Annotated in this window: 54 protein-coding genes and 2 tRNA genes (1 of these 56 cut by a window edge); 32 read left to right on the top strand and 24 right to left on the bottom strand. The window is 64.3% G+C overall.

All coding sequences use genetic code 11. The features are described 5' to 3' along the window. Together RBH26_RS12235 and RBH26_RS12230 are read right to left on the bottom strand one after the other, a co-directional pair. A protein-coding gene (locus RBH26_RS12235; RefSeq protein ID WP_306758597.1) for a fused MFS/spermidine synthase crosses the window boundary here: on the bottom strand, positions 1-1524 show its 5' portion. It extends 66 nt beyond the left edge of the window; the window shows 1524 of its 1590 coding nt (coding positions 1-1524); its start codon is at positions 1522-1524; the stop codon falls past the left edge of the window. Between the two features lie 83 nt (positions 1525-1607). Continuing rightward, on the bottom strand, positions 1608-1832 hold the full coding sequence (locus RBH26_RS12230; protein ID WP_306758596.1) for a hypothetical protein: 225 nt from the start codon (positions 1830-1832) through the stop codon (positions 1608-1610). Positions 1833-1920: 88 nt separating this feature from the next. On the opposite strand from RBH26_RS12230, the gene RBH26_RS12225 reads away from it, so the two are divergent. Continuing rightward, a complete protein-coding gene (locus RBH26_RS12225; RefSeq protein ID WP_306758595.1) occupies positions 1921-2325 on the top strand; it encodes an SRPBCC family protein in 405 nt (134 codons plus the stop codon). Between the two features lie 30 nt (positions 2326-2355). On the opposite strand, the gene RBH26_RS12220 is transcribed toward RBH26_RS12225, so the two are convergent. Further along, positions 2356-3603, bottom strand: a complete 1248-nt coding sequence (locus tag RBH26_RS12220; protein ID WP_306758593.1) for a GTP-binding protein — start codon at positions 3601-3603, stop codon at positions 2356-2358. A 426-nt stretch (positions 3604-4029) separates the two neighbouring features. On the opposite strand from RBH26_RS12220, the gene RBH26_RS12215 reads away from it, so the two are divergent. The 3 genes from RBH26_RS12215 (at position 4030) to RBH26_RS12205 (ending at position 7458) form a co-directional block, all read left to right on the top strand. Beyond that, positions 4030-4326 (top strand): hypothetical protein, encoded by a 297-nt coding sequence (locus tag RBH26_RS12215; RefSeq protein ID WP_306758591.1) that lies wholly within the window; start codon positions 4030-4032, stop codon positions 4324-4326. A 4-nt stretch (positions 4327-4330) separates the two neighbouring features. After that, positions 4331-5287 (top strand): TRC40/GET3/ArsA family transport-energizing ATPase, encoded by a 957-nt coding sequence (locus RBH26_RS12210; RefSeq protein ID WP_306758590.1) that lies wholly within the window; start codon positions 4331-4333, stop codon positions 5285-5287. A gap of 296 nt (positions 5288-5583) precedes the next feature. Continuing rightward, positions 5584-7458 (top strand): carbon starvation CstA family protein, encoded by a 1875-nt coding sequence (locus tag RBH26_RS12205; protein WP_306758589.1) that lies wholly within the window; start codon positions 5584-5586, stop codon positions 7456-7458. A gap of 158 nt (positions 7459-7616) precedes the next feature. Here the strand turns inward: RBH26_RS12205 and RBH26_RS12200 are convergent, their stop codons facing one another. Then, complete coding sequence (locus RBH26_RS12200) at positions 7617-8255, bottom strand: hypothetical protein (RefSeq protein WP_306758588.1); 639 nt, start codon at positions 8253-8255, stop codon at positions 7617-7619. A 207-nt stretch (positions 8256-8462) separates the two neighbouring features. Here RBH26_RS12200 and RBH26_RS12195 point away from each other — a divergent pair, with 207 nt between their 5' ends. The 3 genes from RBH26_RS12195 to RBH26_RS12185 all read left to right on the top strand — a co-directional run bounded on the left by RBH26_RS12195 (position 8463) and on the right by RBH26_RS12185 (position 11038). Further along, a complete protein-coding gene (locus tag RBH26_RS12195; protein WP_306758586.1) occupies positions 8463-8687 on the top strand; it encodes a hypothetical protein in 225 nt (74 codons plus the stop codon). 153 nt (positions 8688-8840) lie between these two features. Continuing rightward, positions 8841-10808: a sugar-transfer associated ATP-grasp domain-containing protein gene (locus RBH26_RS12190; RefSeq protein ID WP_306758584.1), complete on the top strand. Its 1968-nt coding sequence runs from the start codon at positions 8841-8843 to the stop codon at positions 10806-10808. Beyond that, the gene (locus RBH26_RS12185; protein ID WP_306758583.1) at positions 10805-11038 is read left to right on the top strand and encodes a hypothetical protein; all 234 of its coding nucleotides are present in this window, start codon (positions 10805-10807) and stop codon (positions 11036-11038) included. The genes RBH26_RS12190 and RBH26_RS12185 overlap by 4 nt, the downstream gene beginning before the upstream one ends. 199 nt (positions 11039-11237) lie before the next feature. On the opposite strand, the gene RBH26_RS12180 is transcribed toward RBH26_RS12185, so the two are convergent. Both RBH26_RS12180 and RBH26_RS12175 read right to left on the bottom strand, forming a co-directional pair. Then, entirely contained in the window at positions 11238-12437 is a 1200-nt protein-coding gene (locus RBH26_RS12180) for a redox-regulated ATPase YchF (protein ID WP_306758582.1), read from the bottom strand. A gap of 206 nt (positions 12438-12643) precedes the next feature. Next, positions 12644-13384 carry a sugar phosphate isomerase/epimerase gene (locus tag RBH26_RS12175; RefSeq protein WP_306758581.1) on the bottom strand — a complete coding sequence of 247 codons (741 nt, stop codon included), beginning with the start codon at positions 13382-13384 and terminating at the stop codon, positions 12644-12646. Between the two features lie 101 nt (positions 13385-13485). On the opposite strand from RBH26_RS12175, the gene RBH26_RS12170 reads away from it, so the two are divergent. From RBH26_RS12170 to RBH26_RS12160, 3 genes are all read left to right on the top strand, one after another. Next, a complete protein-coding gene (locus RBH26_RS12170; protein ID WP_306758580.1) occupies positions 13486-14352 on the top strand; it encodes a deoxyribonuclease IV in 867 nt (288 codons plus the stop codon). Positions 14353-14574: 222 nt separating this feature from the next. Further along, positions 14575-14943: a hypothetical protein gene (locus RBH26_RS12165; RefSeq protein WP_306758579.1), complete on the top strand. Its 369-nt coding sequence runs from the start codon at positions 14575-14577 to the stop codon at positions 14941-14943. An 84-nt stretch (positions 14944-15027) separates the two neighbouring features. After that, entirely contained in the window at positions 15028-15837 is an 810-nt protein-coding gene (locus tag RBH26_RS12160) for a methyltransferase domain-containing protein (RefSeq protein WP_306758578.1), read from the top strand. Between the two features lie 10 nt (positions 15838-15847). On the opposite strand, the gene RBH26_RS12155 is transcribed toward RBH26_RS12160, so the two are convergent. Beyond that, positions 15848-16054 (bottom strand): hypothetical protein, encoded by a 207-nt coding sequence (locus tag RBH26_RS12155; protein WP_306758577.1) that lies wholly within the window; start codon positions 16052-16054, stop codon positions 15848-15850. Between the two features lie 224 nt (positions 16055-16278). Between RBH26_RS12155 and RBH26_RS12150 the strand changes: the two genes are divergently transcribed. From RBH26_RS12150 to RBH26_RS12140, 3 genes are all read left to right on the top strand, one after another. Next, a complete protein-coding gene (locus tag RBH26_RS12150; protein WP_306758576.1) occupies positions 16279-17241 on the top strand; it encodes an ABC transporter ATP-binding protein in 963 nt (320 codons plus the stop codon). Beyond that, on the top strand, positions 17234-18028 hold the full coding sequence (locus tag RBH26_RS12145; protein WP_306758574.1) for an ABC transporter permease subunit: 795 nt from the start codon (positions 17234-17236) through the stop codon (positions 18026-18028). The genes RBH26_RS12150 and RBH26_RS12145 overlap by 8 nt, the downstream gene beginning before the upstream one ends. A 243-nt stretch (positions 18029-18271) precedes the next feature. Further along, a complete protein-coding gene (locus RBH26_RS12140) occupies positions 18272-19003 on the top strand; it encodes a GNAT family N-acetyltransferase (RefSeq protein WP_306758573.1) in 732 nt (243 codons plus the stop codon). Between the two features lie 4 nt (positions 19004-19007). On the opposite strand, the gene RBH26_RS12135 is transcribed toward RBH26_RS12140, so the two are convergent. Further along, complete coding sequence (locus RBH26_RS12135; RefSeq protein WP_306758572.1) at positions 19008-19673, bottom strand: hypothetical protein; 666 nt, start codon at positions 19671-19673, stop codon at positions 19008-19010. 126 nt (positions 19674-19799) lie between these two features. Between RBH26_RS12135 and RBH26_RS12130 the strand changes: the two genes are divergently transcribed. Beyond that, on the top strand, positions 19800-20534 hold the full coding sequence (locus RBH26_RS12130) for an alpha/beta hydrolase (RefSeq protein WP_306758570.1): 735 nt from the start codon (positions 19800-19802) through the stop codon (positions 20532-20534). A gap of 94 nt (positions 20535-20628) precedes the next feature. Continuing rightward, positions 20629-21588, top strand: a complete 960-nt coding sequence (locus tag RBH26_RS12125; RefSeq protein WP_306758569.1) for a TIGR00269 family protein — start codon at positions 20629-20631, stop codon at positions 21586-21588. A gap of 252 nt (positions 21589-21840) precedes the next feature. Here RBH26_RS12125 and RBH26_RS12120 read toward each other — a convergent pair whose 3' ends face one another. The 4 genes from RBH26_RS12120 to RBH26_RS12105 all read right to left on the bottom strand — a co-directional run bounded on the left by RBH26_RS12120 (position 21841) and on the right by RBH26_RS12105 (position 25175). Continuing rightward, positions 21841-22617, bottom strand: coding sequence for a sugar phosphate nucleotidyltransferase (locus RBH26_RS12120; RefSeq protein ID WP_306758568.1), 777 nt, complete (start codon positions 22615-22617; stop codon positions 21841-21843). 231 nt (positions 22618-22848) lie between these two features. Beyond that, on the bottom strand, positions 22849-24072 hold the full coding sequence (gene ftsZ / locus RBH26_RS12115) for a cell division protein FtsZ (RefSeq protein ID WP_306758567.1): 1224 nt from the start codon (positions 24070-24072) through the stop codon (positions 22849-22851). Positions 24073-24074: 2 nt separating this feature from the next. Then, the gene (locus tag RBH26_RS12110) at positions 24075-24260 is read right to left on the bottom strand and encodes a ribbon-helix-helix domain-containing protein (protein ID WP_306758566.1); all 186 of its coding nucleotides are present in this window, start codon (positions 24258-24260) and stop codon (positions 24075-24077) included. Between the two features lie 198 nt (positions 24261-24458). Continuing rightward, entirely contained in the window at positions 24459-25175 is a 717-nt protein-coding gene (locus tag RBH26_RS12105; protein WP_306758564.1) for a zinc ribbon domain-containing protein, read from the bottom strand. 119 nt (positions 25176-25294) lie between these two features. Between RBH26_RS12105 and RBH26_RS12100 the strand changes: the two genes are divergently transcribed. After that, positions 25295-25368 (top strand) — tRNA-Tyr (locus RBH26_RS12100). A 341-nt stretch (positions 25369-25709) separates the two neighbouring features. Here RBH26_RS12100 and RBH26_RS12095 read toward each other — a convergent pair. Together RBH26_RS12095 and RBH26_RS12090 are read right to left on the bottom strand one after the other, a co-directional pair. After that, positions 25710-29603, bottom strand: a complete 3894-nt coding sequence (locus RBH26_RS12095; protein ID WP_306758563.1) for a PAS domain S-box protein — start codon at positions 29601-29603, stop codon at positions 25710-25712. Between the two features lie 153 nt (positions 29604-29756). Next, complete coding sequence (locus RBH26_RS12090) at positions 29757-29963, bottom strand: hypothetical protein (protein WP_306758562.1); 207 nt, start codon at positions 29961-29963, stop codon at positions 29757-29759. A 224-nt stretch (positions 29964-30187) separates the two neighbouring features. Between RBH26_RS12090 and RBH26_RS12085 the strand changes: the two genes are divergently transcribed. The 10 genes from RBH26_RS12085 (at position 30188) to RBH26_RS12040 (ending at position 37882) form a co-directional block, all read left to right on the top strand. Further along, positions 30188-30382: a hypothetical protein gene (locus RBH26_RS12085; protein WP_306758731.1), complete on the top strand. Its 195-nt coding sequence runs from the start codon at positions 30188-30190 to the stop codon at positions 30380-30382. Between the two features lie 109 nt (positions 30383-30491). Then, complete coding sequence (locus tag RBH26_RS12080; protein ID WP_306758561.1) at positions 30492-31103, top strand: translation initiation factor IF-2 subunit beta; 612 nt, start codon at positions 30492-30494, stop codon at positions 31101-31103. 193 nt (positions 31104-31296) lie between these two features. Continuing rightward, positions 31297-31929: an HAD family hydrolase gene (locus tag RBH26_RS12075; RefSeq protein WP_306758560.1), complete on the top strand. Its 633-nt coding sequence runs from the start codon at positions 31297-31299 to the stop codon at positions 31927-31929. A gap of 76 nt (positions 31930-32005) precedes the next feature. Further along, entirely contained in the window at positions 32006-33001 is a 996-nt protein-coding gene (gene cbiB / locus RBH26_RS12070; RefSeq protein WP_306758559.1) for an adenosylcobinamide-phosphate synthase CbiB, read from the top strand. Next, on the top strand, positions 32998-33756 hold the full coding sequence (gene cobS, locus RBH26_RS12065) for an adenosylcobinamide-GDP ribazoletransferase (RefSeq protein ID WP_306758558.1): 759 nt from the start codon (positions 32998-33000) through the stop codon (positions 33754-33756). Before cbiB ends, cobS begins: the two co-directional genes overlap by 4 nt. Beyond that, positions 33756-34376 carry an NTP transferase domain-containing protein gene (locus tag RBH26_RS12060; protein WP_306758728.1) on the top strand — a complete coding sequence of 207 codons (621 nt, stop codon included), beginning with the start codon at positions 33756-33758 and terminating at the stop codon, positions 34374-34376. The genes cobS and RBH26_RS12060 overlap by 1 nt, the downstream gene beginning before the upstream one ends. 2 nt (positions 34377-34378) lie before the next feature. Further along, positions 34379-35446, top strand: a complete 1068-nt coding sequence (gene cobT, locus RBH26_RS12055) for a nicotinate mononucleotide-dependent phosphoribosyltransferase CobT (RefSeq protein ID WP_306758557.1) — start codon at positions 34379-34381, stop codon at positions 35444-35446. Then, positions 35436-36515, top strand: coding sequence for an aminotransferase class I/II-fold pyridoxal phosphate-dependent enzyme (locus tag RBH26_RS12050; protein WP_306758556.1), 1080 nt, complete (start codon positions 35436-35438; stop codon positions 36513-36515). The genes cobT and RBH26_RS12050 overlap by 11 nt, the downstream gene beginning before the upstream one ends. Further along, the gene (locus RBH26_RS12045) at positions 36512-37300 is read left to right on the top strand and encodes an adenosylcobinamide amidohydrolase (protein ID WP_306758555.1); all 789 of its coding nucleotides are present in this window, start codon (positions 36512-36514) and stop codon (positions 37298-37300) included. Before RBH26_RS12050 ends, RBH26_RS12045 begins: the two co-directional genes overlap by 4 nt. Positions 37301-37459: 159 nt before the next feature. Beyond that, complete coding sequence (locus tag RBH26_RS12040) at positions 37460-37882, top strand: hypothetical protein (protein WP_306758554.1); 423 nt, start codon at positions 37460-37462, stop codon at positions 37880-37882. Between the two features lie 74 nt (positions 37883-37956). Here the strand turns inward: RBH26_RS12040 and RBH26_RS12035 are convergent, their stop codons facing one another. Continuing rightward, positions 37957-38499, bottom strand: a complete 543-nt coding sequence (locus RBH26_RS12035; protein ID WP_306758553.1) for a nucleoside-triphosphatase — start codon at positions 38497-38499, stop codon at positions 37957-37959. A gap of 107 nt (positions 38500-38606) precedes the next feature. Here RBH26_RS12035 and RBH26_RS12030 point away from each other — a divergent pair, with 107 nt between their 5' ends. Then, the gene (locus tag RBH26_RS12030; protein WP_306758552.1) at positions 38607-39629 is read left to right on the top strand and encodes an amidohydrolase family protein; all 1023 of its coding nucleotides are present in this window, start codon (positions 38607-38609) and stop codon (positions 39627-39629) included. A 91-nt stretch (positions 39630-39720) separates the two neighbouring features. On the opposite strand, the gene RBH26_RS12025 is transcribed toward RBH26_RS12030, so the two are convergent. Next, complete coding sequence (locus RBH26_RS12025) at positions 39721-40239, bottom strand: gamma carbonic anhydrase family protein (RefSeq protein ID WP_306758551.1); 519 nt, start codon at positions 40237-40239, stop codon at positions 39721-39723. A 132-nt stretch (positions 40240-40371) separates the two neighbouring features. Between RBH26_RS12025 and RBH26_RS12020 the strand changes: the two genes are divergently transcribed. Further along, complete coding sequence (locus tag RBH26_RS12020; RefSeq protein ID WP_306758550.1) at positions 40372-41034, top strand: metallophosphoesterase; 663 nt, start codon at positions 40372-40374, stop codon at positions 41032-41034. Between the two features lie 72 nt (positions 41035-41106). Further along, positions 41107-42015 (top strand): phosphatase PAP2 family protein, encoded by a 909-nt coding sequence (locus RBH26_RS12015; protein ID WP_306758549.1) that lies wholly within the window; start codon positions 41107-41109, stop codon positions 42013-42015. Between the two features lie 447 nt (positions 42016-42462). Here RBH26_RS12015 and glnA read toward each other — a convergent pair whose 3' ends face one another. Further along, positions 42463-43818 carry a type I glutamate--ammonia ligase gene (gene glnA, locus RBH26_RS12010; protein ID WP_306758548.1) on the bottom strand — a complete coding sequence of 452 codons (1356 nt, stop codon included), beginning with the start codon at positions 43816-43818 and terminating at the stop codon, positions 42463-42465. Positions 43819-43944: 126 nt separating this feature from the next. On the opposite strand from glnA, the gene lrp reads away from it, so the two are divergent. Further along, complete coding sequence (gene lrp / locus RBH26_RS12005) at positions 43945-44406, top strand: HTH-type transcriptional regulator Lrp (RefSeq protein ID WP_306758547.1); 462 nt, start codon at positions 43945-43947, stop codon at positions 44404-44406. Between the two features lie 186 nt (positions 44407-44592). Here lrp and RBH26_RS12000 read toward each other — a convergent pair whose 3' ends face one another. The 7 genes from RBH26_RS12000 to RBH26_RS11970 all read right to left on the bottom strand — a co-directional run bounded on the left by RBH26_RS12000 (position 44593) and on the right by RBH26_RS11970 (position 50505). After that, on the bottom strand, positions 44593-44736 hold the full coding sequence (locus tag RBH26_RS12000; RefSeq protein WP_306758546.1) for a hypothetical protein: 144 nt from the start codon (positions 44734-44736) through the stop codon (positions 44593-44595). 408 nt (positions 44737-45144) lie between these two features. After that, positions 45145-46794, bottom strand: coding sequence for a thermosome subunit beta (thsB, locus tag RBH26_RS11995; RefSeq protein ID WP_306758727.1), 1650 nt, complete (start codon positions 46792-46794; stop codon positions 45145-45147). Between the two features lie 298 nt (positions 46795-47092). Further along, positions 47093-47806: an SOS response-associated peptidase gene (locus tag RBH26_RS11990; protein ID WP_306758545.1), complete on the bottom strand. Its 714-nt coding sequence runs from the start codon at positions 47804-47806 to the stop codon at positions 47093-47095. 562 nt (positions 47807-48368) lie between these two features. Continuing rightward, positions 48369-49559 carry a transposase gene (locus tag RBH26_RS11985; RefSeq protein WP_306758544.1) on the bottom strand — a complete coding sequence of 397 codons (1191 nt, stop codon included), beginning with the start codon at positions 49557-49559 and terminating at the stop codon, positions 48369-48371. Positions 49560-49742: 183 nt separating this feature from the next. Next, a tRNA-Ser gene (locus RBH26_RS11980) sits at positions 49743-49824 on the bottom strand. Positions 49825-49851: 27 nt separating this feature from the next. Continuing rightward, positions 49852-50121, bottom strand: coding sequence for a hypothetical protein (locus RBH26_RS11975; RefSeq protein ID WP_306758543.1), 270 nt, complete (start codon positions 50119-50121; stop codon positions 49852-49854). A 3-nt stretch (positions 50122-50124) separates the two neighbouring features. Continuing rightward, on the bottom strand, positions 50125-50505 hold the full coding sequence (locus tag RBH26_RS11970; RefSeq protein WP_306758542.1) for a Rid family detoxifying hydrolase: 381 nt from the start codon (positions 50503-50505) through the stop codon (positions 50125-50127). Positions 50506-50692: 187 nt separating this feature from the next. On the opposite strand from RBH26_RS11970, the gene RBH26_RS11965 reads away from it, so the two are divergent. Beyond that, on the top strand, positions 50693-53887 hold the full coding sequence (locus RBH26_RS11965) for an MMPL family transporter (RefSeq protein WP_306758540.1): 3195 nt from the start codon (positions 50693-50695) through the stop codon (positions 53885-53887). Between the two features lie 63 nt (positions 53888-53950). Further along, a complete protein-coding gene (locus RBH26_RS11960; protein ID WP_306758539.1) occupies positions 53951-55921 on the top strand; it encodes a hypothetical protein in 1971 nt (656 codons plus the stop codon). Positions 55922-56110: the final 189 nt, after the last annotated feature.

Below are 56110 nucleotides of genomic sequence, written 5' to 3'. Positions count from 1 at the left end.
GATGACGTATCGCTGGCCGAGCATCGGATCGAGCAGGCTGTCGACCTCGCCGCGGTCGTCACGGAGGACGGGCGCGTCGGTCTCGGGCTCGTCCATGTGGTTGTCGATGGCATCGGCGAGGTCGACACCGAGGTCGCGCTCGTCGTTTCGGTCGGCCAACTCGTCGGTCGTGAAGTCGGTTGGCTCGTTCGTCGCCACGACCTGGATGTTCTGGATCGCACTCGAGTCGGAGGTCCGGAAGCTGTACGTGTCGGGGAACGCTTCCGCCATCGTCTCGTGTTGGGCGTGGTAGAACTCGGCAGCGGAGCCGCTGGGTGCGGCGATGACGTTCGCGTGGAGGATGCCGTCGTCGGCGAGCCGGTCGCTGACGAGGTCCATAAACTCGATTGTGGTCAGATGGAAGGGGACCTGGTCCTGTTTGTAGGCGTCGAGGACGATCACGTCGTAGGTCTCGTCGGTGTTCTGGAGGAACTGGCGGCCGTCGTCTACGTGGGAGGTCAGGTTCTCGCCGTGCTCTAGGCCGAAGTAGTTCTCGGCAGCGGCGGTGACTTCGGGATCGATCTCGACGACGTCGACGTCGACATCGTAGCGTTCCTCGAAGTCCTGTGGGCCGGTGTAGCCGCCACCGCCGACGAACAATACGTTGTCGACGTCATCGGGATCGTCGGCCATGAGCATCGGCAGGTGGAAGTACTTCGTATACTCGAAGACGTGTCGGTCGGGGTCCTCGAGGTCGACCGCGCTGTGGCGGGCGCCATCCAGGTACATCGTGCGGACGTCGCCGTCGTCGACGATCTCGAGTTCCTGGTGGGCCGTCTGGGTCTGGTAGACGACGTCGCCGCGGTGGTCGAGCGCGACCGGGCCGGCGCCGGTCGCAGCGACGAGGACGACGACGACCGCGATGCTCGCGAGAGTTGGCTTCCGCGGGAGTGAAGGGGCGTTGAGCACGATCGCGGCACCGACGAGCGACAGTCCGAAGAGCACGCCGATGGCGTCGACGCTCAGTGCGGGGATGAGTGCGAACGTAGTTAGGGCCGAGCCGAGGATACTCCCGATCGTCCCCAGCGCGTAGACGTGGCCCGACGCCTCGCCGATTCCCGTCTTCTGGGAGAGTTCAGCAGCGTACGGACTGATGAAGCCGAGCAAATACGTCGGCGGTCCAAAGAGCACGATCGCGGCCGGCAAGGCGGCATAGCGTGGCGACAGGGCGAGCGTCGACGTGTAGGTGAGCAACAGGTCACTCGCGTAGATCACGACGGCGATGTAGACGGCCGTCGCGAGCATTAGCCACGACATCTCCCGGTTCGTCGCCGTACTGGCCTGTTTGCCGCCCTGCCAGTAGCCAAGACTCAACGCGGCGAGACAGACCGTGAGGATCCCACCGACGGTGTAGATGTGGCTCCCGAACTGCGGCGCGATGAGTCGGACGGCCAGAATCTCGAGGCCCATGCTGACGATCCCGGAGACGAAAACCGCGAGCTCGGGCTTCGTGGGGCGATAGGACAACGCGGTCCGCACGTCCATTAGCTGATCTGATGGGAGCCGGCCGTGAGTACTTGTCGCCTCGTCCGGATCGTTACAGCAGTCCGTATCAGCCGGGAGGACGTTTACGGCCGCGTCATCACGTGCGTGAGAACGAACACGGCGACGGCCGCGATCGCGACGGTCGTGAGACTGTACTCGATGGTACCGACGAGCGACAGCCCCCAGACGAGCATCGCGGCGAACAGCGCCGACAACACCGCGTTCATGACGATCAGCACCCGCGGGTCCCCTTTCGAGGACTCGAGGCCCTCCTGTAAGCCGCCTTGGCCGTCGTCGGGATTAGCCATGACGGAACAGGGGACGTGGCTCACTTAGCGATTTCCCTGCTCGACCGCGACACCGCCATTTATGTCGACGCCCGCGAACGTGGACGGTATGCGCGAGGTGACGGTCGATCGGGTCGTCGACGCGACGCCGGCGGAGCTCTCGGAGTGGCTCGATCCACCGACGATCGTCCGGGCCGAGGGGAGCTTCGACGTCGCGGAGGTCGACGACCGTGGCGACGCGGTCGTCGTCGTCGCCAGCGGTCCCGGAATGGCGCTTCCGCTGCGATTCGAGGACCGCGACGGGGCGATCTACTACACACAAGAGGGCGAACAGGGTCCGTTCGAGGCGATGGAGACGTGGATCGAACTCGAGGATGCCCCCGACGGAACGCGGGTGCGGCTCCGTTCGTCAGTCTCGCTGGCCGCGCCGTTGCCCTTCGGCGACCGGATCGCCGCCTGGAAACGGAACGGTGAACTGAATCGGCTGCTCGATGCCCTCGAGGACGCGTTTTGATACTGCCGGACCCATCGAGCAGTCGCCGCTTTAGTCCGGCGAACGCTTCGACGACGGTTCACGAAGCACGACAGCTTCGTCGTCCCCACTGGGAAACGGGTTCTCGAGGTCGTCTTCCCGTTCCCACTCGTCGTCGGTGACCAGACAGTCCTCGAGCGCCGACCGGAGCCGTGGTGCCTCGAGATCGGTGCCGATGAAGACGAGTTCGGTCCGCCGGTCGCCGTGTTCGTCGTGCCACTCGAGGTCGGGGCGGTTCGAACGATAGAGGTCCCGACGGACCTCGGGGAGGGCAGCGATCCACGGCCCGCTGGCGCTTGCCCGAACGGAGGGGCCGGCCTGGGCGATATCGATCTTCAGGTCGCGACCGGCGACCCAGGCGACGCCTTTCGAGCGGACGACGCCGTCGGGGAGCTCCCGCAGGAACGCGGCGAACCGCTCGGGATGGACGGGACGTCGATGGCGGACGACGATGGAGTCGACGCCGTACACCTCGTCGGGGTGACGGTGATCGTGGTCGTCGTGGTCGTGGACGTGGGCGTCGTCGCCGTTCGTACCGTCTTCCTCGAGCGCGCGCTGCCAGCCGGCCGCTTCACCCAGTCGGCCGGCATCGAACAGGTCGACACCGAGGATCCGGTCGGGATCGACCGCGCTGAACTCCGTTCGGATCGTCTCGGCGTCGGGTCGGAGCGCACGGACGAGCGCCTCGGCCTCCTCGAGTTCCGCGGGCTCACACAGGTCGGCCTTGTTGAGAAGTACGAGATTCGCGACCTCGAGTTGCTCGATCAGGAGATCAGAGAGCGGTCTGGTCTCGTCGTCCGTCCCCCGTCGTTCGGGGACGTCCGTTCCGGCGAAAGCGTCGAGAAAACGCCGCGTATCGAGGACGGTCACGAGCGCGTCGAGTTCGTAGCTCGCGGCCACGCGCGAGGACGTCGTGAACAGCCGAGCGACCGGTTCGGGTTCGGAGATGCCCGACGCTTCGACGAGCAGGTGGTCGAAGTCCCGATTGCGGGCCAGGCGAACGACTGCGGTCTCGAGGTCGTCCTGGAGTTCACAGCAGATACAGCCGTTCGAGAGCTCTGCGACGCCGCCTTCGACATCTAGATCGGAGCCCTCGGCGACGAGTTCGGCGTCGACGTTGACCGATCCCATGTCGTTGACGAGAACGGCGAGATCTCGCTCGCCGGCGTTTCCCAGGAGGTGGTTTACCAACGTCGTCTTTCCGGCTCCAAGACTCCCCGAGAGGACGGTGACGGGAATCGCGTCCGAGTCGGCATACATACGACGGCGTTGGGTCTCGAGACTCATACGGTCTGCTGTACCGATGTCCCAGCCCAGCCGGGTCGCGGCCCTGCCGGGGCTGACGAACGAGGGCCGTCTCAGGAACCATCGTCTCGCAATCACCTCTACCGACCGACACGTTCGGGGTCGATGCCATTATTACGCTCCAGTCGTGACGGTCTCTCACGGGAGCCGTCGCAGAAGACACACCACCGCTCCCGTTTTCACGACAGGTAAACGCCGAGTCGCTACTTCCGAGTGCGGTGTTCGGGGCAAGCGTCGCCCCACAGGAATCCGGGTGCAGGTCGTTGTTCACCGCCGAGACGTGTAACTGTTCGGCAGACACGTGTCTGACAGCGTCGACTCCCGGGTTCCGTCGGGCCGTCCACGACAGCTTTTTGTCCCCGGGCCCGAGCATGACCGACGATGACACTCGCCGACCGAATCGCCGCCTTTCGAGCCACACTCGAGGAGTGGCTCCGTGGGCTCTACCACGGCATGATCTCCCATCCGGCCTACGAGAAGATCGAGGCGGAAGCCGAGGATCTAGAGGACGCGTTCATGCTCGCGTGTTTCCCCGACGCGTTCGGGATTCCCAGTCCCGTCTCCTATTATACGGCCGAACTGCTGCCGTACCTCGAGGACGAGTACGAAGACTGGGAGCGACGGCTGTGGGACCGCCAGTCGGTCGTCGAACGCAAGGGCCACCAGTACCACTTCTGAGTCGATGTCTCGGTTTACCTTCTTCGGCGGCAAAGGCGGCGTCGGCAAGACCACCGTCTCGAGCGCCTACGCACTCGAGTGTATCGACGCCGACCTCGAGACGCTGCTCGTCTCGACGGACCCGGCCCACAGCACGGCCGACGTCTTCGACGAGGAGTTCGGCGACGAGCCCCGACCCGTCGAGAGATACGACGGGCTCTCGGTGATGGAGATCGATCCGGAACGGGAGGTCCAGGACCACTTCCAGGAGCTACGCAGACAGCTCGACGCACAGCTCTCGGCGACGATGGTCAACGAGGTCGAGTTGCAACTCGAGATGGCCCACCAGACCCCCGGCGCCTACGAAGCCGCACTGTTCGACCGGTTCGTCGACGTGATGGCCACCGCCGACGACTACGACCGCGTCGTCTTCGATACCTCGCCGACCGGGTCGACGCTGCGGCTGCTCGCGCTGCCGGACCTCCTCGAGCGCTGGATCGATCGACTGATGGACAAACGCAAGCGAAGTATCGATCTCTATGAAAAGGCCGCGATCGGTGACCGGGAGCCCCGTCGCGTGATGGAGGGTGATCCGATCCTCGCACGTCTCCAGGAGCGCAAGGAGCGGTTCGAGTTCGCCGGGAAGATGCTCCGCGGGAACGCCGCCTTCTATCTCGTCTTAAACCCCGACGACCTCTCGATCCAGGAGACGGCGCGGTCGCTCGAGACCCTCACTGAGGCCAACCTGCCCGTTTGCGGGCTCGTCGTCAACCGACTGACGCCGGAGCCGGAACCCCACGAGGAGGGACGGGGCGCACGCTATCTGCGCGACCGCGTCGGGACCGAACGGGACCGACTCGAGCGGATCGAACGGGAGCTCGAACCACCCGTCGTGGCGACGATCGAAACCCGCGTCGAGGAAGTCCGCGGGAATCTCCTCGAGGACGTCGCCGACGACCTCGAGATCGCAGTCAGCAGCTGATACGGACACTGTACCGCCTCCCAGCACGACTGATACCAGCAATCCGTCCGACGAGCGGGTCGTAGATCTACGCGGACGCTGGTACAGCGGTCTGCCCGACCGCGGGCGAGTCGACGAAGACGGGACTCCTCCGTATCGATACGACTGACACTATAATTTGAGGGTTGATAAGCAGAGAAATATTACACGAGCGTTCGTTTCCGACGCTATTCGTGTAAATGATCGAACCTAGTACGAATCACAATGAATTATATTTATAGTGTTGCCGTCCCACCCCTGGCTAGAGAGAGAATACCATGGCAGGTGTGATATGGATCGTGGCACTGGTGCTGGTCGCGTTTACCACCGCGTACGTCGCGTACGGGCGGTACCTCGCGCAGTTCGTCGACCTCGACAACAGTCGGGAGACGCCAGCACACAAGTACCAAGACGGTCAGGAGTACGTGCCGGCGAAGAAGCCGGTGTTACTGGGGCATCACTATTCGAGTATCGCAGGCGGCGCACCCGTCGTCGGTCCGATCACGGCTGCATTGATCTGGGGGTGGCTACCGGCTGTGCTGTGGGTGGCGATCGGAAACCCGCTTTTGGGTGCCGTCCACGACTTCATCTCGCTGTCGAGCAGCCTCCGACACGAGGGGAAGTCGATCGGGTACATCATCGGCGAATACGTCGGTGAACGCGGGAAGAACATGCTATTGTGGTTCGCGTTCCTGCTGACGATCCTCGTCGTCGCGGTGTTCGCACTGGTCATCGGGGTCGTACTGGACGCGTATCCCCAGGCAGCGACCGCGAGTCTCATCTACATCACGCTCGCGTTCATCTTCGGGGTCTGGCTCTACCAGCTCGGCCTGCCGTTCTCGGTCGGTACGGTCGTCTTCGTCGCCGGTGTCTTCGGCTCGGTCTGGGTCGGCATCCAGTACCCGCTGGCGATCGTCCCCGGCGACTACCCCGCGGGAACGACCGTCCTGTTCGATTCGACGCCCGCGTTCGTCCCGACACTGCTCGAGAGCCCCAACATCGGCGCGTGGGTGCTGGCGATGCTCGTCTACGGTGCGGCCGCGAGCGTCCTGCCGGTGTGGATGCTGTTGCAGCCGCGTGACTACCTCTCGTCGTTCCTCCTCTATGCGGGGGTCGGCGGGTCGCTGCTCGCGGTCATCGTCGGGACGTTCATCACGGGAACGGGTGCCGACGCGGTCCATCCCGACACCGGTGCCCAGCTGAATCTCGACATCGTGACCGGCGCGTGGTACGGTTTCCTCGGCCAGAACGGCCCCCTCGCCGTAGAGGGGCTCATCCCGCTGATGCCGCTGTTCCCGCTGCTGTTCCTGACTATCGCCTGTGGGACCATCAGCGGCTTCCACTCGCTGGTCTCCTCGGGAACGACCGCGAAACAGCTCGACAAGGAGACCGACGCCAAACTGATCGGCTACGGCGGCATGCTCGCCGAGGGCCTGCTCGCTGCGGTCGCACTCTGTGCGGTGGCGATCGTCGCGATTCCGGCCGCTGATGGCGGGATCGGGCTGGCGCTGCCGAACTTCGCGACTGGCGGTGGTGCGATCCTCACCGCCCTCGGTATTCCGTTCGAGTACGCCGCGCCCTTTATGGCGCTCGTGCTCGCGAGCTTCCTGCTAACGAGTATGGACACGGCGGTTCGACTCGGTCGGTACATGCTAGAGGAGATCGTCGGCACGCCGGAGACGCAAGTCGAGTCGTACGCGGCAAACCGTTACGTCAACACGACGGTCATCGCGATCGTCGCCTTCGCGCTACTGGGTAGTGGCCGCTGGGAGGACCTCTGGACGCTGTTTGGCGGCGCCAACCAGTTGCTGGCGTCGCTGGCGCTGCTGACCGGCACTATCTGGCTGGCCAACTGGAGTCCATCCAAGCAGCTGATCTCCACCGGCGGTCCGATGGCACTGATGGGATTCATCACGGTCATCGGTCTCAGTTGGGTCGGGCTCTATCAGATCCTGGCCGGTCGACTACTCGGTATCACCGCCGAAGCCGAGACAGGGCTGATCGGGCAGGTCTCGGCGGTCGCACAGCTCGTGATCATCGGGGTGCTCCTCTATCTCGCGCTGTCGCTGTTCAAGATCGGGTACGACAACATGTCGTCGGCTCGTGAGACCGACGACGGCGTCGCAGCCGACGTGAGTACCGACGACGACTGATCGCGATCTCCGATTTCACGTTTTCGCGGCTCTACGACTGTTGTAACGATTTTCCGGCACAACCGTAGTCGGGTCGCGGCTGGGCCGGCTGAGTAAAGCAGATCGTATCGAGGACGACCGACGACTCGAGAAAACCACGCGAAACGGAGCCGCTATCGTTACAGCTGTAGTCGGCGCGAGATCAATCCGAGCAGTCCGGGCTCCTCGTGTTCGATCGGCTCCCAGAGCCGGAACGCGGTCGCGACGTCGGCGTTCTCGCTTGCGACCAGGTGCTCGTCGTCGGGCGAGACGACGACCAGGTTAATCTCGTAGTGGCCGTGATACCCCCACTTCAGCAGCCGTCGCCCATCGAACGCTTCGACGCGCTCGCAGACGTCGTCGGGAATCGAGGGTGCGATCAGGACGAACGTAAACTCCGTCGAGAAGTGTTCTTCGTCGGCGTCGATCCAGTCGCTCGACAGTCGGTGCCCGAGATCGACGACCCGATCGAGCGTTCGGTCGTCGACGCGGTCGACACGACGGACGAACAGGTGTTCGGTCGACTCGTGTTCGGCAATCGACAACGCAGGATGAAGGAAGTGTTTCTTGCTTACCAGTTCCATCTCGCCGTACAGCGTAAACTGCTCACCATCGACGGCGACGTCCTTCTCGAGGTCGTAGTTGTGCAACAGTCGGTCGCTCACTCGATCGACGTACTCGTCGTCCCAGTCGGGAATGTTCTCGAGTTCGTTGTCCGTCGACTCGAGCGAATCGGTCGGCGTCTCACCATCGTCGGGATCACGCGTGCGCTCACTCATGGTGGTCACCGTCTCGTCCGTTGCTCGGGACGTCCCGGCCGAGCGGTCGCAACTCGGCGGCGGACTCGTTCATGCGTAGGGATGGCACGACGTGCTCAAAAGTCCGTCGGCACTGTAGTCGGCACCGGCGTCGGCTGAACAGATCGCAGCGCCGCTCGAGGGCCGATCCGCGATAGCACTATGATGTGCGAGTTCCTACCACCCACTATGGCGAAAGACCGTGAAGCCTGTGGTCGTTGTTCGCTGTCCGTTGTGGTCGACACTGCAAACGGCGATCGAGACGCCGACGAACGAGCAACGCGGGATCCCTACGGCGAGGACAGTATCGAGGTCGACGAAACCGAACTGAAGCGGCTCTCTCCGGACGGCTGGCTTTCGCGGGTCGCCGATCGACTCGACACGGTCGCCACGCACCTGGTCTGGAATAGATGACGTCAACCGAAATATAATTACGACTCTCGAAATCGTTTATCCTCCCGTTCGATCGCTACTTGCACGCGCGACAACGGTTGCCGATTCGTTGTGCTGGCCGTTACGTGTCGCCTTATCCCGTCGATAGCAATGAACCGGTCGGTCGACTAACCGATGATGTCTCTCCAAAACGGAGCCGTCGGGTCGGCTACGGAGCGGTTCGGACGGATCCAGTCCGTACTCGCGTCCGTATTCGCGAAGTATGCCCCTCTCGTGGGGCTACTCGCGGTCGTTGCCGTCCTCGGCGTCGAGTTTAGGTATCGGCTCGATTTCGCTCAACAGCCACTCGAGCCCTATCGGGTCTTCTTCGAACTGCTCATTGCCGGGCTGGTCGTCGCGGTCCTGCGAAGCAAGGTCGGACTCGTCACGTACGGGATGTTCGGTCCGATCATCATCTCGTTTATTCTGGTCGAAAGCGGCATTTTCTGGGGTCTCGTGTTGTTCACCAACGTCTTCTTGATCGCGCTCGCGACGTATCTCGTGATCGAACCGTTCCGCCTCGGGACCGCCCATCGGATCGGTGCGCTCGTCATGGTCGTCTCGATCGGGATCACGTCGTTTCACGTCATGAGCGACACCGGGGTCCTGCCGGCACAGGTCGACGCGCTGCAGGTGTTCTTCCCGGCGATCGTCACCGCGTGGTACGCAGACCGGTTCGCTCGTGAACTCTCCGAGCGCGACTGGCGTGCACCCGCGATCCGGTTCTCGTGGACGGTCGTCGCCATCGTCATCGCAGCGGCGATCATCGGTAACGAAGCGCTCATCACCTGGTTCATGGAGACGCCGGAGACGTGGGCACTCGTGCTCGCGGCGAACGTCTACTTCGGTACCCGGTCGAACATGCGGGTCAAAGAGTATCTCCGGTTTTCGAACGTCTACCGCGGCTCACGGCTCAGCGCCGCTGGAAGCACGATCCGTGCGGGACTCCACAACGCGTGGGCCCGTCTCAACCAGTTGGTCGGTCGTGACGTCTCCCGCGTCGAGCCGACGACCGTCATGTCGATGCAGCGTCGAAATCGCTTAATCAAGGAGTACAACCCGCCACACCTGTATCCGGAGATCGACAAGGCGTCGATGAAGCGAACGTTCCACGGCACCGGCGTCTCGACGCCGGAGACGTACGCGCTCGTCGGCTCGCTGGACGAACTTGAGACGGCACAGTCGATCATCGACGGTCGCGACGAGTTCGTCATCAAACCCGACAGCGGCTACGGCGGTGAGGGGATCGTCGTCGTCACCGGACGAAACGAGGACGGAACGTTCGAGACGTCGACGGGTGACAAAACGCCCGACGAACTGCTCGGACACGTCCGCTCGATCGTCGAAGGACAGTACGACCCGATGGGCCTCGAGGGCGTCGCGGTGATCGAGGGGCTCATCCACCCCGACGACCACCTGCTCTCGATCGCCGGTCAGGGTGTCCCCGACATTCGGGTGATCGTCTTCAAAGGGTTCCCGATCATGGCGATGACGCGGCTCCCGACCGAGGAGTCCGACGGGGCGGCGAACCTCCACATGGGCGCGGTCGGCGTCGGCCTCGACGTCGCCAACGGACAGGCACAGGGCGGCTACCAGAGTACGAACAAGTGGTTCGACGAACATCCCGACACCGGCGTCGACCTCGAGGCGTTTGCGATCCCCGGCTGGGCCGAGATCCTGTCGACGGCGGTCAAGGCCGCCGAAGTCTCCCGACTCGGTTACACCGGTGTCGACATCGTCGTCGACGAGGACGAGGGCCCGATGGTTCTCGAGATCAACGCCCGCCCCGGTCTCGGGATCCAGAACTCGACGTTCGACGGACTGCTCGAGCGAACGACGTTCATCGAGTCGCTTCCCGACTCGTTCGATCTGAAGCCGCCGGCCGAGAAGATCGAACTCGCCAGACAGTGGGACGCCGCCGGCTGGGACGAGGACGCGACCGAACTCGCCGAACAGTGGGAGACACCCGAGTGGGAACGATCTCGAGACGACGTCGAACTCGCCATGCGTGAGGACGGCGTCAGCGAGGCTCGAACCGACGAAAGCGACGGACGCAGTGCCGACGATGCTGGCAGCGCCACGACGGGGGTGAGCGACCGATGAAACGGCCGCTCGGATCGGTAATCATGCTCGCGCTCCTGCTCCCGGGTGTCTGGCTGGCGGACGGGCAGACGCTCACGATCCCGGTTCCCACCGAGTTGCCGATCGAAACGGCAGGGGCGATCGACGTCGGCGTTCCCGAGTTACTGTTCGCCGGGATCCCGACCCTGTTCGTCTGTGCCATGTTCCTCGAGGCGCTCGGACACGTCCGCGAACGGCAGCCGCCGAGCTAGTACCGTTCCACCCGTCGACTGCTGGGTCGAATCGGACGACACCGCAGGATTCGACCCAGCAGTGCAGGCGTGGACCGCCACTAGTCGGTTTCCGACGATCAAGTTCGCACTCGAGTGGGATCGGCTCCCGATACGATTGCGGCACCGATTTTCCGGTAAGTCAGCACGCAGCCGGTTGCGTCGAGAGTCGGCTACGGTATCAGTTCGTCGTGATAATCTCGATCACGTCTCGCGGTTCGACTTCGTAGTCGGCTCCGAGCTGGCGGTTCGTCCGACAGTCGATCGCGTGGAGGAAGCCGTCGCCGATGTCGGAGTGGAGACTGTACGCGAAGTCCTCGGCGGTCGACCCCGGCGGGATCAGATAGCAGTCGGGCAACACCTCGCCGCGTTCGTTACCCAGGCCGTTCGCGCCGCCGGGGAACACCGGCGTCACGCCCAGCACGTCGAACAGCGCGGTCTCGAGGGCCGCCTGGACGCCCGTCGCGCCGTACTCGTCGAGGAAGTCCCGGATCTGCTCTAAGCCCTCCTCCTGCTCGCCGGAGACGTCGCCGACGATCTCGAAGTCAGCGTCGCCGGGCTGGTAGTCGACGACGCCGGCCTTGTCAGCCGATTTCAGGGCCTTCTCGGCGTGGGCGCTACAGGGGACGATCGTCAGGTGCTCGTAGTCGGGATCCGACGTGATCTCCTCGTAGTTGGCCTGGGCCTCGGGGGTGTCCATCTTGTTGGCCGCGATCACCATCGGCTTGGTCTCTTTGCGGATCTCACGGGCGAGTTCGAGTTTGTCCGCCTCGTCCCACTCGTCGGGATCGAAGCCGACGTCGACCCGCCGAATTAGACGCTTGATCTCGTCTTCGTTGGTCTTGAAGGCGCTCATCTGCTCGGCGAGTTCCTCCTCGATGGCGTCGTCTTCGGTCGTATAGCCCGACTCGTAGCGCTCGATTCCCTTCTCTAAGACGTCGAGATACCACTGGTCGAGTTCCTCCTCTAGGAACGCGATGTCTTCACGGGGATCGTGATCCTCGGTGGCTTCGCCCTCGAGGTCCGTCGTCCCCGAAAAGTCGACGACATGGACGAGCACGTCGGTTTCGTTCAGGTCGGTCAGGAACTGGTTGCCAAGCCCTGCACCCTCGTGGGCGCCGGGAATTAGCCCGGCGACGTCGACGAGTTTCGTCGGGACGAACCGCGTGCCGTGATCGCAGTAGCCGACGTTTGGCGTACACTCCTCGTCGAATTCGGGAGCCGCACAGTCGACACGGACGTAGGCTTCGCCCACGCTGGGGTCGATCGTCGTAAACGGGTAGGCCCCTTCGGGAACGTCGTTCATCGTCGCCGCGTTGAAAAAAGAGGACTTGCCGACCGAGGGTTTGCCGACGAGTCCGATCCGGTAACTCGTACTCATTGTCCGTCCCAGGCGTGGGGGAAGTAAACGGGTTTCCTTCCACCACCGCACTGTTATGAGTAAACGTACCACGGTGGCGTCGGCTGGTGGACCGTTTCATACTGTCAGACAGCAGTCAGTGACCCGTCGGTCGCGGATTCGCGGCCGTCACCGTCGGCAACGGCCCAGTCGTGCGACCGACCGGTGAATCGTGCTCTCCGACAGTATCAGCAGAGTGCATCGAGTCGTTCGGTCCCGCGAACGAGCGATTCGCGGGGGTCAGCCGGGTCGTCGTGTTCGTACACGACCCACTCGACGTCGGCCCGCCGTGTCGCCTCGAGTGCGCGCTCGAGATCGAGATCCCCGTCGCCGAGTTCGACGCAGGTCCCCGTCTCGACGTCGACGTCGGCGACGTGAGCGTGGCTGATGCGGTCGGCGTACGCGTCGACGACTGCGACAGGATCAGCCCCGGCCGCTCGAGCCCAACCGAGGTCGACCTCGAGGCCGACGTCGGCCGTCCGCGCGAGCAGTTCGTCCAGCCCGGTCCCGTCGCCGAGGGAGACGAACTCCTGGTCGTGGTTGTGGTACTGAAGCTCGAACCCGTCCGCGGCGAGGTCGGCCGCGACGGTCTCGAGTCGAGCGGCCGCGTCCGCTACCGTTGCCTTCGATTCGAATCGGTCGGGCTCGAGCCACGGGACGACGAGCGTCTCGCAGCCGAGTCGCGCGTAGCGGCTCGTCACCTCGTCGAAATCGTCTTTCAGCGCCGGCAACTCGACGTGGGCCGCGACGGGAACGAGATCGTTCCGCTCGAGTGCGTCGGCGACCGCCTCGAGGTCGGTGTCGTCGGCGCGGATGCGAGTGGCGAACTCGACGCCGTCGACTGGGGTCTCGCCTACCAGATCGAGAACGTCGGGGAGCGACGCGTCGATACCGCGCAGCGAGTACAACTGGACCGCCGTGTTGACCATACGCCGACCACGGACATCGCGATGAAAAAGGTCGCGACGCGATCGACTCGTCGACTCCCGAAATCAGTATCCCTATCACCGACCGGTACTGACAGGCGTCCATGAAGGTCGGCGCACACGTATCCATCTCCGGCTCGCGCGTCTCCTCCGACGACGAAACGCCTCCGTACGACGACATTCGCAACGCGGTCCACCGCCAGCTCGCCTTCGGCGGCAACTGCGGCCAGATCTTTACCACGTCACCACAGGTCTGGGCCCAACCCGAGATCAGCGACGAGGCCGCCGCGGGCTTTCGCGAGGAGTCCGACGAGAACCTCGAGGGGCCGTGGGTGATCCACTCCTCGTACCTGGTCAACCTCTGTACGCCGAAAGCGGACCTGCGCCGCAAGTCCAAAGAGAGCATGCAGGCGGAACTCGACGCCGCCGACAAGCTCGGTATCCCCTACGTCAACGTCCACCTCGGTGCCCACACTGGGGCCGGCGTCGAGGGCGGACTCGACAACGCCGCGAGCGTCATCGACGAGCTCGAGGTTCCCAACGGCGTCCAGATTCTCATCGAGTCCGACGCGGGCAGCGGTACCAAACTCGGCGGCAAGTTCGACCACCTCGCTGGCATCATCGACCGAACCGAGACCGACATCGGGATCTGTATCGACACCGCCCACACGCTGGTCGCCGGCAACGACCTGACGACCCCCGAGGCAGTCGACGAAACCGTCGGGCGGTTCGACGACGTCGTCGGCCTCGAGTACCTCGAGTACATCCACCTGAACGACTCGAAACACGACGTCGGCACCAACAAGGACGAACACGCCCACATCGGCGAGGGCTACATCGGCGAGGAAGGCATGAAGGCGATCGTCAATCATCCCGACCTGCGGGACCTGCCCTTTGCCCTCGAGACGCCGACCGAGGACGGGCGCGGCTTTGCCTGGAACATCCAGAAGGTGACGGAACTGCGGGAGTAGCGGTCTCGCGTCGATAAACGAGGAGCTGTACCACTCTCTCGTTGTACTGTTGCTGTCGTACACGGCAACCGGCAACCCTTGGCCTCGTGTTGACGGGCGAACTCCGCGAGGCTGCCACGGCGCTTGGAGTGTGAATGGTTGTCTAACTCGAGGCGCTCTTACTGATCCGGACGGTCAACCGAACTAGAAACTCCTATTCCATCGGGCTCGTGACTGACGAGTATGGCTACCGCTCGACCGACTCCCGCGCTCGGTATTGCGCTCGGTGCCGCCCTCGTCGTTATCGGCATCGGTGCGTACGTTCTCTCAGAGTTCGCCAGTATCACGGCGCTCATTCCGGCCATCTTCGGCGTCGTCATCGCCGGTCTCGGCGTCGCAGCCCGACAAACCCGACGAGAAAAACTCGCCATCCTCGGTATCGGCGTCCTCTCCCTGCTCGGCGTTCTCGGATCCGCCCGCGGCATTCCGGACGTGATCGCGTTGCTCACCGGTGGCGCCGTCGACTCGACCGTCGCCGCCGTCGCACAGGGATCGATGATTCTGATCGGTCTCGTCCTGTTCGTCGCCGCCGGTCGTGACCTACTCGGGTGACGACCGGAAACTGATTCGGACCGCTGTCGGCCAGCGCCGTCGGAAACCGACTCGTTTTTACTCGAATCGGCCCAACGTCGGGCCGTGCGCGAGTTCTCCGAGGACTACCTGCGTCGGACCCGCGAGGGGATGTGGGACGATTCCCGCGACGCCCTCGAGCCACTCGACCTCCAGTCCCACGACCGGATTCTCGACGTCGGCTGTGGCACCGGCGAGTTGAGCCGCGTCCTCCGGGAGGAAGCCGGTGACGACGCGACGGTCGTCGGCTGTGACGCCGACACGGACTTACTCGCGATCGCGGGGAGCCACGCCGATCCCGTGCCGGTCGTCGCCGGTGACGCCCTCCAGCTACCGTTTCCCGACGACAGCTTCGATCTCGTCGTCTGCCAGGCGCTGTTGATCAATCTCCCCGATCCCGCGGCCGCCGTCGCGGAGTTCGCTCGCGTCTCGAGCGACCTCGTCGCGGCCGTCGAACCGAACAACGCCGCCGTCGAGATCGACTCGAGCGTCGACAGCGAGGGGCGTCTCGAGCGACGGGCCCGCGAGGCCTATCTCGAGGGCATCCCGACGGACGTCGCACTCGGCGCCGACGCTCGCGAGGCGTTCGGTACGGCTGGCCTCGACGTCCTCGAGACCCGTCAGTACGACCACGTCCGGACGGTCGAACCGCCCTACAGCGAGACGGCGCTGCTCGCAGCCCGCCGCAAGGCGACCGGTGCAGGGCTGGCCGACGACCGCGAGACCATGCTCTCGGGAACGCTGACCGAGGCGGAGTACGACGACCTCCGGAGTGCCTGGCGAGAGATGGGTCGGGACGTGATCGAACAGATGGAGGCCCGGGAGTACCGCCGCGAGGAGTCCGTTCCGTTTTTCGTTACTGTCGGGCGCGTCTGAGGTTGACGGATCACTCGTCGGAGTCGTCGCGGTCGGTCCGCTGACCGAGCAACGAGACGACGATCCCGCCGAATCCGATCGTGACGATGAGCAGCCCGGTGATGACGTCGACGATGGCCAGCAAGGCGAGGACCGAGCCCGTCATGACGAGAGCGACGTTGGCGAGCAACGCGGCACGAGGCGAGCGAAGCCAGTCGACGACCGACGAGACGTTCATATCCGGGTTAAGTGACCGCGACCAGTATACGGTTTCCTGTCCGTCATCGCCGTCGCACCCGCGACCCGAGGGCGGTCGCGCCGGGACATCGGTACAGCAATCCGTATATAGCCGTTGCCTTCGCGCTCGCGGGATGACTCGAAAGCGATATCGGCGACCGAAAGACTCGGTTTCGACGAGAATTGTCGATTGGTTACATACGAGCGGCCGTCAAACGCCGTGTCATGGCAGCGATCGAACTCGAGGGGTTGACGAAGGATTACGGGGACGTGCTGGCCAACGACGACGTGTCGTTTACCGTCGAGCGCGGCGAGATTTTCGGGTATCTCGGCCCGAACGGAGCCGGGAAGACGACGACGATCCGCATGCTGCTTGGATTCATTTCGCCGACGGCCGGCGGTGGGCGCGTGTTGGGCCAAGATATCACCGACGAGCGAGAACTCATCGAGGCCAAACGACGGATCGGCTATCTCCCAGACGATCCACAGTTCGACGAGTCGGCGACCGGTCGAGAGATCCTCGAGTTACACGCCGCCATCAAAGGCGACGAGCGAAGCGACGAACTGCTCGAGCTGTTCGATCCACCGTTGGACCGGACGGTCCGAGAGTACTCCCACGGGAACGTCCGGAAACTCGGGCTCGTGACGACGTTCATGCACGATCCGGAACTGGTGATCTTAGACGAACCCACCGGTGGACTCGATCCGTTGATGAAACAGCGGTTCGCCGAGTTCGTCAGGAGCGAGCGCGATCGCGGGCTGACGCTTTTTTTCTCCTCGCACATCCTCGGCGAAGTGCGGCGCCTCTGTGATCGCGTCGGGATCATCCGGTCGGGGAAACTCGTCACCGTCGAGCCGATCGACGCACTGCTCGACCGCAGCGGGAAAGTCGTCCGCGTCGTCGCGGCCGAGCCCGTCCCGTCCTCGATCTTCGAACGGAACCTCGAGGGCGTCCACGACCTCGAGGTCGGCGGTGCCGACGGCACTGTCGTGGCGACTGCCGAGGGCGCCAGGGCGGACGGCGACGCCCCTGGCAGCGCGTACCGTGAGTATACGTTCACATTCACCGGGACCGTCGACGATCTGCTCGCGGTCCTCGAGGAGTACGAACTGATCGATCTCACGATCGAGGAGGCGCCCCTCGAGTCGGTTTTCCTGCGGTTTTACGGGAGTGAGAAGGATGCTTGAGATTTTCCAGTACGAGAGTCGGAATCGTGTCCGCGGGAGTGTCTATCTCTCGATTGCGATGTCGCTGCTTGCGGCCCTCGTCATCTGGATCTATCCCTCCTTCAGCGAGTCGTTCGACGACGTCGACGAGCAACTCCTGCAGGCGTATCCCGAGGAAGTCATCCGGCTGTTCGACGTACAGACGATGGCCACCCTCGAGGGGTTTCTCGCGTTCGAACTCTACGTCTTCGGCTGGGTGATCCTGCTTGGCCTCTACGTCGCGTACCTCGGAGGCGGCGTGATCGCCGACGACGTCGAGCGCGGCCGGATGGACATCCTGCTGTCGCTGCCGATCTCGCGGGCCCGAACCGTCGCGGAGAAGTACGCCTCGCTTGCCGTCCCGATCGTCGTCGTCAACGTCGTCACGCCGATCGTCGTCTACGTCTCGGCGGAACTGGTCGGCGAACCCATCTCGGCGACCGACCTCGTGGCCGTCCACGCGCTCTCGATCCCCTACCTGTTCGTCTGTGCGGGGATCGGGCTGGTCGCCTCCGTCGTCGTCGATCGGACCGGCATCGCCCAACGGATCGCCCTCGGAATCACGTTCGGCCTGTTCATGCTCGAGTCGCTACTCGAGGGCACTGACTACGAAGCGGTCGGTGTGATCTCTCCGACACGCTATTTCGATCCGAACGAGATTCTCCTCGAGAGCACGTACGACCTCATCGGCGCAGCCGTCTTGATCGGGATGACACTCGTACTCGTCGTCGCGAGTCAGCTCTGGTTCACACGCCGGGATATCAGCTAGCAGCGCCGGGTTTCCACCCACTTCGGTACGCACTGGCCGTCTCGTCGCGCGGCTCCCCGGTGGATCTCTCGAGCCGACGTCCATCGCCGAGTCCATCACGGCTGCCAGCCCGCGGAGCCACGCGATCGGACGGATACGATCTCCCGTAACGATCCGCGTCCTATCATCTGTTCTGTCGTCGTATTGTGTGTAGTGTTAACAGCTAGCAACCACTAAATACGTTCCCGGTGAACCATCACCGTGATGCAAGCCATCGAACAGCCACAATTCGAGACGGCGGATGGAGAAGCGATCTACGAGTACGTCGAACGAAACGGCGCGGTCGCGGCCGAGGAACTCGAGTCGACCCTTTCGATCGAGCCAAACAGGCTGCGGGAGACGATTGCGGACTTACGGAGCGACGGCTATCTCGAGGAAGAGGGCGGGCTGTTGCGAATCGCGATCGACGTCGGCACCGAACACGAGTATACTGTCGACGACCTGACGTATACGATTCGGCCGGCAAAACAGCGCGATCTCAAGGGGATCGTCAGCGTGATGCGAGAGGTGGCCGAGGAAAACGACTATCTCGTCGCGGAGACCGTCGTCGACTTGCTCGACCACGAAGAGGTCGTCTTCCGGCACAACGACCTCGAGTCACGGATCTTCTTCGTCGCGACCGTCGACGACGAAGTCATCGGTTGGGCCCACTTACACTCGCCGAACTACGAGAAACTATCCCACACTGCCGAGCTCACGATGGGCGTCCTCGAGGCGTATCGCGGTCACAGTATCGGGAGTCATCTCATGCAACGCGGGCTCAAGTGGGCGAGCGAGAACGGCTTCGAAAAGGTCTATCAGAGCCTCCCAGCGACGAACCAGGACGCCGTTCGTTTCCTCGAGGACCACCGTTGGGAGACCGAGGCGATCCGCAAGGCCCACTACAAGATCGACGATCAGTACGTCGCCGAGCAGATGATGGGCGTCATGCTCTAATACACTAGACGACGTCCCCGCGAACTGTCACGCCCTCCTGTTTCTCACGCCAGGCGTGAAGTTCCCGTGCTGCAGTTTCGGCGTCGGTCTCGTCCATCCCGAGCATCTCGAGGGCGCTCGACAGCGTCGGCAGGGCCAGTTCGCTCTCCCGAAGCTTCCGGAACGCCTCGTCGCTTCTGGTGCCGTCGGCCCACAGACAGACGCCGCGAGGGTCGAGCAACTGCGTGTAGTCCTCGCGCAGTTGTGCGCCGCGCAGGCGCTGGGTGACGTTGTCCTCGAAAGAGGCGTTACAGACCTCGAGGTGGATCGGTTCGTCGTCGCCGAGCAGCTGGGCGGCGAGACACTTCTCGGGGGCGGCGTGGCCGTTGGCGTTCGTCCGGAGATACTCGGCGTAGTCGGCGGCCCAGTCGGCCCGGACGGACTTGCCGATCCCCTCGACGTCGTACTCCGCGGCGATCGCCTCGGCGTCTGTCGACCTGTCGTCGCTGTCATCACGCATCAGGATGTCCTTCGTGAGGTAGACGTCCAGTCGCTCGACGGGATCGAGTCCGAGCGCGACGTCGCCGAAGGCCCAGATCTCCCGGACGGGAACGGGCATCCGCTCGTTCTCGACCGTGTCGACGAGTTCCTCGAGGCGGTCGACCGCGTCGTGGCGGTCAAATCCACTCATGACGCGGACGTGGGGGCTCGAGTCGCAAAACGGTTTCTTCGAGCTTCCGCTTAGACTGCCGTCGACCGGTTCCGATCACGTGTCAAGAGAGCACCTTTTTTATCGACTCCCGGAGAACGGACTCCTATGAGACACCGCGTCTTCAACGAGGACGGCGAGGAGGAACTCGTCTTCGTCATGGGCTGGGGGAACCGCTGGACCCACGAGAACGTCAGTTGGCTCATCGGTACGCTGACCGAAGCCGACTACCGGGTCCACGCGTTCGAACTCCCCACGAACATCGACGACTTCAAAGCCGACTGGCTCGAGCCGATCGCCGAGTACGTCGTCGAACTCGACGAGTACCAGCTGCTGGGCCACAGCGCGGGCGCACTGGTTGGCCAGGCCCTCGATGGCGCGGACAACCACGTCTACCTGAGTCCGTGGTGGGGCTACGGCGAGGCCTTCGTCGATCCCCTGCTCGAGGCCGTCTCGAAGCTCCCGACGACGTTCCCCTGCGTGCCGGTCCGAGAGATCGACCGCGAGGCGCTGGGCGAGCGGGCAACCGACCACCAGATCGCGACGACGCCTGACTGGGTCTCGCCGGCGTTTATCCGGGAGACCCGCCACGCACAGGAGAACCTGCTAACGATCGACCACGACGCGGTCGTCTTCTGCTCGCTGCGCGACCCCATCGCCAGTATGCAGGCGATCGGCCAACGCGTCCCCGCCGAACACGTGGTGCTGTACGACGGTGGGCACGAACTGTTCTCCGCGGCGGGCCGCGAGCGCTACGTCGACACCCTGCTTTCCGCCCTCGAGGACGGTGCCGACGCCGTCGAAGCGGACGAATCCGACGAGGAAGCGACGGTCCCGGCCTGATACGGACACGGATCGGACGAGAGCACGCGTCGAGAGACGACTCGCGGTTCGGGAGACGAAACGGACATACGCCTCGGCCGGCTACGTGCCGCCGATGGACTGCAACCGGTGTGACGAAGAGGCGGTCATGCACGCCGCCTACTCCGGCTCTCATCTCTGTGCGGATCACTTCCGCGAGTCGGTCGAAAAGCGGGTTCGCCGCCGGGTCCGACGGGACGACCTGGTTCCACAGGACGCGACACCAGAGGATCCCGAAACGTGGGTGATCGGCCTCTCGGGTGGCAAAGACAGCGTCGTCCTCACGAAGATCCTCCACGACACCTTCGCCGAGGACCCACGTATCGAACTCGTCGGACTGACGATCCACGAAGGGATCGAGGGCTATCGCGACAAGTCGGTCGAGGCCTGCGTCGACCTCGCGTCCGACCTCGACATCCGCCACGAACTCGTCAGCTACGAAGACGAGTTCGGGATTCGAATGGACGACGTCGTCGAGGACGATCCCGAGAACATGGCCGCCTGTGCCTACTGTGGGGTCTTCCGGCGGGACCTGCTCGAGAAGTACGCCGAGGAACTCGAGGCCGATCTTCTGCTGACGGGCCACAACTTAGACGACGAGGCCCAGACCGCGCTGATGAACTTCCTCGAGGGCGACGTCTCCCAGATCGCGAAACACTTCGACGCCAGTCTCGGCCCCCTCTCGGAGCGCGAGGACCAGGAGGAGTTCGTCCCGCGCGCGAAGCCGTTGCGAGACGTTCCCGAGAAGGAAATCGCCCTCTACGCCCACATCAACGACCTCCCGGCCCACATCACCGAGTGTCCCCACGCCAGCGAGGCCTACCGCGGCGAAATTCAGCAGTTGCTGTACGAGCTCGAGGAGAACCATCCCGGAACCCGTCACTCGATCCTCTCGGGGTACGAAGAGCTCGCGGGCATCGCCGCTGAGGAGTTCAGCGACGAAGGCGGTGCCGACTTACAGGAGTGCAAGGAGTGTGGCTCGACGACCACGCGAGAGATCTGTCGGAAGTGCTCGCTGCTCGAGTCGCTCGCTTGATCACGCTACTGTCCAACAGTATGACTGCTGTCCGACAGGAGCCGGCTCGCGGTTGCAGTTGTAACTCGTTCGTTTTTGTCTGCTACATGTAGTGGCCGTCCCACTCTTTGCGACCGACAGTCGCGAGTGCGCGAGAGAAAACCTCACTTTCTTTCATACGATCTGCTGTACCGATGTACCGCCGATCGCCAGGACGAGGTCGGCGATCGGCAGTCAGTGACGACAGGAGACCGTGTCAGGCCGGCGAGAATATTAGCGACGGTCGCTCCGGTTCTCGAAATAGCTGCGCGCCCGCTCGAGATCCGCGGGCGTGTTGACGTTCAGATGCCAGCCGTCGAGTTCGACGCCGACGTACCGACGTCCGTCCGCGAGCATCGATTCGAGGGCGTCGGTCAGTTCGTACTCGCCGGTGGCCCCACGGTCGACCGTCCGACACGCATCGTACAACGCGGGGGCGTCGTGTGTCTGGACACCGGCAACGATGGAGCCCGATACAGCGTCGGTCGTCGACTCGAGGGCGCGGATGGTCCCGTCGTCGGCGAGGGTACAGCGGGCCGTCGCCTCGGCCTCGTTTCTCGTAACGCGGTCGAGTAAGACGGTCCCGTCGACACCGGACTCGCGATGGCGGTCGACCAGCCTCGAGAGGTCGCAGGCGGGGCCGAAGGCGTTGTCACCGTTGACGGTAAGGACGTCGTCGGGGACGGCGCCGTCGGTAGCAACTGCGGACGGCTCGGTCACGCCGTAGCCGTCCTCGAACGCCGTCCGGACGGCGTGGGCGAGGCCCAGCCGGTCTTCCTGTACCGCGTACCTGACCGGGACGCCGTCGAACGTGGTCCCGATCGCCTCCCGAATTCGATCGGCTCGGTAGCCGACGACGAGTACGATGGTCTCGATATCGGCGTCGACGACCGTCCGAAGCGTTCGCTCGAGCAGCGGTTCGCCCCCAACCTCGAGAAGTGGCTTCGGCGTCGTGTCCGTATGCGGCCGTAAACGACTGCCGCGACCAGCGGCGAAAACGAGTGCGTGCATGCGTCTCTGTTGGGTGGACGTCCTGGAGCCGACTGTTGGTACTGTCGATCTCGAGTCGTCGAAAAACGAGCACGGTGGCTCGTGTCGCCGACGGCACGCGGGTGGTGTGGTGTGTCATGTGGTGGTGCGTGCCAGCCGACGAAGGTGGTGTGTCGTGGACTGCTATCGTCGGTGCCGACGTCGGCGGTGGTGTGTCAGATGCCGACGTCGGCGGTGGTGTATTGTAACTGCTTACCGGATCACGTCGACGCCGTTGTGCTTTTCGACCTCTTCGCGGCCGCCGTCGCTGTGGGCTCCGTAGCCGGAACCGGTGCCGTGAGAGCTAGACGAACTCGAGGACGAGCCGACGTCCTCGACGTTGTTACTCGCATCGAAGTCGGCGTCGGTAACGTCCTCGATACTCGCACGGGATTTGTCGGCCTGCTTTTGGGTGGTGGGACCGAGCACCTGTGCGCTCTGTACTCCGGTCATGATCGCCATGACTCGGACCTTGCCCTTGTAATTCTCCTGAATGCGCGCGCCCCAGATGACGTTCGCGGAGGCCTCGAGACGCTCCGTGATGTTGTCCGCGATTCCCTCTGCCTCTTTCAGCGTCAGGTCGGGACCGCCGGTGATGTGGACCAGCCCGCCGGAGGCGCCGCGGTAGTCGACGTCCAGGAGCGGATGGTTCATCGCGTCCTTGACGACCTCGTCGGTTTTGTTCTTGTCCTGGGTCTCGCCGACCAGCATCACGGCGACGCCGCCCTGATTCATGATCGTCGACATGTCGGCGTAGTCCAGGTTGATCAGCGAGGGCTGGGTAATCGTCTCCGAGATTCCCTTGACGGTCTCGGCGATGATCTGGTCCATCACCGAGAACGCCTTGCCGATCGGGAGGTTCGGGACGTAGTCGAGCAGCCGGTTGTTGTCGAGGACGATGATCGAGTCGGCCTGCTCGCGCAGTTTCTCGAGCCCTTCCTCGGCCTTGACGGTACGTGCGCGCTCGACGTTAAAGGGCGTCGAGACCATGCCAACGACGATCGCGCCCTGTTCTTTGGCGATCTTCGAGACGACGGGGGCGGCACCGGTACCGGTCCCGCCACCCATGCCTGCGGTCACGAACACGAGGTCCGCCTCACCGAGGACCTCCTTGATCGTACTCTGGGCCATCTCGGTTGCGCGTTCGCCCATCGAAGGATCGCCGCCAGCACCGAGACCGTTGGTCAGCGACTTGCCGACCAGGATCTTCGTGTCGGCCTCGATCATCTTGAGGTGCTGTTTGTCCGTGTTGATGGCGATCGTGTCTGCGCCGTCGACGCCGATGTTGTACAGGCGGTTGATCGTGTTGTTACCCGCACCGCCACAGCCGACGATGACGATCCGCGGATCGCCGAACTCGTCGCCGTCCATGTCGGCGTCCATCTCCCGGGCTTCCTGTTCGGCGTTCTCGAGGGCGTCTTGTACGATATCCTGCATCGTTACACCTTGGCCCAGGTTCGTTTACCGGACTGCTCGTTTGGTCCGTCGTTCTGTTGCTGCTCGTTGATCATCTCTCGAACGGCCGACCGGATGGCTTCGCTCCGGTTCGGGAACTCGCCGGAGTCGACGAGCTGTTCGACCTCCTCGATCTGCTGTTTCGGGATTCGCAGTGTCACACGCTCCATGGTTGTATTCCCCGTTGGGTAAGACGGTGGCGCGCCCCTGTCAGACGCGACGTGTCTTACACCGGAACCGCCCGACATCGGGCGTTTTTCGGTATTCGCCGTCCGCTGTAAGACGACCGTCTTACGCGAATAAGTGGAAGACTTGCATTCACAATAAAGCTTTCGTCGGACACGACTTTCTGTGTCTTACACTAGTCGTTATGTAGGACGATCGGAACCGAGGACGTCCGCCGAAGGTGTCCGACGCCCACAGCCGGGACAGAACGACCAGTCCGAGCGAACCTCGTCGCCACACTCACAGAACAGCCGTCGAGAGACCTTCCCGCCGCAGTTCGGGCAATAGACGTGATCGTCAGACACCGACTCACCACACTGGCCACACTGGGTCCGTCCGTCGTCGGACGGCCCTGTCTCGTCCGCCGTCGTCTCGGTTCGGGCTGTCTTACGCTCGTCGTGGTCCGACTGCCGACGGTCTCGCCGGTGTGACTCGCTTCCGTCGTTCCCGGTGTGCCCGCGAGAGTTGTCGCGTTTGCGACGCTCGTGTCGATCCGATCGTGGTTCGCGGTCCCGCGTGCGATCGTCGACGCGCCGGCGGTCCCGAGTTTGGTCTCCCTCGAGCGAGACCGTAACCGTCACCTCGTCCGTATTACGCGGCCGGGGCTCCCGTCGGGACTCGAGATCGAGGTCACGAAGTCGTCGTTCGAGCAGCTCGTCGACGCGGTCGCGGATCAGGTCGTCGATGGCACCCGATCGAGTCGTGTCCGTCCGCTCACGCTCCACGCTCCGCTCTCGAGGCTCGCTGTCGGCGCCGAGATACGACCGCAGCGCCTCACGCATCGCCTCGCTTTTCGAGATCTCGAGGGCCTCGAGTTGCTCGACGAGGTCGTCGTCGGCGCGGAACGTGATCTTGCTCATCGCCGCTATAGTGGAGGAATTGATAGTCCAGATATATTAATCTTCACTGTCAGCTATCCAAGAATCTGACTGCGAATGATAACCCTTATATTATCCAGGCCGGCTATGTTGAGATGCGACCGCCCTTAGCTCAGACTGGTAGAGCAGTCGACTGTAGATCGACTTGTCCCCCGTTCAAATCGGGGAGGGCGGACTTCTCTTCGAGCTAATTCGTAGTCGACTGTAGATCGACTTGTTCCCCGTCCCCGTGAGCAGAGCGAACGAGGGCTCGGAAGTCACAGCGCCGAGCGAAGCGAGGCGATCGTCTTACGGCGTTCGAAGTGGGAAGAGCGGACTGCAGTCTTGCGTTTCTCTCGGAATAGATCGTCTGTCTCGTCTCCGTACCGACGGCTGTCTTACGCCGTCGCTCGAGTGCATACGCCTCGAGTCACGCTGTCGAACTAGTACCGTCCCCAGCGTCGAGTGATGCGTACACACAGCCGACCGCTATCGGTTGTACCCATCACTGCAGGCTGGGGACGCCACTAGAACCGGTCACTCCTCGACAGCTGGTAGCGTTACCGAGAACGTCGATCCCTCTCCTGGGGTCGAATCGACGCGGATCTCGCCGCCGTGGCGTTCGACGATCCGTTCACACAGCGCCAGCCCGATCCCGGTTCCTTCGCGCTCGTCGTGGCTGTACAGTCGATTGAACACTTCGAAGATACGCTCCTGATCGTCGGGGTCGATCCCGACCCCCTGATCGCTGACCGAGACGATCCACTCGTCGCCGTCACGTTCAGCGTCGACCCGAACCCGTGGCGGGTCGTCGCCGCTGTACTCGAGTGCGTTGTCGAGCAGGTTCTGGAACACCTGACGCAACTGGCTGGCGTCGCCTGAGACACACGGGAGGTCGTCGACCGTAATCTCGGCGTCGGTCTCCTCGATTTTGACCTGGAGATCCGCGAGGACGCCGTCGACGAGCGTCTCGAGGTCGATCGGCTCGAGTGGATCGCCACGGGTTTCGATCCTGGAGTAGGCGAGCAGGCCGTCGATCATCTCGCGCATCCGCTCGGCGCCGTCGACGGCGTACGCGAGGAACTCCTCGCCGTCCTCGTCGAGTGCGTCGTCGTACCGTTTCTCGAGCAGTTGGAGGTAGCTCGAGACCATCCGCAACGGCTCCTGGAGGTCGTGGGAGGCCGCGTAGGCGAACTGCTCTAAGCGTTCGTTCGACTCCTCGAGTTTGCGTCGGTACTCCCGGCGTTCGGTGATGTCAGTCAGCGTTACGACCGCGCGACGGACGCTTCCGTTCTCGTCGCGGACCGGCATTCCGTGTTCCATGATGATTCGCTGCCTGCCGTCGAACGTCTCGATCTCGTAGACGTTTGGGTCGGTAACGGCCTCGCCGTCGAGTACTGCTGCCATCGTCCACTCCTCGGGGGCGACCGGCTCGCCGGTGTCGGCCCATCGTGCGGTGTACTGCTCGTAGTCGGCGACTGAATCGGCGTCGAAGACGTCACCGCCCCAAATTTCCCTGGCGACGTCGTTCGCTCGACGAATCGATCCGTCCTCGTTCGCGACGACGACGCCGACGGGTAAGACGTCAAACAGCGTCTCGAGTTCCTCCGTCGTCTGTTGCAGTTGCCGTTCGGCCCGTTTTCGGTCCGTGATGTCGACGACCGTTCCGGGGAAGGTGATCGGCGTTCCGGTCTCGTCGCAGTCGACGGTACCGCGAGCGAGGACCCACCGAAGATTGCCGTCAGCATCGCGGACCCGATACTCCTCTTCGTACTCGCCACAGCGCTCCAGTGCGTCGTCGATCTCCGCCGCGACGCGCTCGCGGTCGTCTTCGTGGACCGAGGTAACGAACTGTTCGAGCGAAACGCCCTCCCGGGCCGCGTCCGGCTCGACGCCGAACGTCTCGGCGAACGTCTCGCCGGCGATGAACCGGTCGTCGGGAACGTGCCACTCCCAGGTGCCGACGGCACCGGCCGCAATCGCGGCCTCGAGTTGGGATTTGGCCTCCTGTAGCTCTCGTTCGGCCTCGCGTCGGTCGGTGACGTCGTCGGCGATGCCGACGATCCGGTAGATCTCCCCGTCGTCGTCACGGATCGGGACGGCCCGATCGTGGACCCAGCGAACCGACCCGTCCGGACGGACGATACGGTACTTTTCGTCGTATTCGCCGCGTCGCTGGTCGGGAAGCGCCGTCGCGACGCGCTCGCGGTCTTCGGGGTGGATCGCCTCGAGGAACGACGTCGGGTCCTCGTACAGCGACTCGCGGCTTCGGCCCCAGATTTCCTCGTAGCCGGCGTTGACGTAGACCATCTCGTCTTTGTCGGTATCGCTCATCCAGAGGACCTGGTCTAGGTTCTCGGCGACCTGCCTGAACGTCTCCGTGCGCTCGTGGAGTGCTTGTTCGATCTCCTTGCGCTCGGTGACATCACGGAAGTACACCGAGACACCGCTCTCGGAGGGATAGATCGTCGCTTCGATCCAGCACTCGAGTAATTCCGAATAGTGTTCCAGCTGTGTCGGTTCCTGTCGTTCCATCGCCGCGTCGATGGTTTCCCGTACCCGTTCGATCTCGTCGGTCTCCTGGAACGCCTCTCCGAGACGTTGCCCTCGGAGCTCGGCCTCGTCGACGGCGAACAGCGACGCCGCCCGCTCGTTGAGGTAGGTGAACCGATACCCGTCGTCGAGGGCGTACACGGCGTCGGAGATCCGGCCGAACACCTCCTGCAGTTCGCTCTCGAGTTTTCGTTCGCGTTCTTTGAGTTCGGTCACGTCTTCGCCGGTCGTGACGACCCGCTCGACGGCGCCGTCCTCGTCGGTGATCGGAACGGCGTTGACCGATAGCCACCGTCGTTCCCCCGACGGCAGTTCGACCTGTACCACTCGATCGAACACCCGCTCCCCGCTCTCGAGTGCCGTCGCGAACGGATGGTCGTCGACGGAGAGCCGGTTCCCGCTCGCGTCGTATGTCGGCCTGTCCGACGGCGCGTACGTTTCGGGGTCCTCGATCTCGAGCAGGTCTCTCGCTCGGTCGTTCATCCGTACGACGTTACCATCGACGTCTAACACGAACGTCCCGACGGGCGTCGCATCGAGGATTCGGTCAGTGAGATCGCGTTCGCGCGCGAGCCGTCGCTCGTGGTGGATGCGGTCGATAGTCGCCTCCAGACTCGAGGCGGCGACCTCCGCGAGCATCAGATCGGTGTCGTCGAACTCGTCCTGTCGTTCGGAGCCGACGATGACGACGCCGTACTCGCCGATCGGGAGGACGATCTCGTTTCTGGCTGGCGTCTCTGCGTTGTAGACGTCCGGTGCGGTGGAGACGTCGTCGTAGACCGCGGGCTCGCCGGTTTCGAAGACCCGCCAGGCGACGCCCTCGCCGGCCGCAAACGTCGGCAGCTCGTCGAAGAGGGCCTCGGCTCGCTCGCTCCAGCTCACCGGCCGGAGTTCGTCGCTCGCCGGCTCGTGGAAGAAGATCCCGTTGATCTCCATGTTCAGAACGGTTCGGAGGTGGTCCGAGGCCCGTTCGGCGACCGCCTCGCGTGAGGATTCCTCGAGCCACTCGCCGACGGCCTCGTTCAGTCGTCGCAGCTGCGTCGTGCGTCGGCGCTGTTCGGTAATATCGTAGTAGAGCTCGACCCGGCCACCGGCGTACCGTCCCGACTCGATGGGTTTGCTCCGGTGTTCGAGCCACCGTTCGGTCCGACCATCGTCGGGCGTAACTCGACACTCGAACTGTTCGACGTACGTGTTATCGTCGTAGGCCGCGAGCACCGTTTCGGCGAAGCGCTCGCCCTCGGCGACGCGATTTCGGATCGTCTCCTCGATCACCGCCCGCTTGTCACGTCCAACGACGTCGTCACGGTCGATTCCGAAGTACTCCGCGGCGGTCTCGTCGACCCAGGCGATGTCGAACGCGTCGTCCAGAACGAAGACGCCCACATCGGCTTCGTCGAGGACGGTCGTGACCGGTTCGGGTGACTCCAATGCCAGTCGGTCGTCGTCGCGGTTGTCCTGTCCGTCGTCCGAAACGTCGCGCGTGACGCCGACAGTACCCTGGAACTCCCCATCGTCGACCAGTAACGTCCCGCGGAGTTCGACAGGGAGTCGCTCGTCCGTCGCCGTTTGGAGGTTGACGACGAGTTCGAAGGCGTCGTCGTGATCGCTCGAGCGACGGGCTTCGATCTCACGCTCGATACGTTTGACGTCGCTCGCTTCGAAGAGCACGGAGGCGTGGTCGCCGATGACCTGCTCTCGAGAGTAGCCCGTTGCCTCGAGCAGTCCGTCGTTGACCGCGACGAACCGGCCGTCGGCGTCGAGCTGATACAGACCATCGTCGATCGCGTTCACGAGCGTCTGATACCGCTCGAGAGCCCTGCCTTCGTCGGAGTCGGCCCAGAAGCTCCCGTCGGTGGCTCCCGCCCGTTCGCTCATATACTCGCTAGTAAGCGCCGGCTCTGAAAAGTTCCGCGCACCCGATCTGCGGTGGCGTTGTGATCGATAGCGTCATACGGTCTGCTGTCGTCACGTCCAGCCGATCGCCGACCCAGCCTGGCAATCGGCGCGAGATCGGAACAGCAGTCCGTCTCAGTCGTCCTCGAACGCGAGCTCCGAACCGACGCCGTCGACGGGCGAAAACGCCGTGCTTCCACACTCACAGCCGTCGCGTCGACCGATCGGCCGGAAATCGCCCTCGTCGATCTCGAGGGCCGCATACAGCGATCCACACTCGTCACAGACGGCGACCGTTCGTCGTTTCGCGTCGGTCTCGTCGCGTTCCTCGCCGTCGCCCATTTGAGGGAGGCTTCGAGGCGTCGTACAAATACGCACGCCGACGACGCGCGTGACAACAGTGCTGTTGTGACTACTGTAACAACGATGGAGTCGTGACGGCGGTCGCCGGGACGGGTACGAATACTGTCGGACGACACGGTTCGTATGTGTACTCGAGTGCGAGACGTCCGGACACGGCGAGCGCCGGCCGGTCGCTTTTCATCCGGCCGACGATATCACCGCCCATGAGCGACGACGGCCCGAATCGCGACCGCGTACAGGACCGTGCCGAACGACGGAAGGCAGAGCGGGCCGAGACGACCGAGTCGATTCTCGACGACGTCGAGCGCCATCTCGGCGACGTCGAGTATCCGATCACCGGCGAAGCTGGCAGTCCGAACGAAGGATCACTCGACGAGAGCGGAAGCGACACCCTATAGGCATCTCGAGCCGCCGTTCCCGGCGGTAGACGGCCCGCGACGGACCTCGACGCCGCCCCCCGATCGTGATAGCAGAACGGATTTACGTCCTGGATCCCTGTTTTCGTGTATGGATTACGAAGCGAATCTCGACCGGGCGATGGAGGACGTCCCGGATATCGGCGGCGACGAACAGCGACTGCAGATTCCCGACGCCGAGCCCCAGAAGGACGGCGCGTTTACGCGGTTTACGAACCTCGGCGAGATCGCCGACGTCCTCTCGCGCGAGGACGAACACCTCCACCGATTCATCCAGCGAGAACTGGGAACCAGCGGCAAGCTCGAGGAGGGCCGTGCCCGATACAACGGGACGTTCTCCCAGAAGGACCTCGACGCGGCCATCGACGCCTACGTCGACGAGTACGTCCTCTGTTCGGAGTGTGGCCTGCCGGACACCCGCCTCGTCCGAGAGGACCGGACCCCGATGTTGCGCTGTGACGCCTGTGGTGCGTTCCGGCCCGTGACCAAACGCTCGACGGCGAGCCAGCAACAACAACAGCAAGAAGCCGTCGAGGAAGGCGAGACCTACACCGTCGAGATCACCGGCACCGGCCGCAAAGGCGACGGTGTCGCCGAGAAAGGCGAGTACACGATCTTCGTCCCCGGTGCCGAGGAAGGCGACGTCGTCGACATCTACATCAAGAACATCTCCGGCAACCTCGCGTTCGCGCGACTCGAGTAGCGTAGCGACGTCCGTATCGAATCGGGACGCTTGTTCTCTCGAACGTCGAATCGACGACTGTCGTCGTACGGTCTGCTGTCGTCACGTCTCGCCGCTTGCCGACCTCGTGTGGCGATCGGCGGGACAGCAGTCCGTATCAGCGTCGGCCATCGATGTCGATTCATTAAAGATAGCTTGTGCTAGTCACACGTCCGTGGGAGTATCGTTCGATCTCTTCGGGACGCTCGTGACCGCCGATAGACCGTCCGATCCGGCCGCAGCCGTTGCTGTGGAACTCGAAAAGCGGGACGTCGACGTCCCCACAGACTGGGCCGACGCCTACACCGAGGTCCACGTCGACGCCCCCGACGGCGCCGAGGTACCGCTTCCGGCACACGTCTCGCGTGCGCTCGCGAGCCGCGGCGTCGACGTCGAGCACAACGCCGCTCGGCGGGCGGTCGTCGCGGCTTTCGATCCGACAGTCGAGACCAGACCGGGCGCCGTCGAGGCGGTCGCGGCCGCACGCGAACGCGGACCGATCGCGATCTGTTCGAACTGCAGCGTGCCCGAACTGGTCGGTCGCACGCTCGTTCGGTCGGCGTTCGACCGTGACGACTTCGACGCCGTCGTCACGAGCGTCGGCTGTGGCTGGCGCAAGCCCGCCGCCGAAATCTTCGACCTCACCGCCAAGCGACTCGAGACCGACCCCGCCGACCTGATCCACGTCGGTGACGATCCGGCCACTGACGGCGGCGTCGAGGGCGTCGGCGGAACCGCCGTCTTGCTCGAGGACTGCCCGCTCGAGGGGGTTCCGGAGCGTCTGGCGGACGTGATGGCGGAGAGATGACCGCGGACGCGGCCATCGAACGGGTGCCCGGGCCAGCGACCGAGACGAATCTCGTGGCGGTCATGGGGGACCAACCGTGGTACTGACGACGATCGCACTGCTCGGCCTGGCCTTCGGTCTCGATCTGCTGATCGGCGAGCCGCCGAACGCTTTCCACCCGGTCGCGTGGTTCGGTCGTCTCGTCGGCGCGCTCGATCGAGAGTGGGCCGAAAGCGAACGCGGACAGCGACTGGCCGGCGTCGGGATCGCGCTGGTCGCGCCGCTTCTGCCGGCGGTGGCGGCAGCTGTCGTCGTCATCCTGGCGATCGAACTCTCGACTGCCATCGGCGCCGTCGTCGCCGGTCTGGTCCTCTTTCTGACGATCAGTCTGCGCTCGCTGCTCGAGCTCACGGACGGGGTCGTCGCCGCGACGGGGATCGACGAACCGGACGGTCCCGACGACCTCGAGACGGCCCGCGAGCGGGTCCGCGGTCTCGTCGGTCGCGACACCACAGCCCTCTCGCCGGCGGAGCTCCGCAGTGCGGCCGTCGAGAGCGCCGGCGAGAACCTCGCGGACGGCCTCGTCGCGACGCTGTTGCCCTTCGCCGTGCTCGCGCCGCTTTCACTGCCGCTGGCTGCGGCCGCTGCGGCGTGGGTCAAAGGCGTCAACACGCTGGATTCGATGCTGGGATACCCCTCGAAACCCCACGGCACTGCAAGCGCGCGACTCGACGATCTCGTGATGTGGCTTCCGGCCAGGATCGCGGCGGTCGCAATCGCCGTCGCCGGCGCCGATCCGCTCGCGCTCGCCCGTGCTCGCGAGTGGGCACGCGATCCACCATCACCCAACTCCGGGTGGCCGATGGCGACGCTCGCTTGCGTGCTCTCGATCCGCCTCGTGAAGGTCGACGTCTACGACTTGAACCCCGAGGCCGACCTGCCGACGCTCGAGGACGGCGAACGCGCGATCCCTGTCGTCGGCCTGGCTGCCGTCGTCACGGTCGTCGTCGCGGTCGCACTGGCTGCCGTCAGCGGCGCGTACGGACCGGCATTCGAGGACGCGACGTGGATCGTTGCGGGGGTGAGCCCGTGACCTCCCGCTGGCTCGCCGCCGTCCGCGGCGCGGTCGGATTCCTGACGCGATTGCCCGTCGGCTACCGCGACGGCGACTGGGCGGCGTTTCGCTCGCGGCCGGCGACGTTTCCGCTAGTCGGCCTCCTCGCGGGCGCGATCGCTTCGATTCCGCTGTTGGCTGCCGGGACGCTACCGGCGCCGACCGTCGGCTTCGGCTACCTGCTCGCGGTCTATGCCGTGATGGGGATCCACCACCTAGACGGCGTCGCGGACCTGGGTGACGCTCTCGTCGTCCACGGCGATGCCGAGCGCCGCCGTGAGGTGTTGAAGGACACGACGACTGGCGTCGGCGCGGTCCTCGCCGTCGCCGTCACCGTCGCGGGGCTTGCACTGGCTGGACTCGCACTCGCCGGACTGCCGGCTGTCACGGCCGTTTCGGTCGCGATCGCGGCCGAGGTCGGAACGAAACTCGGGATGGCCGCCATGGCCTGTTTCGGCCGGGCATCCCACGAGGGGATGGGACGGCAGTTCACCGAGGCCGCGACGCCTGGCGCGTTCGTCGTCCCGGCCGGGATCGTCCTCGCGGTTGCGGCGTTGATCTGGCCTCACCCGGCTGCGATCGCCGTCACCGGCGCCGTCGCCGGAATCGGCCTCCCCTGGTACTGGGCCGACCGCGCGCTCGGCGGTCTCAACGGCGACGTCTTCGGCGCGGCAAACGAAATCGGACGCATCGCCGGCGTCCACGCGGGGGTGATCGCGTGGACGCTGTTGTGATGTGTGGCGGCCTGGGCACTCGCCTCGAGAGTCCACACGAGAAGCCGCTCCATCCGATCGACGGCGTCCCGATGGTCGACCGCGTGCTCGCGGGACTGACCGACAGCCGCGTCGCGACGATCTACGCCGCGGTCTCGCCGAACGCCCCCGAGACGCGGGCTCACCTCGAGTCGATCGCCGCGGACCGATCGCGCGTGCGGACGATCGAGACCGCCGGCGAGGGCTACGTGGCCGACCTTCTCGGGATACTCGAACGACCTGCAATCGAGACGCCGGTGCTGACCGTCGCCGCGGATCTACCGCTGCTCGAGGGGCCTGCTGTCGACCGAATTCTCGCAGCCCACGGCGACCGCGACGCCTCACGAACCGTCTGTGTCCCAGTCGCGCTCAAACGCCGGCTGGGTGTGAGCGTCGACGCGACGCTCGAGCCCGACACTCATCTCGCGCCGACCGGGGTCAACGTGGTCGGCGACGCCGACGAATCCGAATCCATGACACACCTGAGCTACGATCCACGACTCGCGATCAACGTGAACCGACGCGAAGACGCCCGTGTTGCAGCGACCGAACTGCAACGATCGACGCCGGATGCGACCGAACGCTCCGGGGAGAGTCGATAGCTATGCACGTGATTCTTCCCGCCGGAACGACGGAGACGGCGCTGATAGACGGCATCAGCGCTGCCGGCGCAGCCCCGGCGCTGATGGAACACACGCCCTCGGCCGACGTCGAGATTCTCGAATACGGCGAGCCGACGATCGCACCCGTCACGCCGGTGAGTCCAACCGGCTGTCCGACACCGGCTGCGGTGACACGGGCCGCCCGCGAGGAGATCGGCTTCGGCCTCTCGGTCGTCGACGCCGGCCTCGCACAGCCTACCGGCGCGCCGACCGTCGACCTCGGCGTCGAGCCGGGTGCCGACGTGCGCGAACCTGTCGCCGTCCCGGAGGCCGAGGCGGTCTTCGACCGCGCTCACGCCTTCGGCGCGAGTCTGCCGGACGACGAGGTACTGATCGGCGAGACGATCCCCGGCGGTACGACGACGGCACTCGGCGTGCTGACCGCGCTCGGCGAGCCGGCCGGCGTCTCCTCGTCGCTCCCGCAAAATCCGATCGAGCGCAAGCGACGGGTCGTCGACGAGGCCCTCGCCGCGAGCGACCTCGAGCCCGGCGGCTGTACGGATCGTCCGCTCGAGGCGATCCGTGCCGTCGGCGACCCCGTCCAGGCGACCGTCTCCGGGATCGCTGCCGGCGCGCTCGAGGCCGGAATCGACGTCACCCTCGCGGGCGGCACCCAGATGGTTGCCGTCGCGGCCGTGCTCCGCCACGCCGACGTGGACGATCCACTGTCGATCGCGACCACGTCGTTCGTCGCCGACGAACAGGGCGAGCAACTCGGCGAGGTGTGCTACCGGTTGAACTGCGATCTCACGGTGACGGATCCCGGCTTCGACGAACGCGACCACGTCGCCGCGGAGCGCTACTGTGCCGGTGAGGCGAAAGAGGGCGTCGGGATGGGCGGTGCGCTCTCCGTGGTTCCCGACGACCGGATGACCGACGTCGTCGATCGGTTCGAAGCGGTGTGTGACCGACTCGGAATTGACGCCGAAACCGGAGCCGACACCGAAGCGGCGACGCCGCCTTCGGAGTCGAACACGGCCACTGCGCCGGAGGGGGACCGTGAACCCTGATGCGGTACGTGCCGGCAAACGGGTCCCCCACGGCGGCGAGACCGACCGGGACGTCCTCGACTTCTCGGCCAACACCACCCCGTCCGTACCCGACGGCGTCGACGCGGTGTACGAGGATGCACTCGAGGCCGCCCGCCGGTATCCCGACGACGAGTATCCCGAATTCCGGGCCGCAGCGGGCGAGTTCGTCGGCTGCGATCCCGATCGAGTGATCCCGACCCCTGGCGGGTTGGCCGCGATTCGGCTGGCGATGGAGATCACGCTCGAGTCCGGCGACGAGGCGTTGGTTCCCGTCCCGAGTTTCGGCGAGTACGCCCGCGAAGTGGAGTTACAGGGAGCATCGCCGCGATTCGTCTCTCACGACGAGATACTTACAGCGGACGACGACGACCTCGAGTCCTGTGCGCTCGCGGTCGTCTGTACGCCGAACAATCCGACGGGCGAGGCGGCCGACCCCGACGAACTGGCGGCCTTCGCGGATCGCTGTGCGGACGCCGACACGACGCTGCTGGTCGACGAGGCGTTTCTCGGCTTCACCGACTTGCCGTCGGCCACACGCCTCGAGGCCGCGAACGTGATCGTCGCCCGGTCGCTGACCAAACTGTTCGGTCTGCCGGGGCTACGCGCCGGGTTCGCCGTCGCGACCGGCGACCGACGGGACGCCCTCGAGACGGCCCGCCGGGCGTGGTCGCTCGGCACGCCGGCCGCGCGGGTCGGCGCGTACTGCCTGCGTCAGGACGCGTTCGTCCGCGAAACGCGCGATCGCGTCGCCCGCGAACGCGAGCGACTGCGTGACCGTCTCGACGAACGCTTCGACGTCGCCCCGTCGGATGCTCCGTATCTGCTGTGTGACGTCGGCGACCGATCCGTCGACGACGTCGTTGCGACGGCTCGCGCCGATGGTGTTGCGATCCGGGACGCGACGACGTTCCGCGGGCTCGATTCACACATCCGCGTCGCCGTCAAGGACCGCGTGGCGAACGACCGACTGCTCGCGGCGCTCGGCGTGTCCGAGAACGACGGAAGCGACGCCGAAACTGACGGCCACGGTACCGCTACTCGAGAATGACCGACGACGAACGAGCGGCCGAGACGACTGACGCGGTCGCCTACGACGCCGTCCGGCGTGACGGCGTGCTCCGCGTCCGGCGGCCGGAAACCGAGTGGCTCTCAACGGGCTGGAACGGCGGCCGTCGGACCGCCGATTGTGCGTACAACGTTTCCGTTCCCGAGGGGTGGGACCGGACCGACCTCGGCGCGTACGTCGACGAACGCCTCGAGCGCGCCGGGTTCGTCGCTGACGACCGCGACGTCGAGGGCCCAGCGCTGCTTACCGGCGTCGAGCAGGTCGACGCCCGCGGCGCACAGTACGGTTCCGTGACGGCCTACGCGACGGCCGGGATCTCGAACCCGGCCGCCTTACCGATGGAGCCATCCGGCGACCCGACGGCTCCCGACCGCGAGACCGTCGATACGCCGCCGGGACACGGGACGGTCAACGTCATCGTCGGAACGACGCGGGCGCTCGAGCCCGGCGCGCTGGCAAATCTGGTCGCCGTCGCCGCAGAGGCAAAAGCCACGACGCTGCTCTCCGAAAGCGGGTTTCCGGGGACGACGACGGACGCGATCGTCGCCGGCCACGATCCGACCGGCGAACGGACCGTCTTCTCCGGCAGCGGGACCGACGTGGGCGCGGCGACGCGGGCCTGCGTCCGAGAGGCCGTACGGGCGGCGCTTCGTGCCCACTACGACGACCGGGAAGAGACCGTGCCCGAATCGGCGACGGAGGCGGTCTATGGCGTCTCGACTGACGTCAGAGCGGACGTCTTCCGCCCGCCGCTCGAGGAACGGTAGCTGGCCGATACGAACTACTGTACACGGTCTGCTGTCCGTCAGTGTCGGCGCGACCGCGACCATTCGGCGGTCGCGTCTGTAATCGGACAGCGGTTCGTGTATCCGTCCGAAAGTCGATCGATGTACACCTTTTACCCGTCTCGAGCCGAACCGCAGACGATGGCTGGGGAGGAAGAGAACGACCCGACAGTGATCCGATCGCTCGCGCTCTCGCCGGAGGACGTCGTGAACGCGTACGCATACACCCAGGAGAACCCGGGTGAGGCCGTCCTGCGGGTAACGCCGCCGTTTCACGGCCGGATGCGGGCACGCATTCACGTTTACCACCGCGACGACACCGAACTAACCGGCGCCGTCCACGTTCCGCCAAGCGACGTCCTCGAGGGAGACGTCGTCGCGGACTATCCGGACTTCGAGGACGAACTCGAGGTGGCGACGCCCGAGGAGACCGAGCGGATCCGCAAGCGCCACGCCGAGGCCGTCGAGACGTGGCAGGAACGGGCGCGTGAAGCGGTCGTCGACGCGGTCACGATCGAAACCGACGCCGGACCTCACCTCGTCGAGATCAAACGGGTGGGCTGACTGACGTTTCGAACCGCCGTCTGGCGACGGACGGCTACCGGACGATACCGCTGATCGTGGCCCCCGCCGACGGGCTATCGGGGTTGGAGCGTCGACCGAAGCCACGCATCGAGCGTTTCGGGGAGTGCGTCGCGGGTCTCCGGTTCGACGACGAACCGTTCCGTATCCGTCCGTTCTTTTACCGCGCCGATGAACTCGTCCGACCCGTCCGACTTGATCGCCGAAAGCACCGGCGTCGGCGACTCGAGTGCGCGCCTCGTCTCTTCGCGGAACCGCTCGCTCTCGAGTTGCATCGGAGCGATCTCGTCGACGACGATACAGTCGGCCGATTCGATGGCGGTCGGCAGCGCCGTCCCAGCGAGTCGATCGACGGCTGCTACGTCGACGCCGTACTTTCCGACGCTCGGGCCGTCGTACTCGACGTGGGCCATCACCGCGCGCTCCCCGCTTGCGATATCGACGATCTCGAAGCCGACGCGCTCGCCGTCCTCGCGACGTTCGGGACTCGAGAGCCCGCCGACGGCGTAGCCGTCTTCGCGGAGCCGCGAGACGGTGCGCTCGAGGGCGGTCGTCTTGCCGCTGCGTGGAGGGCCGGTGACCAGCGCGTTCGTCGCCATCGTCGTTGCGTGTTCCTTGGTGAGCGATCGAGGAAAAGACGCTTTCCCCGTCGCGTACGTTACCGGTCCCCCGCACCGTTTTCACGAGCTCTGTGGGAGGTCGTTACATGACACGAGCGGACGACCGTCCGTCGGACGAACCGACGCGCCGGCGTATCCTCGGGGAGGCAGGTGTCGGACTAGCGGGACTCGCCGGTGTTGGCGCCAGCACCGGTGCGATCGGAGTCGGCGGGACGACCAGTGAGTCGAACGCGACTGCTCGAGCCACACAGAACGTAGCGGTCGACGAGCAGCCGCTGCTGGACGCCCATACACATCTCATCCCCGAAGCGACGATGGACAGGGAGCCCCTCGAGGCCGCCGAACTGGTGGTGTGGATGGACGACAACGGCATCGATCGGGCGGTCGTCCACGCCCTCGACTCACCGGAGGCCTATCCCGTCCAGGCGCCGAGCTGGTGGGTCCTCGAGCAGGTCGAACCGTATCCGGACCGACTGATTCCGTTCTGTACAGTCGACCCGCGGACGCTCGTCTACGAGGCGGATTTCGGGGCCGTCACGGCGCTGTTCGAACGATACCTCGAGCAGGGAATGCAGGGGTTCGGCGAGCTGAAACCCGGACTCCCCGTCGACGACTCGCGGCTCCACTGGCTGTACGAGCGCTGTGCCGACGACGGACTGCCGATCCTCTTTCACATGGACGACAAGGCGATGCTCGACGACGTTGGACTCCCCCGACTCGAGGACGTCCTGGCCTCGTATCCCGAGGTCGACTTTCTCGCACACGCTCACGCGTGGTGGGCCCACATCTCCGCAGACGTCGGCCCCGACGACCGTGGCGCGTATCCGACCGGCCCGGTCGAACCGGGTGGACGGGTCCCCGAACTGTTGTCGACGTACGACAACGTCTACGGCGATCTCTCGGCGGGTTCGGGGTGGAACGCACTCACGCGAGACCCGGCGTACGCACAGGGCTTTCTCGAGGACCACCACGAACAGCTGCTCTTCGGTACCGACTACCTCGCACCCGGCCAGGAGGTCCCGCAGTTCGAGTTGTTCGAGCGGTTCGACCTCTCCGAAGACGCGTGGGCGAATATCCGATACCGAAACCTCGAGGGGGTACTCGAGTGATCGACTCGCTATGGTACCGTCCCCAGCGTCGACTGCTGTCGGCTGCGTTCATCCAGCAGTTCAGGCGTGGACCGCCACTAGCCCACCCAGCTTATTCGAACAGGTCCTCGTGACGGCCGGCGAGGTTCGTGTACTCACCCGAGGAGAACTCCTCGAAGATCTCCGCAGCGTCGATCGTCGTCTCCTCGAGCGGCGTGACTTCGGCCGGGACGCCGCGGACGAACGACTCCGGTGGAATCTCGTACTCGTCGGGGATCACCGTTCCGGCGGCGACGACGCTCCCCGTGCCGACTATCGCATCCGTGTTCAGCGTCGCGTTGAAACCAATCAACGTCTCCTCCTCGACGGTCGCCTCGTTGAGGACGGCGCCGTGGCCGATCATGACTCGATCCGCAAGTTCGGAGGCGTGGATCGTCGCGTTGTCGCCGACGTGTGACTGGCGCCCGATCCGTACCGGCCCGATATCACCGCGACAGACGACTCCCGGCCAGACGCTCGCGTCGGCTTCGACGTGGACGTCCCCGACGAGCGTCGCGTCCCGACTCACCGCGGCGTCGTCGTCGATCGTCGGTGTCGTCCCTTCGAACGCATACGTTCGACTGTCGACCATACCTGATAGGGGCCACGTCGCCGGATATAAGCGTTCGTTCTCGCTGACACGAATCTCATCGGAGCAGACGGCTCAGGGACCGCAGCCGGCGATCGGCGACGACGCTTTGCCCCTCGAGGGTGTTTACATCCCATGCTCGTCCTCGGCGACGCACACGCGGCCGACGGGGCCAACCGCGAGACGCTGCTCGAACTGTATCGACGCCTCGAGCCGGACCTCGTCCTCCAGGTCGGTGACCTCCAGCACTACGAGCTGCCGGCACCGACGTGGTTCGTCGCGGGTAACAACGAGGACCTCGACGTCATCGAGGCGCTGCGGGCAGGCGAGGCCCCGCCGTCGGTCGATGACGCCCACTTGCTCGCGAGTACCGCCGCGACCGTCGACGGCCTCCGCGTGGCCGGCCTCTCCGGGAACTTCGCCCCGACCAAATACGACTGCTCGCGCGAGGATCTCGAAGGCAAACGGCGACGCCACTTCACTCGCGACGACGTCGAACGGGCGGCCGCCCTCGAGGACGTCGACGTGTTCCTCACCCACGAAGCGCCGACTGGGTTGCTCTCCTACGGTTACGATCCCGGCTGCGAGCACGTGACCGACCTGCTCGAGACGCTTTCCCCGTCGCTCTGTCTCGTCGGCCACCATCACCGCCATCGGGAGGCCGATATCGCCGACACCCACGTGGTGAGCCTCGCGCCCGCCTGGGAGCGATACTACACGCTCGAGTCCGACGCCGGCTCGCTCCGACTCGAGGCCCACGATCACGATTTCGGTCCGGATGACGCTGCTGCAGAGTGAGTTCTGAAGGTTCCTATCAGAAATAGTTTACACCAGCAGATATAACAGCGCGTCTCCGATACGACGGAACGAATGTGGTTCGAGTCGACCCAGGTCGAACTCGTCCGCGATACGTTCCCCGAATGGATGGCCTTTCTCTTTGCCTTCCTCTCCTATCTCGGGAGCGTCTGGTTCGTCGCACCCGTCGTCGTCCTGGCCTACTGGTTCCGTGATCGCCACCGCTTCGCGTCGTGGCTGGGGATCGTCCTGGGCTGTTACGCTGTCATGGTTGCTCTCAAAGGGCTGTTCATGACGCCACGTCCAGACGTCGGTCCCGCGATCGCACCCGACGCCCTCCCGACGGCCGCTGCCCTGCTGTACGCACCGGCCGTCGAGGTCCACACGACAAGTTTCCCAAGCGGCCACGCAATCGCGGCGGTGGTCGTCTGGGCGATGCTGGCGCTCGAGTCCGACGTCGGGACCCGGCGAACGCGGTTTGCCGCCGCCGGGACGATGGTCGTCCTCGTTTCGTTCGCCCGGATCGGTGCGGGTGTCCACTACCCGATCGACGTGGTCGTCGGCGCCCTCGTCGGGGTCTGTTACGTCGCGCTCGCGCTGGCGATCCGGGACCGTGCCCGCCGTCGTGGCGCCCACGTCGCGACGACCGCGATGTTCACGATGGGGGCAATCCTCTCTCTCGTCGCTTTTTCGACTAGCGGCAAACCCGACGCTATGGCGCTGTTCGGCGGCTGCGTCGGTGCCTTGCTCGTCTGGCAGTACGCGACGCCGTCCCGAGAGCCGTGGCCGGTCGCCACTCGAGTCTTCGCTCACGCCGCCTTGGGACTCGGCGTGCTCGGACTGGTCGCGCTTACTTTGCTCGTCGTCGACAGCACGCTCGTCTGGTTCGGCGTCGGATTCGTCGGCGGCGTGATCGTCGTCGGTCTGCCGACGTTCGCTACGCGAACCGACACCGTGTCCGCCCAAGTGGAGACCTCGAGCTAGTACCGTTGCCAACGGCTCATACGGCCTCCTGTAGTCAATTACCGCCGATCGCCAGGACGGGGTCGGCGATCGGCGGTACATAGTTACAGCAGGCCGTATCAGGCCTGGGACGCCACTGACTACGACACGAACTCGAGTCGCGGACGTCAGACGTCGATACTGGTGGGATAACGGATCACTGATACTACCGGACACCAGTCATACTGCCGGACAGCAGTCAGTAACACGTCGGTCGCGAACTCGCGGCCGTCACCCGTTGGGACGGCCGCAGTCACACGACCGATCGGTGAATCGTGCTGTCCGGCAGTATCAGTACACCACTCGATCGCGTCTCGACGCCTGTCGCCCCGCGAGGGCGTCTCGAATGCGATCGGTATCTGCAGCGTGTTGTCCGGCAGTATGAGAAAACGGGCAGTGTTCGAATCGAGCCGAAACGGCCAATCGTCGTCAGAACGTCTCGAGATAGCGGTCGAGTTCCCACTGGGAGACGTCGATGAGGTACTCCTCGAACTCCTGGCTCTTTGCTTCGATGAACTTGGGGGCGACGTGTTCGCCGAGCGCGTCGTAGACGACCTCGTCGTCTTCGAGGGCCTCGATGGCATCGCCGAGGTTCGACGGCAGCGTGTCGATACCGTACTCCTCGCGTTTCTGTTCGTCGAACTCGTAGATGTTCTCGCGGACCGGGTCGGGACACTCGAGGTCCCGTTCGATACCGTCGAGACCGGCATGGATCATGACGGCGATGGCGAGATAGGGGTTACACGAGGGATCCGGCGAACGGAGTTCGATACGCGAAGCAGCGGGGACGCGGGCCGCGGGCTTGCGGATCAGCGACGAGCGGTTGCGGTCGGACCAGGCGACGTAGACGGGCGCTTCGTAGCCGGGCACCAGACGCTTGTAGCTGTTGACCGTCGGGTTCGCGACGGCCGTGATCGCCGGCGCGTGCTCGAGCACACCGGCGGTGAAGGCACGAGCTTCGTCACTGAGGTCGAACTCGTCGCTCTCGTCGTGGAAGGCGTTCTCGCCGTCCTCGGTGAACAGCGAGATGTGGGTGTGCATCCCCGAGCCGTTGACCTTCGGAATCGGCTTTGGCATGAACGTCGCGTGGTAGTCGTGTTGGGCAGCGATAGCGCGGACGACCGTCCGGAAGGTGGCGACGTTGTCGGCCGTCGTCAGCGCGTCGTCGTACTCGAAGTTGATCTCGTGTTGCCCTTCGGCGACTTCGTGGTGGCTGGCCTCGACCTCGAAGCCCATGTCCTCGAGTCCGTAGATGATGTCACGACGGACGTCCGAGGCGAGGTCCTTCGGCGCGAGGTCGAAGTAGCCGCCGGCGTCGTTCGTCTCGGTCGTAGCGCGACCCTCCTCGTCCTCTTCGAAAAGGAAGAACTCCGGTTCGGGTGCGGCGTTGACCGTGTACCCCATGTCGTTTGCGCGCTCGATCGCCTGCTTGAGCACGTAGCGTGGGTCGCCCTCGAAGGGTTCGCCCGTGGTCGTGTCGTAGACGTCACAGATCATTCGGGCCGCGGCGCTGTCTTCTTTCCGGCGCCACGGGAGAATCGCAAACGTCTCCGGGTCGGGAACCAGACGCATGTCCGATTCCTGGATCCGGACGAAGCCCTCGATCGAGGAGCCGTCGAAGTAGATCCCTTCAGTAAACGCTTTCTCGGCCTGGCGGGCGGGGACGGAAACGTTCTTTACAGTTCCAAGAATATCAGTAAATTGTAGGCGGAGGAAGTCGACGTCCTTTGCTTCGATCTCGTCTAACACCGCCTGCTCGGCCTCGGTGATGTTTCCGCTTGTCATCTTTCTCGTCGTGGTACCCAAGTAACTCTGCTACTAAAACCCTACTGCTCTAAGCAAATCTTCTCTCCTCCTCTTGGAACTGTATATTCGTAAATTTCTAAAGGCATCAGTGAGAGGTTGCGTGTGATGACGTACGAAAATCTCGATGCAAAACTAGTAAATGCACTTCTCGGCGACGGGCGAGCGAGCCTTCGAAGCCTCGCCGAGGAACTCGACGTCTCCGTGACGACCGTCTCGAATCACCTCTCCGATCTCGAGGAACAGGGCGTCATCGAGGGCTACACGCCACGGGTCGATTACGATGCAGTCGGCTACGACGTCACTGCCGTCATCCAGCTGCAGGTCGAAGGAAACGCCTTGCCCGACATCACCGACACGCTGAAAGACCACCGCCAGATGATCTCCGTCTACGAGGTCACCGGCGACTACGACGTCATCGCCATCGGGAAGTTCAAAGACACCGACGGGATGAACGATCAGATCAAGGAGTTGCTAACCGACCCCGACATCAAGGCCTCGAACACGAGCGTCGTCCTCAACGCCGTCAGTGAGAACGAACAGTTCGAACTCGAGGTCGAGGATACCTGATACGGTCTCCTGTAGCCATTTCCCACCGGTCGCCCTGTCTGGCGATCAGCGGTACATCGGTACAGCAGTCCGTACGAGTCGATATCAGTCGTCGTCGGCGACACGAAGATACGTGCACACTGACACAGCGTAGCCGATACATCAGTTCTCGAGACGATTTCTCGTCGATTCCCGACGTCGACCGTATCAGTGCCGGAGATACAACACCGTCAGGCCGAGTCCCAGCAACAATACCCCCCACCACAGCGAGTCGCCGGGCAACACCTTCAAGACGAGCGTGACGATGCCGGAGGAGATCAGCGACCAGCCGAACGTGGTTTGAAACGCCATAGCCGGCGTAGGATAGCCATTACAAAAGATCACCGGCTTGCCAAAAACTGGCCGTCACCGGCGATCGAATCGGGCCACAGAACGGTTCTCGAACGATCGTCGCTCTCTCGAGCAAAAATCGGTTCGCAGATGCGGATCTTCGGTTCCCGTCTGCTCATACTGCCGGACAGCAGTCAGTAACCCGTCGATCGCGAATTCGCGACCGATCGGTGAATAGTGCTGTCCGGCAGTATCACGGACGTATAACGTCCGGTCGGAGAGTGCGTGGGACCTACGGTCCAGCGCTACTCGTGTTCAACGGTCCTCCGACGGACTGCTGGTGGTCATCCGGGACGAACGCCCGTAGGAATGGGTCGGGAGAACGGTACGGCCGACCGTATGGGTCGCTTCGGTCGTTGCGAGCGGCGCTTACATCATGCCGCCCATGCCGCCGCCCATGCCGCCCATGCCGCCGGGGGCACCGCCTTCTTCCTCTTCACCTTTGTCGGTGGAGAGGTCGCCGGCGGAGATGATGTCGTCGATCTTGAGGACGAGGTTCGCGGCCTCGGCAGCGGAGGTAACGGCCTGCTCTTTGGCGTGGGCCGGTTCGACGACGCCGGCCTCGTAGGTGTCTTCGACGTCGCCGGTGAAGACGTTCAGGCCAGCCTCGACGTCGCCGTCGTCGTGAGCCGCACGCAGGTCGACGAGCGTGTCGATGGAGTCGAGTCCAGCGTTCTCGGCGAGGACACGCGGGACGAGCTCGAGCGAGTCGGCGAAGGCCTCGACGGCCAGCTGCTCGCGACCGGAGACGGAGTCGGCGTAGTCACGCAGCCGCGAGGCGAGTTCGACTTCGATGGCACCGCCGCCAGCGAGGACGCGGCCGTCGGAGACGGTCTGGGCGACGACGTCGAGGGCGTCGTTGACGCCGCGCTCGAGTTCGTCGACGACGTGGTCGGTCGAGCCACGCAGCAGGAGGGTGACGCCGTGGGCGTCCTCACCCTCGACGTAGAACAGCTCGTCTTCCTCGTCACGGGTGACGTCACCGTGACCGAGGTCGTCTGCCTCGGCGCTGTCGAGGTCGGAGACGACGGCCGCACCGACGACCTCCGAGAGGAACTCGAGGTCGGACTTCTTGGCGCGGCGGACGGCGAGGATGCCTTCCTTGGCGAGGTAGTGCTGAGCCAGGTCGTCGATGCCCTTCTGACAGAAGACGACGTCGGCGTCGAGGTCGGCGATCTGGTCGACCTTCTCGCGGAGCTGTTTCTCCTCGCGGTCGAGGAACTGCTGGAGCTGGTCCGGATCGGTGACCGAGACCTCGGTGTCGATGTCGGTCTCCTCGACTTCGATGGCCTCGTTCAGCAGCAGGATGTCGGCGTCCTCCGCCGCGTTCGGCATGTTGTCGTGGACCGGGTCCTTGTCGACGATGCCGCCCTCGAGGAGGTCGGACTCGCCGGCGCTGCGACCGGTCTGGGTCTCGATGTTGAGGAACTCGAGGTCGACGACGTTCTCGCCCTCGTCGTTCTCGACGGTGACCTGGCTGACGGCCTCGACGATCAGTTCGGCGAGATACTCCTTGTTGACCTCGGTTCCCTTGCCGGTCATCGATGTCTCGGCGACCGAGCGCAGGAGCTCCTCGTCTTCGGTGTCGACGTCCTGGGCGATGTCGTCGATCTCCTCACGGGCCTGCTCGCTGGCCATGTGGAAGCCTTTGATGATCGCCGTCGGGTGGATGTCCTGCTCTAAGAGGTCCTCGGCGTTCTTGAGGAGTTCGCCGGCGATCGCGACGGCCGTCGTGGTGCCGTCGCCAGCCTCGTCTTCCTGCGTCTCGGCGACCTCGATGATCATCTCGGCCGTCGGGTTGTCGATGTCCATCTCCTGAAGGATGGTGACGCCGTCGTTGGTGATGGTGACCGATCCCATCGAGTCGACGAGCATCTTGTCCATCCCCTTCGGGCCGAGTGTCGACCGAACGGCCTCGGCGACGGCACGGGCCGCGGAGATGTTGTAGTCCTGCGCGTCCTTGTCCTTGACGCGCTGGGAGTCCTCGCTCATTACGATCATCGGCTGTCCCTGCTGCATTCGCTGGCTCATAGTCAGCTGATTCATTGATTGTGATTCTACATAAGTGTTTTGGTATGCCGAGTTCGTGCCGAGCACGACCGATTGAGAGAAGCCGACGAAATCGCCGTAGTGCGACCCGTTCGCCGATCTATCGTGGTATATGTTATCGTCTGCTATCCATGCTACTAAGGGCCCGTCGCCGACACATTTAAATATAGTTGGATAGCGGTCCCGGGAACGTGGTCACGAACGACTCGAGACGGACGGGTCGATGCCGCTCCCGGCGACGAGATGAGACGAAGCGACTCCGTCTCGGCTACGTCTCGAGCGGTTCGACCAACGACGGCTCGTCGGTCGATGGATCGTTGACCGCCTGCGAAACCGGATCGGCGCGCATCTCGTCGGCGGGATAGGGGTCGAGCAACGCAGCTGGATCGTCGGCCGTCAACCACTCCCGTTCGGCGTCGGGATCGAGGATGACCGCCATCCGATGGTGGAGGTCCTCGATCAGTTCGTTCGGCTCGGTCGTCACGATGGTAAACGTCTCGAGTGGGCCGTCGTCTTCAGGAGTCGTCTCGAGACCGCCGCCGAACGCGTCGAGGCCGGCCTGTGTCGTCTCGTCCTCGGGCTCCCAGCGCTCCCACAGCCCTGCCATCGCGAACGGCCGACCGTCTTCGAAGGCGACCCTGTAGGGCTGTTTGCCGCCGTCGGTCTCGACCCATTCGTAGAAGCCATCCGCCAGAACCAGACATCTGCGTCGCTCGTAGGCTGTCCGAAAACTCGGTTTTTCGTCGACTGTCTCCGCACGCGCGTTGATGATCCCGCCGCTGTCGTCCTCGGCCCACGACGGCACCAGCCCCCACTCGAGACGACGGATCTCGTCGGGCGCGTCGTTCGTGATCACCGGGAGCTGTTGACCCGGTGCCATGTTGTACCGAGGCGTAAACTCGGGTTCCGAATCGGCGACCCGCGCGCCGAACCGCTCCTCGAGGTCGTCGGACTCGAGCGTCAGCGTGTAGCGACCGCACATACCCGACCACTCGGTGTCCCTGGTAAAGCATCGTTCGGTGACGCCTCCCTTCGCGTCCGGGGGATGCGGTGACCGACAACGCGTTCCGGTCTCGCCCGCTCCCGCCGGCCGACACCGTCCGGCGAACGTACTCGAGGCGGTAATCGGCCGGACCGGATTGGTCCGATAGTACGACTCTCAGGCCCGGTAAGGGGTCCATACTCCTGCTGAAACCGACGGTAGGCACCCTGTTACGATATCCGATCCCGCCGGAGCACTCGATGGGGTCATGATGACGGATCCATACGAACTGGTGGTGTGTCAAAGCGGTGAACTCGAACTTCGCGATCCGGACGACCCCGACTGCTGGATTACGACCGACTCGCCGGCCGAAATCACGCGGTAACCGTCTCGCCTCCATGGTACCGTACCCCGATTATTTTTCGATCGAGTACCGACGTTCCGATGCCAGTCGTTGAGCTGTAGTAATACCGTTTCAAAACGCCAGAACAGGGATATCAACTGCCCTCAGAGAGGGCTTGTCAGTAACCTCGACCTCGATCCCGAACTGGGAGTAGCATCGCTAACTCGGCGTCCTCGGTCCTGACTTCAGGGCGTATTGACTGACACCCCTCCGCCGTGACGACTGGGGGCCACGACGGAGATAGCGTTTTGCGACGTTTTTGGCTGCGTTGTAATCCGCGTGATTGCGCTTCCCGCACGACTGGCACTCGAATTCGTTTCCAGCACGATTCCCATCGTGTGTGAACCCGCAGTCAGCACACCGTTTCGACGTGTTTTGCGGCTCCACTGTTTCCACGAATATTCCCTCGGTTTCGGCTTTGTATTCGACGAACTCCGTTAGCGTTCGAAACGCCCACTGCGAGTGCCACTCCGCCTCGGGAAGTCGCGTTCGAATCCCCTCGAGGTCCTCGAACACAATACCATCGCAGTCGTATTCGAGTGCTTCTTCGACGATTCCGTTCGCGACGACGTGAAGCACGTGACGGGCGTGGCGGCGCTCGCGTCCGGCTCGGTTCTCAAGCGTGCGGTGTGCAGACTGCGTTCCCGTCTTTTGTAACCCATTGCGTGTCTTCTCGAATTCGTGCCGAGCATGGGTGAGAGCACCCGCGCTGAAAAACCGAGCCGTACTAGTGACTGCGATCTGATTCACGCCGAGATCAACACCAAGAACCGTTCCGTTCGTGGTCGCTGACTCGTCGTTATCGGCGTTCGGTTTTCGAAATCCGAGGTGAAGATACCAGTCACCGCCGCGGTAGTGAAGCGTGCTTTCCGTGTACTCCCACTCTTCGTCGTCCAGAAATTGGTACTGATACCCATCACTGTCGTTCGGAAGCACGAGATCGGCACGGACTCGAGCGTAGTCACCGAGCGTCGTAAGCGAAACCTGTTCGCGATCATGGAAGACGGTCATCGACCGTTTATCGTACGTGATCGACCGTGCGGTAAACTGTGGCTTGCTGGCCTTCTTGCCGCTCTGCAGTCTCTCGTTACAGGAGCTAATGGCATCTCCCGCTCCGTGACAGGCGAGCACTGCGTGTTGACTACCGAGTTCGGTTTCGTCACGAACCTGCTCGTATGCGAGGTCCTGGACATCGGACTTCGTTTCGCACACCCCCCACGCGAGGTCGACGACGAGATTACACGCGTCGCGCCACTCGTCGATCGTCTCGAGCAACAGCCGCTCGTCTTCGCCGCTGAGTCCTGTTAATCGTGTGATTACCGTGCGATGATGGTAGTCGTCTGATGACACACAGTCCGTTATTATTAGTAATGGAGATAATAATAATAATAATAATAACGGTTCGTGGGATGCTCGATCGATACTGCTTCGGGCAACTCCCGATTCATGAGACAGATATAGTAGTGTAATTGAAAATGGATTTAGAATTAGAATAGGCGTTTCAGGTGCTAATGAGGCTGAAATCGGGAGAAGCGCCAGGACTGGGATTTGAACCCAGAATCCCGAAAGGGAACACGCTTTCCAGGCGTGCGCCTTACCGTTCGGCCATCCTGGCTCACTTCACCCTAATGGCGTCCGTCGTTTAACTCTTACTTTTATCGTCGGTCTCGTGTGAATCGTTTTCACGCAACGCACGTCGGGCCGACCATTCGGCGACGCGATGCTCGAGTCTGTACGCACAGGCGGTCGTTCCGACGCCGACGAGGGCTGCGATGGCGGCGCCCTGGGCAAGTGACACGAGTGGGTCGACGGCCAGCGCGTAGCCCTGGACGAGCACCAGGAAGGCTAGAAATCCGACGATACCCCACAGCACCGCGGAGTAGACGCGCGGGCGGAGTCCGAGTGGAGCCATACGCTACTCGAGCGTGGCGATGGCTTCGAGTTCGACGCCGACGCCTTTGGGGAGGGCGGCGACCTCGATGGCGCTGCGGGCGGGCGGTTCGTCGTCGAAGTAGTCGGCGTAGGCCTCGTTCATCGCGTCGAAGTCGTCGATGTCGTCGAGGAAGACGGTGACTTTGAGGACGTCCGTAGCGTCGGCGTCTTCTTCCTCGAGGATCGCGACGAGGTTGTCCAACGCTTGCTCGGTCTGGACGGCGATCGGTTCGTCCTCGAGGAGGTCGCCGTCGGGGGTTAGCGGAATCTGACCGGCGGTGAACAACAGCGAGTCGTCGGTCGTCGCCTGGCTATAGGCGCCGACGGCGGCCGGTGCGGCGTCGGTCTCGGTGACGCGTTTCATAGTCGGTGGCTCGGTCCGCGACGGCTTAAAAGCGGGCGAACTCCATCCACGTTCACCGCGTGTCAGGAACCGACCCTGCCTCGAGTGGCGGCACTGTTCACGGCAATTATATTACGGATTGCTGATAATCCCCACGGGAAACCGTGATCGGGCCGGTGAGCCAGACCGTCGGTGCCGGAGGGTGGCGATGAGCGGGCCACACCACGTCGCGGCGTGGATCGTCGATCACGCCGCTCTCGTTCTCGTCGTGGGGCTGTTGCTCACGGCGCTTTTCGGCGTCGGTCTGACCGATCTCGAGAGCGATTCCTCACTCGAGCAGTTCGAGAGCGAGTCGCCGGAACACGAGGCACTGACGAGCGCCTCGGAGCGGTTTTCGGACGAAAGCGCGGCCAACGAGACGAGCGTCCAGATCGCCGTCCACGGGGACGACGCCGACGTCCTCTCTCGGGAGTCGCTGATCGCGACCCTGGAGCTTCAGGCGGCGATCCGTGAGGACGAGCGGGTTGCGCCGACGCTCGTCGACGAGGAGCCGACGGTCGGTCTCGCGAACGTGGTCGCAACGTCGATCATCCACCAGGACGACGTCGACGCGCTCGAGCAACGAGCCGAGGAGTTACGCCAGCGCGAGCAACGGCTCGACGAGACCACCGCGGAGTTACGGACGGGACTCGAGGAAGTTCGCGCCCTCCAGCGGGAGTACGATCAGTTGAACGACTCCTACGAGGCGGGAGAGATCGACGAGCAACGGTACCAGAACCGCTCCAGTGAGCTGGAGGGGGAGATCGATGCCATCGTCGAGCGCGCCACTGCCGATCTCGATTCGAGCGAAACCGATCGGTTCGAACGTGCGGTCGAGACCGTCCGATCGACACAGCGAGAACTGAGCACACTCGAGCGCGACGAGTTCGACAGCGAGGCCGCCTACCAGCGCCATCGCGACCGACTCGAGGACGACCTGTCGGCGGCCTACACTGACGGAACAGTCGGTGTCTTGCGCGGCGAGTACGAACAGCTCAACGCGGCACACGACGAGCTCGTCGCCGAGCGGAAGGCACTCGAGACGGCGTCCCAGCCGCCGCTGACCGACCAGATCGACACGCTCGAGACGGTAAACGAGTCGGTATACGACGAAACGCTCGAGCGACTCCTCGAGAGTGATTCCGACGATCCGTTCGGTGGGCTCGCAGTCGAGTTCCTGCCGGCCGACGTCGAGCCGGGGTCGGAACCGGTCGAGACGCACCTGCTCGTCGTCACACAAGAGCTCGATACCGGAGAGGACGAGACGGGACTGGACGCCATCGACGACGAACACGTCGAGGGGCAGCGAGCGATCGCGTCGGTGGCGAGCGAATACGGTACCGCGTCGGATCGGGAGTACGCCGTCTTCGGATTCGGTCTCCTGGTAGACGAAATCGACCGATCGCTGGGTGATAGCCTGGCGATCGTCGGCCCGATCGCGGTGGCGTTCGTCGTCGTGACGCTGTCGATCGCGTACCGCGATCCGCTCGATATCGCGCTCGGACTCGTCGGGGTTCTGGCGGTGGTGATCTGGACGCTAGGATTCATGGGGTGGGCGGGGATCGCGATCAATCAGGCGCTCGTGGCCGTCCCCGTGTTGCTGGTCGGGTTGTCGATCGACTACGCCGTCCACGTGATCATGCGCCATCGCGAGCACCGTTCGGGGTCGGGGGAGCGAGCAACGATGGGAGACGACGACGGCAGTGGCGTTCGCGGGGCGATGGTCGTGGCTCTGGCCGGCGTCGGCGTCGCGCTCACGTGGGCGACCGTGACGACGGCGATCGGCTTCCTCTCGAATCTCGTGAGTCCGGTGGCACCGATCCGGGAGTTCGGGCTCGTTAGCACGGTCGGGATCCTCGCCGCGTTCGTGGTCTTCGGAGCCGTTATCCCAGCGGCGAAGGTCGCACTCGAGACGCGCCTCGAGCGACGCGGACGAGACCGCCGCAAGCGGGCGTTCGGAACGGGGCGTCGCCTCGGTACCGTCCTGTCGCTTGGCTCGCGAGCGGCCCAGGCCGCGCCGGTCGCAGTGCTCGTCTGTGCACTCCTGTTCACCGGTGCGGGCGCGTACGGCGCGACGACCGTCGACACCACCCTGGAGGAAGCGGATTTCCTCGTCGAGGAGCCACCCGACTGGACGGACGACCTCCCCGGCGAGATGGCGTCCGGCGAATACCGGGTCACCCACGATCTCACGTACATCGACAGTCAGTTCCAACGCGAGACGCCCCAGGCCCAGGTCCTCGTCGACGGCGACGTGACCGACCCAGAGACGCTACGACGCCTCGAGACGGCCCAGGAGACGGCTGGCGGGATGGAAACGGCTGCGGGCGGTGACGACGCAGTCCGGAGTCCGCTGACGCTTATGGAGTCGGTCGCCGCCGAAAACGAGTCGTTCAACGCCAGTTTCCAGGTCGCGGATCGGAACGACGACGGTGTCCCCGATCGGAACGTCGCGCTCCTGTACGATCGCCTCTTCGAGATCGATCCCGACGCAGCCAGCACCGTCCTCGCTAGAGGTGACGACGGCGAGTACGAGGCCGTCAGGCTGCTCGTCGACGTTCGCAGCGACGCCGACGGCGAACTCGTGACGAGCGAAACGAGGGCGGTTGCTGCCGCGATCGATTCTGACGACGCGGCGGACGAGCCCGAGACGGACCTGTCGGCGATCGCGACCGGCGATCCGGTCGTCACACACGTCCTCGAGCGAGACGTCACGACGTCGATGCTCGAGAGTCTGGTGCTTACGATAGTGGTCGTCGCGGGAGTGCTCGCCGTGGCCTACCGGCTGTCGGGAGCCGGCGCCGCGTTCGGCGTAGTAACCGTCCTCCCCGTGGCCCTGACGGTCCCCTGGGTACTCGGAACGATGGCGCTGTTCGACGTTCCGCTGAACGCGCTGACGGGAACGGTGGCGAGTCTGACGATCGGACTCGGCGTCGCCTACTGTATCCACGTCAGTTCGCGCTATCGGCTGGAGCTACAGCGTGGAAACTCCGTCTCCGATGCGCTGACGACGACCGTCCGTGGAACCGGCGGCGCCGTACTCGGTAGCGCGGCGACGACGATCGGCGGCGTCGCCACACTGTTGATCGCGCTCGTGCCGGTTCTCCGGCAGTTCGGTGCCGTCACTGGACTGTTGATCGCGTACGCGTTCGTCGCGAGCGTCGTCTTGCTGCCGGCGTTGCTCGTCCTCTGGACGCGTCTGTTCGGTCCCGTCGACGCTACGGCGGATCACGCGGAGAACGATATCGACTCGGGTGACACATCGGACGACGACCCGGCCGACGACGGCGATGTGACCGCTGACGTCGAAGCGAGCGAGGACGTAACTGTCGCTGCTGACTCGAGCGACCGGACGGGACGGTGATCGTCCCCTCCGACGACATATAAGATGAGGAAAGTATTTTTACGTCGCTACGTACGCTCGCGTATGACCGCCCGTCGGTACGCAAGTGTCGTGCTCGTCGTACTCCTGGTGCTCTCCAGCGGGGGGATGGCATACGCCGGCGGACAGGCGGACGTAGCGGCCATCGCCGATACCGACGGCACCACCGGTCCAGTGACCGACGAGCTGGTCACACAGTTGGACGACGGCGGCGAGGCCGACGACGTCTACGTCGACCGCTCCGGTGATGCCGTGTTCCGATACGAGGACGATCACGACGTCACCGGCGTGCCGATAGCGGGCGAACTCGGCGTCGATGCAGGAACCGGGCTCGTCCACGCGCTCTATACTGGCGACCTCGAGCGGGTGACTCTCTCCGATCGGGACGTACGCGGGAACGCGACGACGTGGGCGACGGCCGAGTCGGTCACCAGCACGGGCGCCGTCGTCGTGGACGATCCGGACGACGTGCGGTCGCTCTCGGCCGACCTCCACCACGTTCGAACCGCCGAAACCGAATCCTCGAGTCTCGACGTCGACGCGACCGTCACGAACGACACGCAGCCATACGAGACGGTCGAAACCGAGGGGGCCCTCGAGACTACGGCGACGACGATCGAAACCGAGGGAACGATGCAAACGACGGTTTCGAACGACGGAAACGAGGGGTCCGCTGTGCTCGACGCACAGCGAGAACTCACCCTCACCGAGACAGAGGGAACGATTCACCTCCAGGTGTCCGAAACGCGAACGGTCGGCGAGTGGGAACGCGAGCGCTGGGCGAGCGAATCCGACGCGCGCGCGAGTCTCGAGAATCAGTACGACGAGGTGGCGATCCCGCTTGGCGGCGACGCTTCGTTGACCCTCGAGTCCTACGCGTTCGAGGACGACGGGAGTTCGGGGACGCTCGAGCTTGCATACACTGTCACCTTCGAGGACGTCAGGGAGGGACTCGCCGACGCGCTCACACGGGAGCTCCGGGACGACACCGATCTCGACGAGCACGAGGCGCGGGTGATCGCCGATCGGTTCGTGACGACGTCGATCGAGGAGGTACGCGTCAACGCCACCCAGCGTGGCCTCGAGACCGATCTCGAGTGGGATATCGAACTCTACGACACCGGGACACTACGCCTCGGACTCGTCGAGATCGCACGCTCGAGCGATCGCGTCGCCGATTCGTGGGCGGGTCGATACGAAGAGGCCGAAACCGCACTTGAGGCCGAGCAGGAAGCACAACTCCGCAGGCAGACGTCGTGGAACTCGTCGGTCGTTCACGACCCCGATACGGAGCGGACGAGCGTCGATACAGTCGTCGAGTCGAGCGCCGAAAACTGGGAGCGGTACGGGACGGCGCGTGCCGATCGCGGCATGGATCCGGTCCCGGAGACGAGGGCATCGCTTGCGGCAGCGTACGCCGACGGCGACCTCGAAACCCAGTACAACTACGAGACGGAGACGGGTGGTGCCGGGACGGCTGCACTCGAGCAAGCGCTTCGGTTCGGGGCCAGCGATCTCGGCCCCATGATCGACGTGGCGATCGCTGCGATCGACGACGAGATCCGGGTTACGCGGATCGATACGACCGTCGACGACGGGACCGTCGCGTTCGAATCCGCAGCAGCACTCGCGGACGGGACAAGCCTCGAGAGCGCCGCGACGAGAAGCGGCGAGACGACGGCGATCCACGCCGTGACGGCGAGCGACCGGACGGACGTCTACGTGACCATCGAGGCAGCTTTCGATGGCGGGCCGACCGCAGACGAGATCCGCGACCATCCACGGGTCGGTTCGGAGACGACCGTGTACGAACCCGGCGAGTGGGATCGCGATCTCCCATCGATCGACGTCGCCGACGTGGAGACGTTTCTCGAGGTAACCGACCGGACGACCGAGTCGAGCACCGACAGCACGGCTGTCCCGCCAGTGCCGGCACTGGTCGGCGGCGTGGGTGTCGTGGCGCTCGTCGTGAGTAGCCTGTTCTGGCTCCCGTGGCGGCGGATTCCTGGACCGTGATACGGACTGCTGTACCGAGTTACCGCCGATCGCCGACCCGTTCTGGCGATCGGCGGTAATTGACGACGGTAGATCGTATGACACAGCGGGCGCTGTACGGATATTTCGACATCGATCTTCTGGAGCGTACCACACACAGCCGCGATCGACCCTTATTGTTGCTTGAAATAAATGTAATAGAGAATGTTA

Source organism: Natronolimnohabitans sp. A-GB9 (genome assembly GCF_030848565.1).
Lineage (GTDB): Archaea > Halobacteriota > Halobacteria > Halobacteriales > Natrialbaceae > Natronolimnohabitans.
This window is presented reverse-complemented; position numbering and strand designations above follow the sequence as displayed.

Excerpts from the sequence above, each read along its gene's own strand:
- RBH26_RS12230 (WP_306758596.1), bottom strand. The coding sequence starts at position 1,832 with ATGGCTAATCCCGACGACGGCCAAGGCGGCTTACAGGAGGGCCTCGAG.
- RBH26_RS12225 (WP_306758595.1), top strand. The coding sequence starts at position 1,921 with ATGCGCGAGGTGACGGTCGATCGGGTCGTCGACGCGACGCCGGCGGAG.
- RBH26_RS12220 (WP_306758593.1), bottom strand. The coding sequence starts at position 3,603 with ATGTATGCCGACTCGGACGCGATTCCCGTCACCGTCCTCTCGGGGAGT.
- RBH26_RS12215 (WP_306758591.1), top strand. The coding sequence starts at position 4,030 with ATGACACTCGCCGACCGAATCGCCGCCTTTCGAGCCACACTCGAGGAG.
- RBH26_RS12210 (WP_306758590.1), top strand. The coding sequence starts at position 4,331 with ATGTCTCGGTTTACCTTCTTCGGCGGCAAAGGCGGCGTCGGCAAGACC.
- RBH26_RS12205 (WP_306758589.1), top strand. The coding sequence starts at position 5,584 with ATGGCAGGTGTGATATGGATCGTGGCACTGGTGCTGGTCGCGTTTACC.
- RBH26_RS12200 (WP_306758588.1), bottom strand. The coding sequence starts at position 8,255 with ATGAGTGAGCGCACGCGTGATCCCGACGATGGTGAGACGCCGACCGAT.
- RBH26_RS12195 (WP_306758586.1), top strand. The coding sequence starts at position 8,463 with ATGGCGAAAGACCGTGAAGCCTGTGGTCGTTGTTCGCTGTCCGTTGTG.
- RBH26_RS12190 (WP_306758584.1), top strand. The coding sequence starts at position 8,841 with ATGATGTCTCTCCAAAACGGAGCCGTCGGGTCGGCTACGGAGCGGTTC.
- RBH26_RS12185 (WP_306758583.1), top strand. The coding sequence starts at position 10,805 with ATGAAACGGCCGCTCGGATCGGTAATCATGCTCGCGCTCCTGCTCCCG.
- RBH26_RS12180 (WP_306758582.1), bottom strand. The coding sequence starts at position 12,437 with ATGAGTACGAGTTACCGGATCGGACTCGTCGGCAAACCCTCGGTCGGC.
- RBH26_RS12175 (WP_306758581.1), bottom strand. The coding sequence starts at position 13,384 with ATGGTCAACACGGCGGTCCAGTTGTACTCGCTGCGCGGTATCGACGCG.
- RBH26_RS12170 (WP_306758580.1), top strand. The coding sequence starts at position 13,486 with ATGAAGGTCGGCGCACACGTATCCATCTCCGGCTCGCGCGTCTCCTCC.
- RBH26_RS12165 (WP_306758579.1), top strand. The coding sequence starts at position 14,575 with ATGGCTACCGCTCGACCGACTCCCGCGCTCGGTATTGCGCTCGGTGCC.
- RBH26_RS12155 (WP_306758577.1), bottom strand. The coding sequence starts at position 16,054 with ATGAACGTCTCGTCGGTCGTCGACTGGCTTCGCTCGCCTCGTGCCGCG.
- RBH26_RS12150 (WP_306758576.1), top strand. The coding sequence starts at position 16,279 with ATGGCAGCGATCGAACTCGAGGGGTTGACGAAGGATTACGGGGACGTG.
- RBH26_RS12145 (WP_306758574.1), top strand. The coding sequence starts at position 17,234 with ATGCTTGAGATTTTCCAGTACGAGAGTCGGAATCGTGTCCGCGGGAGT.
- RBH26_RS12140 (WP_306758573.1), top strand. The coding sequence starts at position 18,272 with ATGCAAGCCATCGAACAGCCACAATTCGAGACGGCGGATGGAGAAGCG.
- RBH26_RS12135 (WP_306758572.1), bottom strand. The coding sequence starts at position 19,673 with ATGAGTGGATTTGACCGCCACGACGCGGTCGACCGCCTCGAGGAACTC.
- RBH26_RS12130 (WP_306758570.1), top strand. The coding sequence starts at position 19,800 with ATGAGACACCGCGTCTTCAACGAGGACGGCGAGGAGGAACTCGTCTTC.
- RBH26_RS12125 (WP_306758569.1), top strand. The coding sequence starts at position 20,629 with ATGGACTGCAACCGGTGTGACGAAGAGGCGGTCATGCACGCCGCCTAC.
- RBH26_RS12120 (WP_306758568.1), bottom strand. The coding sequence starts at position 22,617 with ATGCACGCACTCGTTTTCGCCGCTGGTCGCGGCAGTCGTTTACGGCCG.
- ftsZ (WP_306758567.1), bottom strand. The coding sequence starts at position 24,072 with ATGCAGGATATCGTACAAGACGCCCTCGAGAACGCCGAACAGGAAGCC.
- RBH26_RS12110 (WP_306758566.1), bottom strand. The coding sequence starts at position 24,260 with ATGGAGCGTGTGACACTGCGAATCCCGAAACAGCAGATCGAGGAGGTC.
- RBH26_RS12105 (WP_306758564.1), bottom strand. The coding sequence starts at position 25,175 with ATGAGCAAGATCACGTTCCGCGCCGACGACGACCTCGTCGAGCAACTC.
- RBH26_RS12095 (WP_306758563.1), bottom strand. The coding sequence starts at position 29,603 with ATGAGCGAACGGGCGGGAGCCACCGACGGGAGCTTCTGGGCCGACTCC.
- RBH26_RS12090 (WP_306758562.1), bottom strand. The coding sequence starts at position 29,963 with ATGGGCGACGGCGAGGAACGCGACGAGACCGACGCGAAACGACGAACG.
- RBH26_RS12085 (WP_306758731.1), top strand. The coding sequence starts at position 30,188 with ATGAGCGACGACGGCCCGAATCGCGACCGCGTACAGGACCGTGCCGAA.
- RBH26_RS12080 (WP_306758561.1), top strand. The coding sequence starts at position 30,492 with ATGGATTACGAAGCGAATCTCGACCGGGCGATGGAGGACGTCCCGGAT.
- RBH26_RS12060 (WP_306758728.1), top strand. The coding sequence starts at position 33,756 with ATGTGTGGCGGCCTGGGCACTCGCCTCGAGAGTCCACACGAGAAGCCG.
- cobT (WP_306758557.1), top strand. The coding sequence starts at position 34,379 with ATGCACGTGATTCTTCCCGCCGGAACGACGGAGACGGCGCTGATAGAC.
- RBH26_RS12045 (WP_306758555.1), top strand. The coding sequence starts at position 36,512 with ATGACCGACGACGAACGAGCGGCCGAGACGACTGACGCGGTCGCCTAC.
- RBH26_RS12040 (WP_306758554.1), top strand. The coding sequence starts at position 37,460 with ATGGCTGGGGAGGAAGAGAACGACCCGACAGTGATCCGATCGCTCGCG.
- RBH26_RS12035 (WP_306758553.1), bottom strand. The coding sequence starts at position 38,499 with ATGGCGACGAACGCGCTGGTCACCGGCCCTCCACGCAGCGGCAAGACG.
- RBH26_RS12030 (WP_306758552.1), top strand. The coding sequence starts at position 38,607 with ATGACACGAGCGGACGACCGTCCGTCGGACGAACCGACGCGCCGGCGT.
- RBH26_RS12025 (WP_306758551.1), bottom strand. The coding sequence starts at position 40,239 with ATGGTCGACAGTCGAACGTATGCGTTCGAAGGGACGACACCGACGATC.
- RBH26_RS12020 (WP_306758550.1), top strand. The coding sequence starts at position 40,372 with ATGCTCGTCCTCGGCGACGCACACGCGGCCGACGGGGCCAACCGCGAG.
- RBH26_RS12015 (WP_306758549.1), top strand. The coding sequence starts at position 41,107 with ATGTGGTTCGAGTCGACCCAGGTCGAACTCGTCCGCGATACGTTCCCC.
- glnA (WP_306758548.1), bottom strand. The coding sequence starts at position 43,818 with ATGACAAGCGGAAACATCACCGAGGCCGAGCAGGCGGTGTTAGACGAG.
- lrp (WP_306758547.1), top strand. The coding sequence starts at position 43,945 with ATGACGTACGAAAATCTCGATGCAAAACTAGTAAATGCACTTCTCGGC.
- RBH26_RS12000 (WP_306758546.1), bottom strand. The coding sequence starts at position 44,736 with ATGGCGTTTCAAACCACGTTCGGCTGGTCGCTGATCTCCTCCGGCATC.
- thsB (WP_306758727.1), bottom strand. The coding sequence starts at position 46,794 with ATGCAGCAGGGACAGCCGATGATCGTAATGAGCGAGGACTCCCAGCGC.
- RBH26_RS11990 (WP_306758545.1), bottom strand. The coding sequence starts at position 47,806 with ATGTGCGGTCGCTACACGCTGACGCTCGAGTCCGACGACCTCGAGGAG.
- RBH26_RS11975 (WP_306758543.1), bottom strand. The coding sequence starts at position 50,121 with ATGGCTCCACTCGGACTCCGCCCGCGCGTCTACTCCGCGGTGCTGTGG.
- RBH26_RS11970 (WP_306758542.1), bottom strand. The coding sequence starts at position 50,505 with ATGAAACGCGTCACCGAGACCGACGCCGCACCGGCCGCCGTCGGCGCC.
- RBH26_RS11965 (WP_306758540.1), top strand. The coding sequence starts at position 50,693 with ATGAGCGGGCCACACCACGTCGCGGCGTGGATCGTCGATCACGCCGCT.
- RBH26_RS11960 (WP_306758539.1), top strand. The coding sequence starts at position 53,951 with ATGACCGCCCGTCGGTACGCAAGTGTCGTGCTCGTCGTACTCCTGGTG.